The organism is Zooshikella ganghwensis, from assembly GCF_018263875.1.
Taxonomy (GTDB): Bacteria; Pseudomonadota; Gammaproteobacteria; order Pseudomonadales; family Zooshikellaceae; genus Zooshikella; species Zooshikella ganghwensis.
The window spans coordinates 461,373-518,444 of record NZ_JAEVHG010000002.1 but is presented as its reverse complement, the minus strand read 5'-3'; the positions used below and the strand labels follow the sequence as shown (position 1 = coordinate 518,444).

The 57,072-nt window shown below is 40.0% G+C and carries 48 protein-coding genes and 1 pseudogene (1 of these 49 cut by a window edge); 33 read left to right on the top strand and 16 right to left on the bottom strand.

Translation table 11 applies throughout. From position 1 onward, the window contains the following. Positions 1-382 (bottom strand): annotated as a pseudogene (locus KHS79_RS06080) (hypothetical protein); the annotation flags it as partial. Between the two features lie 648 nt (positions 383-1,030). On the opposite strand from KHS79_RS06080, the gene KHS79_RS06075 reads away from it, so the two are divergent. Further along, positions 1,031-1,477 (top strand): nucleoside deaminase, encoded by a 447-nt coding sequence (locus KHS79_RS06075; protein WP_027707706.1) that lies wholly within the window; start codon positions 1,031-1,033, stop codon positions 1,475-1,477. 52 nt (positions 1,478-1,529) lie between these two features. Here the strand turns inward: KHS79_RS06075 and KHS79_RS06070 are convergent, their stop codons facing one another. Further along, the gene (locus tag KHS79_RS06070; protein ID WP_027707707.1) at positions 1,530-1,859 is read right to left on the bottom strand and encodes a DMT family transporter; all 330 of its coding nucleotides are present in this window, start codon (positions 1,857-1,859) and stop codon (positions 1,530-1,532) included. Between the two features lie 362 nt (positions 1,860-2,221). Between KHS79_RS06070 and KHS79_RS06065 the strand changes: the two genes are divergently transcribed. The 4 genes from KHS79_RS06065 to KHS79_RS06050 all read left to right on the top strand — a co-directional run bounded on the left by KHS79_RS06065 (position 2,222) and on the right by KHS79_RS06050 (position 6,308). After that, the gene (locus KHS79_RS06065; protein ID WP_212717542.1) at positions 2,222-3,082 is read left to right on the top strand and encodes a CPBP family intramembrane glutamic endopeptidase; all 861 of its coding nucleotides are present in this window, start codon (positions 2,222-2,224) and stop codon (positions 3,080-3,082) included. Positions 3,083-3,519: 437 nt separating this feature from the next. Further along, positions 3,520-4,860 (top strand): ATP-binding protein, encoded by a 1,341-nt coding sequence (locus KHS79_RS06060; RefSeq protein ID WP_212717540.1) that lies wholly within the window; start codon positions 3,520-3,522, stop codon positions 4,858-4,860. A 45-nt stretch (positions 4,861-4,905) separates the two neighbouring features. Beyond that, the gene (locus tag KHS79_RS06055) at positions 4,906-5,373 is read left to right on the top strand and encodes a hypothetical protein (protein ID WP_212717538.1); all 468 of its coding nucleotides are present in this window, start codon (positions 4,906-4,908) and stop codon (positions 5,371-5,373) included. A gap of 2 nt (positions 5,374-5,375) precedes the next feature. Beyond that, entirely contained in the window at positions 5,376-6,308 is a 933-nt protein-coding gene (locus tag KHS79_RS06050; protein ID WP_212717536.1) for a tetratricopeptide repeat protein, read from the top strand. A gap of 8 nt (positions 6,309-6,316) precedes the next feature. On the opposite strand, the gene KHS79_RS06045 is transcribed toward KHS79_RS06050, so the two are convergent. Both KHS79_RS06045 and KHS79_RS06040 read right to left on the bottom strand, forming a co-directional pair. Next, positions 6,317-7,036 carry a helix-turn-helix transcriptional regulator gene (locus KHS79_RS06045; RefSeq protein WP_212717534.1) on the bottom strand — a complete coding sequence of 240 codons (720 nt, stop codon included), beginning with the start codon at positions 7,034-7,036 and terminating at the stop codon, positions 6,317-6,319. Positions 7,037-7,131: 95 nt separating this feature from the next. Beyond that, complete coding sequence (locus KHS79_RS06040; RefSeq protein WP_212717532.1) at positions 7,132-7,902, bottom strand: VOC family protein; 771 nt, start codon at positions 7,900-7,902, stop codon at positions 7,132-7,134. A 982-nt stretch (positions 7,903-8,884) separates the two neighbouring features. Between KHS79_RS06040 and KHS79_RS06035 the strand changes: the two genes are divergently transcribed. Beyond that, a complete protein-coding gene (locus tag KHS79_RS06035) occupies positions 8,885-9,661 on the top strand; it encodes a hypothetical protein (RefSeq protein ID WP_212717531.1) in 777 nt (258 codons plus the stop codon). Between the two features lie 73 nt (positions 9,662-9,734). On the opposite strand, the gene KHS79_RS06030 is transcribed toward KHS79_RS06035, so the two are convergent. Continuing rightward, entirely contained in the window at positions 9,735-10,532 is a 798-nt protein-coding gene (locus KHS79_RS06030; protein WP_212717529.1) for a substrate-binding periplasmic protein, read from the bottom strand. Positions 10,533-10,721: 189 nt separating this feature from the next. On the opposite strand from KHS79_RS06030, the gene KHS79_RS06025 reads away from it, so the two are divergent. Further along, positions 10,722-11,498 (top strand): substrate-binding periplasmic protein, encoded by a 777-nt coding sequence (locus tag KHS79_RS06025; RefSeq protein ID WP_212717528.1) that lies wholly within the window; start codon positions 10,722-10,724, stop codon positions 11,496-11,498. A 78-nt stretch (positions 11,499-11,576) separates the two neighbouring features. Here KHS79_RS06025 and KHS79_RS06020 read toward each other — a convergent pair whose 3' ends face one another. Genes KHS79_RS06020 through KHS79_RS06010 form a run of 3 tightly spaced genes read right to left on the bottom strand, consistent with a single transcriptional unit; the run spans position 11,577 to position 14,396 of the window. Next, entirely contained in the window at positions 11,577-12,278 is a 702-nt protein-coding gene (locus tag KHS79_RS06020; protein WP_212717525.1) for an intradiol ring-cleavage dioxygenase, read from the bottom strand. Positions 12,279-12,294: 16 nt separating this feature from the next. Next, positions 12,295-13,680 (bottom strand): ATP-binding protein, encoded by a 1,386-nt coding sequence (locus KHS79_RS06015; RefSeq protein WP_212717523.1) that lies wholly within the window; start codon positions 13,678-13,680, stop codon positions 12,295-12,297. Further along, the gene (locus KHS79_RS06010; RefSeq protein WP_212717521.1) at positions 13,680-14,396 is read right to left on the bottom strand and encodes a response regulator; all 717 of its coding nucleotides are present in this window, start codon (positions 14,394-14,396) and stop codon (positions 13,680-13,682) included. Before KHS79_RS06010 ends, KHS79_RS06015 begins: the two co-directional genes overlap by 1 nt. A 255-nt stretch (positions 14,397-14,651) precedes the next feature. Between KHS79_RS06010 and KHS79_RS06005 the strand changes: the two genes are divergently transcribed. Together KHS79_RS06005 and KHS79_RS06000 are read left to right on the top strand one after the other, a co-directional pair. Continuing rightward, positions 14,652-16,088, top strand: a complete 1,437-nt coding sequence (locus KHS79_RS06005; RefSeq protein ID WP_212717514.1) for an efflux RND transporter periplasmic adaptor subunit — start codon at positions 14,652-14,654, stop codon at positions 16,086-16,088. Further along, complete coding sequence (locus KHS79_RS06000; protein WP_212717513.1) at positions 16,085-19,207, top strand: efflux RND transporter permease subunit; 3,123 nt, start codon at positions 16,085-16,087, stop codon at positions 19,205-19,207. Before KHS79_RS06005 ends, KHS79_RS06000 begins: the two co-directional genes overlap by 4 nt. A 42-nt stretch (positions 19,208-19,249) precedes the next feature. Here KHS79_RS06000 and KHS79_RS05995 read toward each other — a convergent pair whose 3' ends face one another. The 8 genes from KHS79_RS05995 to KHS79_RS05960 all read right to left on the bottom strand — a co-directional run bounded on the left by KHS79_RS05995 (position 19,250) and on the right by KHS79_RS05960 (position 31,156). Continuing rightward, positions 19,250-19,624, bottom strand: coding sequence for a DUF2845 domain-containing protein (locus KHS79_RS05995; protein ID WP_094786297.1), 375 nt, complete (start codon positions 19,622-19,624; stop codon positions 19,250-19,252). Positions 19,625-20,263: 639 nt separating this feature from the next. Beyond that, positions 20,264-21,196 (bottom strand): inverse autotransporter beta domain-containing protein, encoded by a 933-nt coding sequence (locus KHS79_RS05990; RefSeq protein ID WP_212717512.1) that lies wholly within the window; start codon positions 21,194-21,196, stop codon positions 20,264-20,266. 331 nt (positions 21,197-21,527) lie between these two features. Next, positions 21,528-22,628, bottom strand: a complete 1,101-nt coding sequence (locus KHS79_RS05985; protein ID WP_212717505.1) for a hypothetical protein — start codon at positions 22,626-22,628, stop codon at positions 21,528-21,530. Between the two features lie 814 nt (positions 22,629-23,442). Beyond that, complete coding sequence (locus KHS79_RS05980; RefSeq protein ID WP_212717503.1) at positions 23,443-25,038, bottom strand: trypsin-like peptidase domain-containing protein; 1,596 nt, start codon at positions 25,036-25,038, stop codon at positions 23,443-23,445. 544 nt (positions 25,039-25,582) lie between these two features. Further along, positions 25,583-25,924: a PilZ domain-containing protein gene (locus tag KHS79_RS05975; protein WP_212717501.1), complete on the bottom strand. Its 342-nt coding sequence runs from the start codon at positions 25,922-25,924 to the stop codon at positions 25,583-25,585. Positions 25,925-26,079: 155 nt separating this feature from the next. Next, positions 26,080-28,743, bottom strand: a complete 2,664-nt coding sequence (locus KHS79_RS05970; RefSeq protein WP_212717499.1) for a carbohydrate binding domain-containing protein — start codon at positions 28,741-28,743, stop codon at positions 26,080-26,082. A gap of 613 nt (positions 28,744-29,356) precedes the next feature. Continuing rightward, a complete protein-coding gene (locus KHS79_RS05965) occupies positions 29,357-30,046 on the bottom strand; it encodes a M50 family metallopeptidase (RefSeq protein ID WP_212717498.1) in 690 nt (229 codons plus the stop codon). 867 nt (positions 30,047-30,913) lie between these two features. Next, positions 30,914-31,156, bottom strand: coding sequence for a helix-turn-helix domain-containing protein (locus KHS79_RS05960; protein WP_212717497.1), 243 nt, complete (start codon positions 31,154-31,156; stop codon positions 30,914-30,916). 207 nt (positions 31,157-31,363) lie between these two features. Here KHS79_RS05960 and KHS79_RS05955 point away from each other — a divergent pair, with 207 nt between their 5' ends. From KHS79_RS05955 to KHS79_RS05840, 24 genes are all read left to right on the top strand, one after another. Beyond that, positions 31,364-31,864, top strand: coding sequence for a UpxY family transcription antiterminator (locus KHS79_RS05955; RefSeq protein ID WP_212717496.1), 501 nt, complete (start codon positions 31,364-31,366; stop codon positions 31,862-31,864). 32 nt (positions 31,865-31,896) lie between these two features. Further along, the gene (locus tag KHS79_RS05950) at positions 31,897-32,439 is read left to right on the top strand and encodes a hypothetical protein (RefSeq protein WP_212717495.1); all 543 of its coding nucleotides are present in this window, start codon (positions 31,897-31,899) and stop codon (positions 32,437-32,439) included. Positions 32,440-32,507: 68 nt separating this feature from the next. Next, positions 32,508-32,750, top strand: coding sequence for a hypothetical protein (locus KHS79_RS05945; RefSeq protein WP_212717494.1), 243 nt, complete (start codon positions 32,508-32,510; stop codon positions 32,748-32,750). A gap of 2 nt (positions 32,751-32,752) precedes the next feature. Further along, positions 32,753-33,130, top strand: a complete 378-nt coding sequence (locus tag KHS79_RS05940; protein ID WP_212717493.1) for a hypothetical protein — start codon at positions 32,753-32,755, stop codon at positions 33,128-33,130. Positions 33,131-33,152: 22 nt separating this feature from the next. Then, positions 33,153-33,704: a DUF4255 domain-containing protein gene (locus KHS79_RS05935; protein ID WP_212717492.1), complete on the top strand. Its 552-nt coding sequence runs from the start codon at positions 33,153-33,155 to the stop codon at positions 33,702-33,704. Between the two features lie 34 nt (positions 33,705-33,738). Continuing rightward, a complete protein-coding gene (locus tag KHS79_RS05930; RefSeq protein WP_212717490.1) occupies positions 33,739-35,232 on the top strand; it encodes a phage tail sheath family protein in 1,494 nt (497 codons plus the stop codon). 55 nt (positions 35,233-35,287) lie between these two features. After that, the gene (locus KHS79_RS05925) at positions 35,288-35,746 is read left to right on the top strand and encodes a phage tail protein (protein ID WP_212717487.1); all 459 of its coding nucleotides are present in this window, start codon (positions 35,288-35,290) and stop codon (positions 35,744-35,746) included. A 200-nt stretch (positions 35,747-35,946) separates the two neighbouring features. Continuing rightward, positions 35,947-36,417: a phage tail protein gene (locus KHS79_RS05920; protein WP_180569001.1), complete on the top strand. Its 471-nt coding sequence runs from the start codon at positions 35,947-35,949 to the stop codon at positions 36,415-36,417. Positions 36,418-36,423: 6 nt separating this feature from the next. Further along, complete coding sequence (locus KHS79_RS05915) at positions 36,424-36,621, top strand: hypothetical protein (protein WP_212717484.1); 198 nt, start codon at positions 36,424-36,426, stop codon at positions 36,619-36,621. Position 36,622: 1 nt separating this feature from the next. After that, positions 36,623-37,291, top strand: a complete 669-nt coding sequence (locus KHS79_RS05910) for a CIS tube protein (protein WP_212717483.1) — start codon at positions 36,623-36,625, stop codon at positions 37,289-37,291. Between the two features lie 8 nt (positions 37,292-37,299). After that, positions 37,300-39,009, top strand: coding sequence for a phage baseplate assembly protein V (locus tag KHS79_RS05905; RefSeq protein WP_212717480.1), 1,710 nt, complete (start codon positions 37,300-37,302; stop codon positions 39,007-39,009). 84 nt (positions 39,010-39,093) lie between these two features. Then, on the top strand, positions 39,094-39,546 hold the full coding sequence (locus KHS79_RS05900; RefSeq protein ID WP_212717479.1) for a GPW/gp25 family protein: 453 nt from the start codon (positions 39,094-39,096) through the stop codon (positions 39,544-39,546). A gap of 38 nt (positions 39,547-39,584) precedes the next feature. Further along, positions 39,585-41,993 (top strand): contractile injection system tape measure protein, encoded by a 2,409-nt coding sequence (locus KHS79_RS05895; protein WP_212717470.1) that lies wholly within the window; start codon positions 39,585-39,587, stop codon positions 41,991-41,993. Then, on the top strand, positions 41,990-43,498 hold the full coding sequence (locus KHS79_RS05890) for an ATP-binding protein (RefSeq protein WP_212717467.1): 1,509 nt from the start codon (positions 41,990-41,992) through the stop codon (positions 43,496-43,498). The genes KHS79_RS05895 and KHS79_RS05890 overlap by 4 nt, the downstream gene beginning before the upstream one ends. Before the next feature lie 12 nt (positions 43,499-43,510). After that, on the top strand, positions 43,511-45,691 hold the full coding sequence (locus tag KHS79_RS05885) for an ATP-binding protein (protein ID WP_212717465.1): 2,181 nt from the start codon (positions 43,511-43,513) through the stop codon (positions 45,689-45,691). After that, complete coding sequence (locus KHS79_RS05880; protein WP_233468250.1) at positions 45,666-45,959, top strand: PAAR domain-containing protein; 294 nt, start codon at positions 45,666-45,668, stop codon at positions 45,957-45,959. The genes KHS79_RS05885 and KHS79_RS05880 overlap by 26 nt, the downstream gene beginning before the upstream one ends. Positions 45,960-46,146: 187 nt before the next feature. Next, positions 46,147-48,657 (top strand): GNAT family N-acetyltransferase, encoded by a 2,511-nt coding sequence (locus tag KHS79_RS05875; RefSeq protein WP_212717463.1) that lies wholly within the window; start codon positions 46,147-46,149, stop codon positions 48,655-48,657. Between the two features lie 32 nt (positions 48,658-48,689). Beyond that, positions 48,690-48,968 carry a hypothetical protein gene (locus tag KHS79_RS05870; protein ID WP_212717461.1) on the top strand — a complete coding sequence of 93 codons (279 nt, stop codon included), beginning with the start codon at positions 48,690-48,692 and terminating at the stop codon, positions 48,966-48,968. Positions 48,969-49,142: 174 nt separating this feature from the next. Further along, positions 49,143-49,340: an RNA-dependent RNA polymerase family protein gene (locus KHS79_RS05865; protein WP_212717459.1), complete on the top strand. Its 198-nt coding sequence runs from the start codon at positions 49,143-49,145 to the stop codon at positions 49,338-49,340. A 39-nt stretch (positions 49,341-49,379) separates the two neighbouring features. Continuing rightward, a complete protein-coding gene (locus KHS79_RS05860) occupies positions 49,380-49,544 on the top strand; it encodes a hypothetical protein (RefSeq protein WP_212717457.1) in 165 nt (54 codons plus the stop codon). Positions 49,545-49,593: 49 nt separating this feature from the next. Further along, positions 49,594-49,800, top strand: coding sequence for a hypothetical protein (locus tag KHS79_RS05855; protein WP_212717455.1), 207 nt, complete (start codon positions 49,594-49,596; stop codon positions 49,798-49,800). 82 nt (positions 49,801-49,882) lie between these two features. Next, positions 49,883-50,797: a hypothetical protein gene (locus tag KHS79_RS05850; RefSeq protein ID WP_212717454.1), complete on the top strand. Its 915-nt coding sequence runs from the start codon at positions 49,883-49,885 to the stop codon at positions 50,795-50,797. Between the two features lie 1,040 nt (positions 50,798-51,837). Beyond that, positions 51,838-52,155, top strand: coding sequence for a hypothetical protein (locus KHS79_RS05845; RefSeq protein WP_212717453.1), 318 nt, complete (start codon positions 51,838-51,840; stop codon positions 52,153-52,155). 242 nt (positions 52,156-52,397) lie between these two features. Beyond that, positions 52,398-57,072: the 5' portion of a baseplate J/gp47 family protein gene (locus tag KHS79_RS05840; RefSeq protein WP_212717452.1), read on the top strand. It continues 149 nt past the right edge of the window; 4,675 of the gene's 4,824 nt are visible here — the first part of the coding sequence; it begins with the start codon at positions 52,398-52,400; its stop codon lies off the right edge, out of view.

The following is a 57,072-nucleotide window of genomic DNA, read 5'->3' as shown; positions in this document are numbered from 1 at the left end:
CACCCGGATAGCTTTTTTCTAATGCTGCGAAGCGGTCATGAATCGTGACAGTATAATCAGCTTGATCAGCACACTCTCGTTTTAACGCACTGTAACCTTGGGGATTTTCTTTTTGTAATGATTCGTTCGGGCCACAGACTGCGATAAAACCATACAACACATGGGTGAGGTTTTTGGCAGGGATATCATTAACATGGAAGTTACGGCCATAAACACCCCATTCCACAAAGTAAGTGCCGACGACTTTGTTGGCGTTATTTTCAAATAATGCAGAATCATTTGAGAGTGGAGTCGCTTGAGTTAAGGTTGATAAACCCAAACCCACTGCAATGCTTATGGCTAATTTATTCGGCAACCAGCGTTTAGTTTGCTTGGTTTGCATACAGATTTTCTCCTTAATGCATTTACCTAATAAAAAAAGCGTTATATACCCTTCACGAATCTGAAAACCCTTCGTTATAGGTATAGTTGAACGCTTTTAGGCAACTACTTTTTGCACAAATAGAGTTTGAACAAGTCGCACTATCTATCGTGAACAATTTATCTATGCTTTTCCGTGCATCTCACCTGAAAAATAAACAGGTTGATCCTGAAGCTTTAATTGTCATATACAAATATAAAGCTCATTGCAGGCCAGAGTCAGATATTTGGTTAATAATTAATAAAACGGCTTGTAATGTATAAAACAGTTCTACTTAATGTTGTGATTAATTAATGACTAAGTAATAAGGCTAACTCAATAGCGCCCATTAACACGACTTGAGGCGGTACTCATAAATTATGACAGCCTGTAACACTTTGTCGTAAATAATACCGAAAAGAAGTTTAGCAAATCGTCAGTGGAAGCGTGGTAATCGCGTTCCAATTTTGTGATGGTTATAACGGATATAGGCTAATCTGTTTAAATAAACAACATTTCGTTGTGAAATGGTTTCAAAGGGAAGGGTAGATTGTTCGCGATGATAGAAATATATAAAGCATAAGACGTATAAGTGAAGGTAGCAAATGTGTTGCAAAAAAGGAGCAAAGTATGAGTAAAACAGATCTTTTCCTCAAAGCAGCCATTGAAGAAGCTGAGCAAGGCCGAGAGCGAGGGGGTATCCCGATAGGTTCCGTACTGGTTTATCAACAGAAAATAATCGGTCGAGGCCATAACCAACGGGTACAACAAAAGAGTGTTGTGCTGCATGCTGAAATGCATGCACTTGAACAAGCGGGTCGTTTACCAGCATCTATTTATAAGCAGTGTACACTTTATACAACACTATCCCCATGTGCGATGTGTAGTGGCGCAATTATTCTGTATGGTATACCTCATGTCATCGTGGGTGAAAACCAAACGTTTATGGGGCAGGAGCAATGGCTTAAGGAGCATGGTGTAAGGGTAGATGTAATACAGGATAAACACTGCGTGGAAATGATGAAAGCATTTATCAGTACCCACCCTGAGTTGTGGAATGAAGATATTGGTGAGTAATAATAACTTACTGAAGCTTAATAAATCAGACTAAAGCGGCTAAGCCGCTGAGTTAATGACTGACCGTCTTGGAAAATAGTTGTATGACAATAACACCTGATGTAATTAAAACCATGCCTAATATTGCAGGTAAATCAGGAATTTGTTTATACATCAGCATACCGACAATGGTGATAAATACGACTCCAAGGCCAGACCAAATTGCGTACGTGACGCCAACTGGAAGTGTACGTAATGTTAGTGACAAAAAGTAAAACGCCACAGCGTAACCTATTACAACAATAATAGAGGGAATTGGTTTAGTAAAGCCTTCAGCCGCTTTTAATGCACTGGTTGCAATTACTTCTGCAATGACTGCTACTGCTAATTGAATATAGATCATATTGATAGCCTAAATAATGCCTCGCAGTTTTAAATGGTAAGTTAATTGCCCTTTACGTACCACAAATTTTAATGGTAGTGAAAGAAGCTTGAGTTTTATTATATCGTATTGGTTTATGCCATACATAGTTGTTTTTTTGTGTACTGATTTTTGCCTAGTCTTTGCTTCATTCCTGAGCTTTTGTGACAACCTCTTTAGGGCAAAAATCTCTTTGCTTAACTCGCCGTGTAACAGGCTAAATTTTAGTAAATAAACAGCTAATATATGAATTTAAATCACTATCTGCTTGTGTTTTGTGGTGGGTCGCTAATATGATACGTGGCTCGTTTAAAAATAAAAATACAATCTGAGTTGACGAAATAATGAACGACGTTACATTGTTAACATATATTAGCTTAGCGATTGCCCTAGTCGTGGGAGTACTAGCAGCTGATACCCGTATTCGCTTTATGCGGGAGTTTGCCTTTGGTTTTTCTGGGGTATCTATCGTACTTTTTATCTTTGTTGGTTTGCTAACACTGTATACATCAATTTTATTATTTGCCTTGTTAATAACAGGATACTATTTAAAGTTTATTAAAAATAAATTGTTATACAACTGTTTGTTTGTTATTTGTGGCTTATTTTCCCTGTTGCTTGCTATTCATATTATACCTGGCATAGAAAATGTACTGCTCTATGAGAATGTGACGATCTCTGAAAATGCGCAAACCATTACTCTTTATGCAAATTTTGATAAAGGCATTGCTGGGGTTGTATTATTGCTTTTAATATCTTCACGATCGTTATCAAGTATGAGCCTATTGAAGTATTGGTTATTAATTCCATTAATATTGCTAACTCTTTTTTTGCTAGCGTTGACTTCAGGCTTGAATTGGGAACCAAAGTGGCCTGCTTTTACACTTGAATTCTTTTTGGTCAACTTGCTCTTAACCTGTATTGCAGAAGAAGCCTTTTTTCGTGGGTGCATTCAGCAGCGCTTATCACAGGCAATAACGCGTCATACTAAAAATGGATCAGTGTTAGCGTTATGCTTAACAAGTTTATTGTTTGGATTAGCCCACTTTAATGGGGGAGCTCAATTAGTTGTACTAGCAATATTAGCTGGATTAGGCTATGGAATTATCTATAAATTAACAGGCAAATTATCAACTGCTATTGCAGTACATTTTGGATTAAATGCATTACATTTTACTTTGCTAACATACCCCATTCCATTATAAATAAGGGCTTTATCATGTAATAAATAATTATTACTTTTAATGCTTCAAGGATAAACGGTATTTGATTATGAACCGTGAAACAAAAAGAATCATTAAAGCATCAGTCTTATGCTCTTCGTTTTCACTTATACTTACTGGTTGTACATTTGCTAGCCAAATGTCGAGATAGCACACATCGAACTGTTTTCCGCAAGGATGCGGTAATCAAGCCTCCAGGGATGGATTCACGGCGTGTTCGATGCGTGTTATCCCGCCTTTGAACAAAAGTGATTTAAAAGCCTGCTTTTGGAATGGCAAAAATATATGTAATTGCTCTGTTTTTATCCGAAACTGCGTCATCTTGGCGATGGGGATATGTTAACTTTTGCTCTATTATTGATTTCAGATAAAATACTTTCAATCAGTCAATCAATACATACCTATGGATGACAACCATTGTGGATGAAAAGACGCTTCAATCGTTAATTGATGCTCTAGCGGTATCACCAGATAACTTGCCGCTGTGCTTAACAGTTTTTCGTGAAAGTAAACGATTACATGGTATTGATCAGGCAATACAGCACCTTAGTCATGTTAAGTCTGAAGCCGTTACCAATGTTGAGGACCAGTTAGTTATTGCTGAAGCTTTCCTAGAAGCTGGATTACCTGAAAAAACAAAGCAATTTTGTATGAGTGATACTCCTGCAACCCACTTATTGCTGTGTAAAACTGAGCTTGCTTGTGGGAAGCCAGAGCAGGCAAAAGTCCACTATCAACAGGCTATTCAAGCCAGTTCAGCATTACAGGACAAAACACTGGAAGCAAGGCTGGGTATAGCTGACCATGAGCGTCAGGAGAGTCGCCCTAAGCTCAAAGTCATTGCCAATGATGATACGAATATAACAGAGCTTAAGCGAATTATTGCGCCTATTGAAAAGACAGTGACTTTTGCTGATGTTGGTGGGTTATCTGAAGTAAAGAAACAGATTCATAAAAAAATTATTTTGCCTTATCAAAAACCCTCTCTTTTTCAGCGTTTTCGTAAACGTGTTGGGGGAGGCATTTTACTATATGGTCCACCAGGATGTGGTAAAACCCTGTTAGCACGTGCAACAGCTGGTGAGTGTCAAGCAAAGTTTTTCAACATTGAGCTTGCTGATATTCTTGATATGTATATTGGGGAGTCAGAAAAGAGGTTGCATACTGTTTTTGAGCAAGCCCGAAACCAGTCACCTGCTGTTATTTTTTTTGATGAAGTTGAAGCCATTGGTGGAAAACGTCAATACTCAAGAGAAAGTACTTCCTCAAAGTTAGTTAGCCAGTTTTTGTCTGAGTTGGATGGATTTGCTCAAAATAATCATGGAGTTTTAGTTTTAGCCTCTACTAACGTGCCTTGGGCAATTGACTCTGCTTTTTTAAGGCCAGGTCGGTTTGATCGATTGATCTTTATTCCTCCTCCGGATCAAACAGCTCGAGAAAATATCCTGAACATTTTGCTTAAAGATCGCCCGATTGAGCGTAATTTGGATTTAGCGTCACTGGCAAAAATTACCAGTGGTTTTTCAGGAGCAGACTTACAAAATGTCGTTGAAACGGCTATCGACAATGCAATAGAAGACTCGATTAGCAGTCAGGAGGATGTTCTTTTGAGTCAACAACATCTTCAACAAGCAATGAAAGAAGTGAAAGCGACTACGATTGATTGGCTGACTTCAGCCAGGAATTATGCTAAGTATGCCAATGAATCAGGCTTGTATAATGATGTACTGAGCTTTATGAAAAAGCATGGTAAACATTAAAAAATGGAAATAGGCTATTTATTTACTGAGTAATCACAAAACAACATGACTTACACAATACCTGACGAACCCACTCCTAGTACCTTGGCAAAACTGGCTGTTAGACCTATGTGGCCACTATTTGCGTTAATGTTTGTTAATACGGGTGTATCTTGGCTATGGTTTATTGCTAATAGTTTTTTTCAAGGCAGTCCTTATCTAAAAAAAGAAGTTGCCTGGATTGCCTTAGGCTTGGCAGGCTCATGCTTGGGCGTATTTGCAATCGCTACTGCTCTTAGTCAAGGTTTTATTGATGAATCAATGATTCCTTATTTGCTTATTATCTTAACCGTTTGGAAGCTTGGCATTTCCTACAAAGTATTTGTACTACAAAATAACAGTTTTGAGTTGTTTGAGTATTTCCAAGAGTCTGTCAGCAATGGCGCTATTCCATTTATAGCAATGGTTATTATATTTCAACAAATTTCACTTTATCAGCTACTACCCAGCTATATTTATTTGGTGTTAAGGTAAGTATGAACGATAATCGAATTGAACAGCTGCTGATACACGCCAATCAACAACTGCATCATGGTGACACATATGGGGCTATTGACAGTTTAAAACAACTTCTGTCTTATGAGCCTGATATTGCAGATGCTCATGCACTGTTAGCCATTTGCTTATTTCATAGTAAGCGACTAGAAGCTGCAAAATATGAAGCTGGTATTGCTTTGCAATTAGCACCTGATTCTAGTTTTTCTCATTATGCCCAAGGCGTTATCTTAACCGCTGCGCGCCAGTTCACTGTTGCAGAAGATAATTTAAATCAGGCTATCCAGCTAGAACCGACCAATGCAACTTATTTATTGGCAAAAGCGAACCTGTTGGCGCTTTGCGGGAAAAATAAACAGGTTTTACCTTTACTCGAACAAGCTATAGCCGCTGAGCCTGAGCTGGTTGACTGTTATGTTGCATTGGGGGAGTACTATTTAGAAAGAGGTGATTATAAAAAAGCTCAAACCTATGCGACTGAAGCCATGCATTTGGATTCAGATGACCAGGACGCTATTACCTTAATGGGGTCTATTCATTTACAGCTGGGTAATATGGATGAAGCAAAAGACCACGCGTTGTGGGCATTGAGCCATAATGCTATGGCAGTAAAACCATTATTTTTAATGAGTGCTATTAAAGCTAAACAAAGCATTTGGTTAGGGTTATGGTGGCGCTTTAATAGTTTTATGAGCAAGATTGGTGAGGCAAAACAAATTCTGATCCTGATTAGCCTATATTTTTTCTATCGCTTGGGGGATCAACTATTCAGTGATTTGGAAATGAGTAATGCTGCCACGATCTGTACCATTACTTGGTTAGCTTTCTGTGTATATAGTTGGATGGGACCTGTTATTTTTCACCGTTCACTTGTTAAAGAGTTACAGTCTTTTTCATTCGATAAGCATTTTTAGCGATTTCCTTATTTTTGTGGGATATGCCAGGGTTGTTTATGTATACGTTGAAATGCTGCTATTGTATCCTGATCGGCGCCTGACTTTAAAAGATAGTCTTGCATAGAGATATTTTCGGGTGGTTCTGCCTCTGACTTTTCCCATTTTTGCATGAGGTCCACTCGAAAAGTACGATAGTCTTCTCGTAATTTACACCATGCGGTAAATGTCCAACGGTCTCCCCAAAAAACCAGACCTACAGGCCAGACAAGCCGTTGGCTGGTGTTATCTTGAAGGTCAGTATACTCAATCCATAAACCAAAATTTTGTTCAACAGCTTGTCGTATTGGTGTTAAACGTTCAAGTGGATATGAAGACATGGGGGGGGCATAAAGTGGTGGAATGGGTAAATTTGTTGAGCCTAAGGTGGTGTGAATTTTGGCTAATGCACTCTTTGCTGCATCGGCTGTTTCTTTATCCGCACGGGCAGCCAACATACGAGCACCCACTTCGAGAGCTGCTAACTCACTTGCGGTGAATTTTACAGGCGGGGGGGTAAATCCCCGCTCTAACCAATAACCTTCACCTGCTTCGCCATTGACAGGGGCACCACTCATCATGAGGTCAGCCATGTCCCGGTAAATGGTTCGTGGTGATACTTCCAGCCATTCAGCAAGCTGTTGCGCGGTCGTCCGCCGACGACCACGTAGTAAAAGAAGAATTTGAACTAAACGATCGGCTCTACGCATGACATTAATACAAAAATATTGGCGATAAACATAATATTACCTTGATTTATTGAGTAAGGTGAAATAGTGCTAATTCTATTGGAAACTGCGAACCATTATGGTTGAGAAAAAACTCCGAATAAATTTCCCTGATTATCTAAAAGGCAAGCATGAACTAAGCCTGAGGCAGTGCATGTTGGTGCATTGATTGCCTGTCCACCTAGTTTCTGTGTTTTACACGCAATAGTGCTTACATCACTAACAAGAAAATAAGGAATTAAATAATTCTGGTTTTTTGTACTTAATGAGTGGTCAGCCATTCCGCCTGTAGGGTCTTCATTGTTAACTGCAATACTGAAATAAGGTCGGTCAGTACCGGTTTCATATTGGCTAAATTGCCAATTAAACGCTGCTTGATAAAATTCCTGAGTTGCATGGGTATCACAGGTACCCACCTCAAACCAAGTAAAACTTCCTAATACTGGAGGTGTGCTGGCTTGGTTAGCAAGACCATTGCACTTAAAAATAGAAAAAAGGTTGTCAAATGGATCTTGCATAATAGCAAAAGTGACATCGTTTACTTGTGTCGGTTTGTGGATGATTTTAGCCCCCAGAAGTACCAGTTGTTTAGAATCCGCCTGGACATCTTCAGATCGAATAGCAAGCATAGTACCTTTAGGAATATTTGATGAGGCCTGTTGTATTCCTCCCATAGGTTGCTGAGCGTTTTGTGCTGTTATCATAATATAGCTTTGTTGCGGGTCACTTGTGATGGGTACGGCAGCAAAGGTCCAGCCAAAGAGTTCAGAATAAAACTGCTTAGTAGATTCTACATCTTGAGTATTAATTTCAAACCAGGCGACATTTCCAGGCATTGTTGTGTTCATTATAGGTTTCCTTGTGGTTAAAAAAACTTCTTGGTAAACGAGAGCTAGCGAATTATCAATAGCAACACTATTGGCTTGGGTGGTATTATGAGGCACCCCACTGACAGCATACTGTCAGTAGGACTTTGAGATTTTTCAAAATTGATTAGAGGATAGCAAAATGGGTTTACAATGCTTGATTTGGTCTGAGAGACAAGTGTTGGGGCATTGCTGGCAGTAAAACTCATTGAGTTTTTTTCTGTGCAAAGAAAAAATAAATTAAGCATTTTATTGACGCGATATCGCTAGCCTTAATAGACCAAACTAACTCCACTAAAAATTTTTTGCTGTGGATATACCTTTCACGAATGATTTCTAGGTTTTGTTATCTTCACTCCTCACCCCAATCACCTATTAATATAGGCTCATGGGGCTTCGTCACTTGATGGCCGCACCTAAAAACCATTCGTATTGGATATATATGCAAATTTTCTGATGAACTGGGAGCTTAGGGATTAATTACGTAGAAAATACTGATCTTAAAAAAATTAAGCTAAGTCGTAACTTTGTAATAATAAGAGTGCTTAATAAGTAAGATATACCCTTCATGAATCATTTTTAGGGTTTGTTGCCCCCTAAAGGGCGTCAAAATCAGTGTTCTTGACTACCAAGGATGGTGGGAATTCAGTTTATACATAATCGTATGGAATTTTTATGTATTAGAGTAGTGCAGGAGAAATTGTCGAAGAGGATTTAACGGTCAGTCCAGTTACTTATTAATATAACCAACCAGCAGCGTTTTTAAAACTAATGCGGTTGATATCGTTAGTATTAAAATACCAGACTAGCCTCAGTAAAAAATCTTAGTTTTGAATATACTGTTTGAAGTTTATATTAAAATGAAAAAATATGTTGCTTTGATGTTGAATAATTCTTTGTTTTATATAATTATAAGCCTGCCATTGGAGTTAAATGGTTAATAATAAAAACAAGGAATGTATATATGAATAAAAAGATCAAATTTACTTTGAAATCATTAGCGTTAGGCTTGTTAATTGCTGGTAGTAGTGCGAATGCGCAAACAGATACTTTTAGTAGTAATGTACTTAGTGTTGATGATATAGCTGCTGCAGCAAATAGTTTCTCTATCTCGAATCTGGCAACTGCTGCGGAATTTTCATCTATTACTGATTTAAAAGTACTGGCGGCAAATACAGTATCTTTTGATTATAACTTACCAAATGATGGTGAACCTGGGAAGGTGCTAATTTGGTATGAAGCCATGGATGTAGACTTAACAAGAAAGCCAGATTTTTCCATGAATTTGCCAAATCATAAAGGTAATGACTTTGTCTTAACCGATCGTGGCATTAACTTTCAACAAGGTATTTACACCATTGCCATTACAGCAGGTCAGGCTGATAACACGGTAGCTGCAACCAAAACAATGATTGTTGGGCAGCCAGCACATACGGGCAGAAGTACCCTTTTTGTCAGTGCAAAAACTAAAGGGAGAATTACTGCTGTATACAATAGCCCAGCTAACGTAGTTGCAGATCAAAATATTACCTGGTTTAGACTATTTGAAGGGGAAAAACTGGTAGGTGGTAATCTTATGATTCAACAGACAAGACCACCATCACGCTCATCAGGCCTTGTTTCAATGGAGTTTGCACCTGGCACCTTGATTGATGGACAGACTTATACATTAGTATTAAATCCTGGTCCTACTACGCAAGCAGTATCAGCATCATATACTTTCCAGTACACTTTACAGTGACCCGATACTGAGTAGGTATTAGTAAATCATCCCCTTCTCTTTTATACAGAGTAGGGGATGTGTAATTAAGATACTAAGGACGATACTTGCCTTCCAAGTTATCACTTAGTAATTTTTCGTAGCAAGGAGTATCTTTACTTTCATTTTTACAAGCATCTTTTAGCATTTGTAAGCCTTTATTAAAGGCTTCCACTAACTTGGGACCATCAGCCGTATTTTTACTGATGATAACGTGATAGGCACGGACATCGAGAGGTTTAGGGTGATTTGTTAACATGTTTTGTGCCGCTGGTGGTAGCTTATTGGCAATAATTTCATAACCAACTTCCATTGTAGCTGGGAAAATGTCAACTTTATTATCGAGTACTTTTTTTAGATTGTTTTCATCTTTTGCTGTGCGATATACTTTAATGGTTTTGTTTTCTTCAGCCTCGTCAAACTCTTTGCCATAGGAATAGCCTGTTGAGGCACCGATTTTATATTTTTTTAAGTCCTCAATGGTATTCCAATCGAACTGAAAGTCCTTTCGATGAAAAAACACATCTTTTAATTCAATAATCGGGTCTGTGAATAGAAGCGTTTCTTCTCGCTCTGCATTTTTACCCCAGCCGATAGAGCCAGCCCACTCTTTCCCTGCTTCAGCTTCTTTAAAAGCACGTTTCCAAGGGAAAAAACCAAACTCAACTTTAATACCTTGAGTTTTGAATGCTTCTGAGACAATGTGACTCATAACACCATAGTGTTTATATTTCTCAGACATGTAGGGTGGCCACTCACCATTGGTTAATTTAACCACTGATTCTGAATAGCCATTCAATGAAAAAATAATGAGTGTTACAAATACTAGCTTTTTGATGATTGAGGAGTACATGTTATGGCTCTCTTATTCATTTATAGATATCTAACAAGTAAGCAATCTATAGCCTTTAAAAAGGTTGGTGATGGGTATACTTGAGTTTAGACCATATGCTTTGTATTGATTTATCCTTATAGGTGATTATTTTTATTAAGACACTCTGTAGCCTAAACTAAGCTGAAGCTTGATCTAAAATTTATTTGTATGATCGTTAAATACTTTTATATAGTTATCATTAATTTACTTATCGTAATGCCTGTACAAGGCGGTGAGGTGGTGACCTTTTCAAGTGGTGAATGGCCTCCTTTTCTTTCGAGTAGCTATAAAAAGTATGGTGCTGGCTCTCATATTGTAACTGAGGCCTTCAAGACGCAGGGTATTAAAGTTGAATATGGCTTTTACCCATGGAAGCGATCAATGGAAATGGCTAAAAAAGGCGAAGTGGATGCAACACTACTTTGGTCTAAAAATAAGGAGCGAGAGTCCTATTTTTATTACAGTATCCCTGTGATGACATTAAGTCATGTATTTTTTCATCGAGTCGATATGGATTTTGAATGGGATACTATTCAAAACTTGAAGGGTTATAAAATAGGGATAACCAGAGGTTACTATTATGGAGAAATGATTGATAAAGGTATAAAAAATGGCCTACTACATACTGAGATAGCAAATTCTGATTTAATCAACTTCAAGAAGCTCATCGCGGGTAGAATCCAACTATTTATTATTGAACCGGAAGTAGGGTATGAAATATTGAATGAGCACTTTACTAAACCAGTAAAAAGCTTAGTTACAAATAATCACCGGCCGATTCAAGCACGAAAATGGTATGTCCTTATCTCTAAAAAGTCACCTCGAGCACTCTACTGGTTAGAAAATTTTAATAAAGGTTTGAGTTCCATTGAGCAGTCTGGGTTAATTGAAAAAATCATGGATAATGTACTGCTAGGAAAATATCATCCAAATTACAAAGACTGATGGGGTTGATAACAGATGCCTAGTGGGCATCTGTATAGGTATAAGTTTATTACTTTTAAAGGAATTTAGTACTGTGCATTAAGATTGTTGAGTATTCACTCCAAGCACAAACTCGGCTTCATAACCATAAGCTTGCTTTTGTGTTTTAAAGTTCAATAAAATTTCCTCTGTAAATAATATATCTTCATCATTTCGCACCCGTCGTTCAGTATTCTTATTGTACGGCGGTGCTTGGTGCACTTGATCTGTCAGATCATCAGGGAAATAAAGTTGGGTAGTGACCAAGGTTGACTGATTCAGGAGCACTTTTAGATGAATATGGTTTGCGCGGCCAGTATAATGTCCTGGGTATATAGTCCTAAAACAACACTGTCCATGGGGATTGGTAATTTGTGTGCCGCGTAGAAATTTTTCTCCTGTGGTATCGACATCACCATCTTTGCCTTGTTCTGGAAAACCTGAGTAATATCCAATTGCATTTGCATGCCAAATATCAACGACGGCATCTCTCATCGGAGCACAGGTTGCGGTATCGACAACGGTAAAATTTAAAAAAAGTGGTGCGCCAGGTTTACCCTCGGTAATATCATGACGAACTAAACCTGTATCTATATAGAACGGTCCCTCTACTTGTTCTGGTGTAAATGTGCAGTTAGGGATGTAGTTAGGTGTTTTGTTAGGTTGCGATAAACTAGAGGCTAGGTTCTGGCCGATGGCTTGGCCACTGATGAGCGAAACTGAACCTACACCGATTCCTTTTAGAATACTTCTTCTTTTCATTGTTTCATTCCTTGGTTTATTTGGGTAGTTTTATGATGACTTCCAGTCCTCTGGGCGATAAGTTATTGAGTGTTAATTGTCCTCCATGGTTTTGAATAATATCTTTAGTGATGGTTAAACCCAGACCAATTCCACCTGAATTGCTATTGCGAGAACTTTCTAAACGAAAAAACGGTTTTAGTACTTCATTCAATTTTTCTTGAGGAATACCAGGACCCTGATCCCTAACACTAATTTTCACATAATGTTCTGTTTCAAACAGGGCAACTTGAGCTTGTTGGCCGTAGCGTACTGCGTTTTCTAGTAAGTTTCGAATAGCGCGACGTAAAGCAATAGGCTTGCATTTAGCGGTAATAGATTTATTCAGATGCGTTTGTATTGGCATACCTAAATCTACTAAGTCTGTAGCAACACTGGAGATTAACGAGGCAAGGTCAACACTCTGAAACTGCTCAGTATCGGCAAGCACGCGGACATGGGTTAATGTAGTTTCTACCATATGTTGCATTTCTTTTAGAGTAAGTAGCATACGGTCTTTATCTTCACAGTCGGGCAGAAACTCCAGCCTTAGAGCCAGGCTGGTAATGGGTGTTCGCAGGTCATGGGATAACGCTGCAAGTAACTGGGTTCTGTCGTTTGTGAAACGTTGAATTCGCGTATACATCTCATTAAAAGCTTTAATTGTTTCCTGTAATTCAATCGTACCTTGTGGAGGTAAAGGCGGTAGCGATTCGCCACGGCCAAATCGATGTGCATATTCACTTAGTAATCTTAAGGGGGAGGTAATGTGATGGGTAATTGCGGTGACGACAGCAATCATAATAAGCCCGCAAATCACTAAAAAAGTAATAGTACGATTTGTCCAAAGTGCAGACAGCCGTGGTGGAGGAAGTAACGCTGCATTGAGCCATTGGTTATCGGTGATTTGAAAGGAGGCAGCATGGGTTACTTTTGAATTAGTAAAGATTTCTTCGTTAATCACCGGCCAGGACATGCTTTTTTTAATATTGTCACTGAAGTCGAGTACATCAGGATCACACAGTAATCCTGCATGAAAATAACACGGCTCTTGATGCCAGACATAAAGTGTTTTAGGGGCGTGTTGGAAAATGGGTTGCCATTTTCCAACAGTTTTATTGATTATGGGCTTATTTGCCAATGAAAAATTGATAATGCCGGTGGAAGCGGCATTAAGTACGAGTTGTCGTTGCTGATTATCTAAAGTAGGAATTAATTGATTTAATTGATTGAGGCGATATTCAAATTCATTGATAAAATTTTGATTGATTTTTTTAAACTGTCGCTGCCCTATAACGACGGTACTAATAAACTGAGCAGCAACAAGCGCAAATAAAATGAGTAAAATAAGCTGGGATGCAATTTTGCGTGGAAATAAACTCATTATGGATGTTGAACATCAGTATTAAAACTATAGCCTCCTCCCCACACCGTTTTTATGAGGCTGGGTGTTTTAGGGTCAATTTCAATTTTTCTACGAAGGCGGCTAATCTGGTTGTCAATTGAGCGATCGAAAGGTGCAGCCTGGCGTCCTTGTGTCATGTCTAATAGTTGATCACGGCTAAAAATAACATGAGGTTGTTGAACAAATACTTTCAGTAGTCGGAATTCACCAGTGCTCAATGAAACAACCACTCCATCATCTCGCACTAACTGTTGTTTATGTAAGTCAAATTCCCAGCGATCAAAATAAATAAATTTACTGTTTTTATTATCGGTAGGTGCTGTAGCAGGTTGTTGGTGGCGTCTTAGGACTGCTCTTACACGAGCTAATAATTCTCGTGGATTAAAGGGTTTAGCCAGATAATCGTCAGCGCCTACTTCTAGGCCAACGATTTTATCTGTGTCTTCACCCAGGGCAGATAAGATAATTATCGGAATGTTGCTTTCATGGCGCACTTCGCGACAAAGAGTGAGTCCATCGTCTCCAGGCATCATTAAATCCATAATAATTAAATCAATAGATTCTTTAGCGAGCACTTCTTTCATTTGCTCACCATTTTCAGCCAAGCTCACTTCATAGTCCTGTTGCTTTAAATAGCGGCCAATTAGCTCCCTGATATCACTATGGTCGTCAACAACCAGAATGTGTTGTTTCATAACTGCTTTTTTCGCTATGTCGATAAAATGTCCTAAGAATTACAGATTATAAGAAAAGCCGCAATCGCTGTGGAAGCATATAATTGTCGCAATTTGTCGTAATTTACCCCATACAATTTAATAAGTTTATGACAAAATTTTACGACAGACGTGTGTTCTAATTACTTGCATTTATTAAGATTTTCCCTGCTACCTCCCTTAAATAGAATTATAGACCGTCAGCTCAAGGTCTCACTGTGTTGAGGAACGCTTTTTATGAGTGAAGTGCATAATGGTCAAGGAAATGCTAAGCAGTCCAAGCCATCAACTCAATTAGCAGGACGGGTAATTCCTCCACCTCACAGTGAAGGTATTCAAACTACGCCCAAGGTAAGTCAAAAAAGCACTCTTGTGACAGTGTTTATCGGCTTATTGGTGCTTGCTATTACCGCGAGCATTGCGGCGTACTGGCTTGTTCATCCTTCCAGAATTCCAAAGCGACAAATAGAAGTACATCCTCCCATAGTAACAACCATGAAAGTCGGAGAGCCTAAGGCTCAGCCTATTATTTCGGGTTTTGGTCATGTTGAGCCGATCCATCAAGTAACGGTAAACCCTGAAGTTACGGCAATGGTTAAAAAGGTTTCAGTAAAACTGTCACCAGGCAACGGGGTAGAAAAAGGCGATGTGTTGGTTCAGCTTGATGCAAGAGAATACCAAACAGCACTGCGCAAAGCGGAGGCAGCTTTGTCCATTGCCAAGGCAGAGTATCAGCAGGCACAAGGCTTAAAAGATAAAGCGACTAAAGAATTTAAGTTTTTAGGGGGGGATATGACCCCAGCGCAGCGGGCTTTGGAACGCTATGAACCGCAGCTAAAAGCCGCTGAAGCGAAACTGGAAGAGGCTAAGGCAAATGTTGAGCTGGCTAAGTTAAATGTTGAACGTACGATATTAGTTGCACCTTTTAGTGGTGTGATCAGCCATAAACAGGTTGAAGTAGGGCAGCGGGTCACAACACAGCAGTCGCTATTTACGATAGTGGATACCCAGGCTTTTTGGGTTAATGCAGCCATACCGGCTGATGTATTGAACTGGCTGTCATTTGGGGCCGAGCAAGGGACCAATGGCTCATCGGTGGAAGTAATGTTAACTTCAGGGACCTCAAAAGCGACTGTGAGTCAAACCAATATTCGTAATGGTATCGTCTGGCAGCGCTTGCCTGCGCTAAGTGCAGATTCCAGGCAAGTTAATATTTTAATTAAAGTGAACAATCCGTTAGGGACAAAGCCTGTAAAGGGTGCTGTATCAGAAAAGCAAGTTTTAACACCCTTGTTTATTAATGATTTTGTGGCATTACGCATTCAGGGACCTGCATTGGAAAATGTGTTTACCTTACCTGAAGGTATGTTACGGGATGGCAATGTAGTCTGGCTTTTTGAAGAAAAAGGACGGTTAAAAAAGCAGGCTGTTAATGTCGTATATCAACAAGGTCAACAGGTATTAGTGAGTGGTAATTTAAAACCAACAGATGAGCTTATATCAAGCCACCTCAGTGTTGCCATTGAAGGGATGCCTCTGCGCAGAGAGGCTGAAAAGCAAATGACGGCACAAAAAAATAATACCGTGTCTATAAACCCTCAACAGCCGTCTATAACGCCTCAACAGTTGTCTGTGCCTGAGCAGGTAAAACCTCTGGCTGGAGATAAGTCATGAGCCAGAATAAGGCGAAAGGCGCTATTGCCTGGTTTTTACGGAATACCGTAGCGGCTAACTTATTAATGTGGGTGTTTTTGGTGGGCGGTTTAACCGTCACCTGGCAAATTAAGAAAGAGGTTTTTCCTGCTTTTTCACTGGACGAGATATCCATCACCGTGAGTTATCCTGGCGCTGCGCCTGAGGCAGTTTCTCAGGGGGTGTTGTTAGCGATTGAAGAGGCACTGAGTGGCGTAAGTGGTTTAAGTGATATCTCTGCTACTGCGAAAGAAGGTAAAGCTTCAGTGACGGCTGAGCTGCAAAAATCTGCCGATGCCATGGCTGTCTACCAAGATGTAAAGCAAGCAGTTGATCGTATCACAACATTTCCTGAAGGGGCTGAGCAACCACAGATTACATTAGCATCTAGAGATCATCAGGTAGTTGACCTAACCCTTTATGGTGAGGTTAGTCAACAGGTCTTGCAACAATATGCCAGTCAAGTTCGGCGCAAATTATTAGCAAACCCCTCCATTACCAAAGTCGACTTGTCTGGAATGAAAGATTATGAGGTGGAGATAGCATTACCTCTCAGTAGTATCGAGCGATACGGTCTAGGTCCAACTCAAGTAGCTGAAATTATTAAGAAGGCGTCAGTAGATGGTGCAGGAGGTAGTCTGTATGCAAACTCTGGCGAGTTAATGCTCAAAGTAGATGAAGAAAAACAGTGGGCAACGGATTATGCGGGTATTTCTGTAAAGACTCTGGCAGATGGCTCTGTCATTAAGCTAAGTGATATTGCGGACGTTAAAGAAGATTTTGAAGAGTCAGCAGATGCACAAGGTTACAATGGTTTTCCTGCAATTATTGTACAAGTGTATCGGCAAGGGAATGAGTCCCCTATGGCTGTGTCAAATGCGGTACAGTCATTGTTACCTACTATTCAGGCGGAATTGCCCACTGGCTTAACTTTAAAAGTTACCCGAGACCTGACGGATGTTTTTCAGGAGCGCCTAGATTTATTGTTGGGTAATGCTTTTATTGGTTTGGTATTGGTGGTTATTGTATTGGGGTTATTTTTACAATGGCGTCTGGCCATTTGGGTAACAATGGGGATACCTACGGCATTTCTTGGGGGGATGTTATTGTTACCCGTGATGGATGTTTCAATCAATATGATCTCCATGTTTGCATTTATTTTGGCGCTAGGTATTGTCGTGGATGATGCGATTATTGCTGGCGAAAATATTTATGCTTATCAACAGCAAGGTTACTCTTTTTTTGAAGCGGCTTTGCTCGGTGCTAAATCGGTAGCTATTCCTCTCTCTTGTAGTATTTTAACGAATATTATTGCATTTTCGCCATTGTATTTTTTACCTGGATTTTTAGGGAAAATATTCCAGGTAACACCTCTCGTTATTGCGGCTGTTTTTATTGTATCCTGGATTGAGGCATTATTTATTTTACCTGCGCATTTGGCAGCGATAAAATCTTCCACAAATTCAAACCCTAGTCTTTTACAGAAAATACAGTTGCGAGTGGATAAAATGCTTAATTATTTTATTCATGGTATTTACGAACGGGTTCTCAGTCGTTGCCTGCAGTATCGTTATTTATCTTTGTTGTTGTTTATTTGCATTTCTGGCGTGGTGATGAGTTATTGTGCCAGTGGACGCATGGGGTTTAGTTTAATGCCGCGTGTCCAAAGTGATTATTTACTGGCAACAGCCATTGTCCCCATTGGTGCTTCAGCAGAGTTTATCCAGGAAGTAGAGCAGCAACTGGTCAACGGCGCCAAACAGGTAAAACTGCACAATGATGTGATTGACGGCATTAGTACCAAGGTTGAAGAAAATACCATTGAAGTGCGTTTGATGTTGCTTACAGAACAACAAGCAGAGGTGGATTTACAACAATTAACCCAGCAGTGGCGGGCTTTTGTCGGCACTATTCCTGGCTTGGAACAGTTAAAGTTTGAAGCGGATGCAGGGGGACCAGGAAGGGGAGCAGCGCTGACCGTAGAGTTATCTCACCAGGATCAAATAATTTTAGAGCAAGCCGCTCAACAATTAGCCGCTGAGTTAGCAGGATACGCGCAAGTAAAAGACGTCAACGATGGTGTTTTACTAGGGAAGGAACAATTACGTTTTAGGTTATTACCTGCAGGCGAAAGCCTTGGCCTAACGCCAGAGATGGTCGCTCAGCAAGTCAGAGCCGCGTTTTATGGTGCAGAAGCTTTGCGTCAGCTCCGTGGTGAAGATGAAGTCAAAGTAATGGTTCGTTTACCAAGAGCGGCACGGGAATCACTATCTACACTAAATCAACTTAAATTGCTGACGCCCAGCGGCCACTTTGTGCCTTTAAATCTAGTGGTGAGTGTGAGTAAAAGCCGAAGTTATCAACAAATAACGCGGAATAATGGACAACAAGTATTACAGGTGAGTGCGAATATTGAGCCTATTTCTCATACGCAGCAATTATTAAATACCTTGCAGCAGGAAGCATTTCCTATTCTTAAGCAACAATACCCAAATTTATCCATTAGTTTAAGGGGCAAACAGGAAACAACACAAGACAGTATATCGAGCTTAATTACCAGTAGTATTATCGTGCTAATTGTGTTGTATGCAATGCTCGCAATTCCGTTTAATAGTTACAGTCAACCATTGCTGGTATTAGTGGCAATTCCTTTTGGCTTGATGGGTGCTGTCATAGGCCACATTATTATGGGGGAAAGCTTAAGTATGATCAGCATACAAGGTATGGTGGCATTAAGTGGGGTGGTGGTTAATGATAGCTTGGTATTGATTGACTATGCGAATAAAGTAGCGCGAGAAACGACCAATAAATTTGACATTATTATAGCCGCCGCTAAACGTCGTTTTCGGCCAATTATGATGACAACATTAACTACATTTGTGGGATTGGCGCCTATGATGTTTGAAACGGCGGCACAAGCGAAGTTTTTAGTGCCAATGGCTATCTCGCTTGGTTTTGGGGTCTTATTTGCAACAGCCATATGCTTATTACTTCTACCATGTATGTATATCATTTTGGCTGATGCGAAACAGTTGATGAATCGTGTACAACGTTTCACCGGGAGGAGGGCAATTGCCGAGGCCTCAAGGACTATGGCATAAACTGAGAGGGAAAATTTTAAAATAAATATATGAGGAGGAACGTTAGTAACGTCCTCCTGTTTCAACAGTGTCTAAAACACCATCGCGAAAAATTAAAAATTTTAAAAACTGACCTTTTTGGCCATAGGTCCACTTTTCTACGATGATTTCTTTTCTAGAAATATAAGTTCTGCCTGTGGTTTCATTGTAGTCGGGGTTGGTGTAACGAGTATGAGCTCGCTCTTCTGTTACGCGGGTACCTAAATATTCTTTTTGTAAAGGCTCACCACAGGTTAACAACACTTTAGTTGTTGAGTCTCCAGATTTAACCAGTTTACTGCCACAGCGCATAGAGTCACTGTAGGTGTTGGCTGAAAAACCTATGCACGCAGCTAATGCCAGTAAACTGAGTGATTTGCTGATACTTTTGCTGATCATAGGATACACCTACTTATTGTTTAAAAAGTGATCTAAGTTTAGCGTAAACAAAGACTTGGGGGAACCCGATTCATGTAACTTTGCAAAGCTTGCCTGCTTTTTAACCAGCGAGTAATCATTTTTTTCTAAAAAATAAGGTGGTTAGTGCTTTCGTTTTCTTATAAGCCAACACGTGTTTGAATAAAAACATCTCCAACAATAATTGACGAGATTATATTGCTAAAATTATGCTTGGTTAAGCACTGGTTGCTGGTTTTTTTTATTAATTTTTTTCCTGAAAAATTATCATTTGTAAACAAGCTGACTTTAAAACCCTCAGGGATAAAAATTCCAGAAATACTGTTGTCGTTGATACCTAATTTCTTTAACTGTGATTGGGTGTATTTTCCTGGAAATAAAATGGCATGTTTTCCACTAAAGTTACAGTGAGTGAAAATCACAGGAAAAGTAGTCTGAAAATGATATCGTTAAATCCCGAGAGGGAGACACTAAGTCGTTGTACATAAAATATGTTTGTTTCAACTGCAGTGGCGACCATCCTTGGTCTTTTGCGAGATAAAGCGCGTCGAACTGCTTCCGTAAGCTGACAACCAAGCCTCCGGAGAGGGATTTAGGGTGTGTTCGGAAGACTTTATGTCTCTAAAACGCTTCGCTACTCGGTGGCTCTGAAGTAACTTCAACAGCACTGTACTCGGGTTCAGCAATAGCCACAAAACCAGGCTGACGGCGTACACGTTCTGTCATACGTTTTGCAAAAGGTGACAGCCGATTACGATAGGCTCCAATGCCCATAATATCAAAGGGCATAGTAATTCGTGCGAATACGAATCCTTCATTGTCCGTTACTGAGTCATGTTTGGCTCCAGTACCCAGGGTTAGCTGACTACCAGGTAGCTGGTTTATCACGTTTTCCAGATGGTATTCCAGGCTGAGTTTTTGGCCGGTAAAGCTTTTGGTTTGTTCGCCTTTAAAGTGGTATAGACCGGTATATAGTCTTAACTGTTGGTCTTCATTTTCTGTGAAAAATGGTAGACGATAACCAACTTCTATATCAGCTCCTTGTAGCATTTGCTCATACTGGTGCTCAACATAGGTACGCCCATCATTGCTAGTTACTGTATGCGAGCCTATTTTCTGTTTAGTGCTACCAACCGGTAGATAGAGGTTGGCACCAAAATCCCAGTCAACCGTACGGTATTCTGCACCAAGATTAAACTGATGGAAGCCATTACCATATTCTGATTGTTGGTAGTTAATGAAACCGTAAACGCCAATTATTTGCTCATCACTAAGCATATGACGATAGCCACTACCAATACTATAGCTTTTATAGCGGCCTTTACCCTTGCTGGCATCAAACTTAATAAAGACTAAGCCATCGTCCTCTTCATAAATAGGCAACATGGAGTCTACTGATAAAGCATCTTCGTCTGATGTGAGTAATCCGTCAATGGCAATCCAAGCATCCCATTTATCAACAAGTGATGGCTGTTCTGTGTTATCGTCAGCCAAGGTTGGCGTGACAATTAAAAAACTTAGCACAGGTAAACATGCTAAGACTGACTTGTTCATGGTAAATCCTTTTGGCGTTGTAAATAAAAAATATGCTTGGTTTGACAGAAACTATATCCACTATGAAGGGAATAGCTGAGTTTAAGTAAGAGGATTATAGGGGGAAGTAAACATATAAATAATCGAATATCTCACAAGAGCAGCATGAGACAAGTTTGGTTTAATAAATATAGTGAACCGCTATACGTTATTTATAATTAATTGTTTATTGTGAGGAAGCAAATGATTAAATGCTTGTTCTCTGTGAAAGATATCGCAAAATTATTGCGATATCTTCTTTTGAGGGTGAAGGACATTAGAATAATGTAGGTGAGGGCGTTAGAGATTCGTTTTATAACTTGGGTGCAATAGCTAATGATACATGATCAATTTCAATATCATAGATTGGATTGGGACCATAGATAAGTAGTAATGTTTTAGCTATTTCACTTTGGTTAAGCGCGGGATTAAAGGTAAAAACAGTATTAAGTGTTGAAAACTCTTGATTTGTAATACTTAAATAATCAATAAACTGGTAGTCGAATAAACCATTTTTAAGCTCGATAAGCATTACTGCGGCTAATTTATCGCGAACATGCTGCTCATGACGACTTAATAGTCGAGCGGATACTGATAGCTGGTATTGTTGTGCTGGTTCAAGTTCAACATATTGTTGAAGTCCATCACTATAGTGTTGGCGATGAACAATACGCGCAACATTGTTATAGCAGGGCGTTTCTTCTCGATTAGGTGCAATATGAATAATAGCATTATTACGGAAGGCATTTTGCCAATAATCAGTACCGAGATTGAAGTCACCATTTTTTACTAAATTTTCTGATTGCTGTTGTAGCTGTTGGCAGTTAATACTGAGCTCATAAAAATGCTGTTCAACATTATGCTCATCAACGGATAACTGATTATTTGGTAACGCAATAAATCTCTCAAATATCTCACTTGCAAGGTGAGATAGTTCACGCCAGCGATGAGAGGAAATTTCCGATGCTGTAAGCGTGTTAGCTCCCCATTGCTGAGTTGCAGCTTTTTCTAATGAGTTAAAAAAGTTTTGAGCAAAGTTAAATGTGACTTCGTAAGGAGTGAGAACCAGTGTGCCTGGGGTATCCGTTAAGGCGATAAATTTATTGGTTTCAGGGGATATAATAATCATCAGATCTAACTGATATTTGGACTGAATACGCAACAGCATATCGTTAGAAAGTGCTTGTGTGCGCTTTGTTGTGTACATCAGGTGTAGACGTTGATGGATATCTTGTAATTCTAGTTCGGCATTAGCCCGTTCAAGTAAAAAGCTTGCTACTGTTTTATCTTCCTTTATGTTGATGTTATCAAAAAAGAAGCCTACATTGACTCGATGAAGCTGAGACGCAAGAAGCGCACCAGACATAAAAAAAGTAGATATAAAAAGAGCAAAATGAAAAACGTGTTTTCTCATATCGGCATCCTTTTCCAACGGCCAGTTAATAGCGGCCTGTGTTAACCTGGTAGGTTACCCTTTAATATACCCTTCGCGAGTCATTTTTAGGGGTTGTTGTCGGCGCTCTTGACCACCAAGGATGGTGGGAATGCAGTTTATGCATAATGACATGGATGTCATGTAGTAGAGCAATGCAGGAGCAATTGCCGAGGAGCATTTAACTGCCACCCCAGTCACTTATTAATATAACCGCCCAGCAGCGCTGTTATATCAATTAAAGTGACTACCGCAAGTTTCACAGTGGTAAACTTGCCCAGGGGCTTCATCGCTTGACGGCCCAGCTAGCACTTTTTTATTTCAATTAGTGCTGCTATCGCTAGCTTTACAGTAGTAAGCCAGCTCCCTAAAAAAACCTCGTTGTGGGTATAGTGTTTACTGTGTTGTTGTGTGCCCTTGGTTGTGGGCTTTGTAAATAACGCTTAGTGATAGTTAGAAAAAATAAATAAAGACAGCTGATGTAATGTGTGAAGGGTATAGTAAAGAGGGGAACAGTTTTCGTCTATTCCAGTTGCTCAAATTGTAACTCAGTTAATGAAATGTCACTATTTGTAAGCAATATGTTGCAAGTGGTATCTGTAATTTACGTAATTTTAACGCGTAGTGGTTAAGTACTTTCCGTAGTGAGTGCTGAAACGAGTTTGCTATGTGAAGTGAAACGAATTTGCAGCAAATCTATAGCGAAGGGTATCGCTAAAAAAACAGGTGCCCTATAGACACCTGTTGTTTGTACATCTTCTGAAAAAGGGGAGACTACCCTACAAATCAGTCATGCTTATTTCCATTCCCACAACTGTTCATTTTTCCCATCGGCTTTTTCTGTCCAAACACCGATCCACTCGCCATAGGCTTTAAAGTGATTAAGGTAAAGAGTTGGGTAGGCCACATTGTGAATTCGCCCATTTTCCAGTACCCAGCGCATATCAAGTTTATCTGCATTACAGCTGCCGACAACAGCACGGTTAGTGCCTTTATACCAAGAAGGTAGTTGAAGACACTTGTTGGGGGCATCTGCAGGATGAAGTAATCCTTTACTATCGATATGCCATTTTTGCGCTTTGCTGTTGTCACATCGAGATGCGGTGACTTTACCTGCCTTAGATCCTAGGCAAGCATTTAATTTGTTCATTAATGGTGAGTAGTTAGGCTTATTGGGATCATCAGGGTTATCGGGTGTGTCAGGTTTGCCTGGGTCATTATCACCATTCGGACTGCTTCCAGGGACTTTATTATTAAAGTGCTTGGCAACTTCCGGCCAGATATCTTTAATGCGAGCTGCTTGGTTAGGGCCACTAGGACAGCCACCCCAGTGGTGCAAGCCTATTACTTTATTTGTTTTACTGGCGATAACTGGAGACCCAGAGCTACCACCTATTGTGTCACAATAGTAACCAAGGTTTTGGCGACTACTATTTGGCGCATCAATTTGACAGCGGTTGTTGCTATTAGAATCACTTTCAATCGAAAGCTCTTTAGGATTACCTGACCCATGTTGTGGAATATAAATTTGCTCACCTTTTACTGCATCTCTGGGATCAAGGCCTAGGTAACCGAACGAGGCAATTTTACTGAAGTCTTTCACGGTAAAGAGAGTATAGTCCAGGCTACTACTGCGACTGGTCGCGAGCATTTTGTCTGCAGGCACTTTAGTGATGTTATTTGGTTTACTGCCACGACAGCTACTGCGTTGATAGTTAAACCAGACTTCAGAGGTAGTCGTTGAGGACTGGGTTCCAATACAGTGGTTATTGGTAAACATTTTATTATCTGGTCCCACTCGCCATGCTGTACATACACTCCCGCGCATGACCAACTTTGCTACAGGACGGCTATGGGCAAATTCAGTGGGGTGCGAATCTTTATAGCACACAGCATCTTTACGCTCGTTACCGCCGCAGGTTGAAAATTCCTGAGTCATTAAGTTTTCAATAACATTCTCAGGAAATCCACGCATATAGTGACCAATTTTAATAGAATGTTTGGTGTCATCCCAGGCATTTGCTGCTTTTAGATTATTAGGCATGATCAGCTGGATAATTGCGGTATCACCACTGACTGACATACTTGCCCACGAGGTTTTTCCATCCTCACCCAGCTCTGGATCGTAGGTAAAACCATCACGCTTAGCATTGCTATAACGGTAGCTTTCAGTACCTTCAGGGTTTCGAACTTCGACCACAGCACCATCAGGGATATTAAACTCTGCAAAGTGTACTTTAATATAACTGGCACCTGATTCAGAAACTGTAAATGTAGAGTTTGAGTCGAACCCTTGTTTTGGACTTAACGATAAATTTGAATCTATTTTATCCGCAATTTTAATGGGTTTAAGTGTATCAGTTTGATTGAGATTGTCTGCGTAACTATTCATTAGCACACAGCTGGATGCTAACGAAGCAATTAATAGCAAGGATGAGTATTTCATTATACGGCTCGTATCTTCTTTAATACCCGTCGCAGAGGGTATATGTTTTTAATTATTAACTATTACTGCAGCTTTCCTAAAAAGGTAAACGACAGAACAGTATGCCTTTAACATGGGAAATATGTGGTTAAAGGTGTACCCAAAAACGAAGGGTTTTTAGGGGGAGGCATTTAAATGCTCCTGCATAAACTGCATTTTCACCATCATTGGTGCTCAAGAGCACTGACAGCAAACCCTAAAAATGATTCGTGAAGGGTGTATATGCGAGAGGAGACTATAACTGGGAAGAATGTTTAACTATGTAAACTTGTTCATACTTATATGGTTTTGCGTTACATTTTTTAAAAAGTATTAATAATATCAAATGTATAGGATGATGTATTACCAAGTTGTTATGTATACTCTTAACAATGGCGAATTAATTTTTTGCGACGTAAAGACAGTCACTGTATTTATTCCATAATACAGCAGAAATTAAAGACAATGAGTATTAAATCACTCCTGAGGCAAAATCATCTAAGAATTGAGCCATCTCGGGTTTTAAACCGTTAAATTCGATACCGATTTGAAAGTCAGATGTTCTGACGACGGTATGACGAACAACTGCGCGAGAAAGAATTTTTATCTTCTTTCCTAGATATACTGCAGCAATTTGTATATCTACGGCTTCATTTATATTGTATTTGTGTGATACCTCAATAAGTGCACCACTGACTGAGACGTTCACTGTCCGGCCTACAACTACCTCTTTTGCTTTATCGCGAATAAGTGCTTTCCACTTTATCCCCCTTCGGGGGTGTCGGCGTTGTTCAATGCCTTGATCTTCAGACATTCAAGAATAAACCTTTTCAGCAAATTAAAAGTAAGTATAGATCGGATATCTTGATGAGGGCTATTAAGCCGAATGACAACAATCCATAAAAAAACCATCAAAAGGCAGATTTCTACCTTTTGATGGTTGGCTATCAGAGGTTAAATATGAATTGACTATTTGTCGTTATCAGGTTTTGTACCGTCACCGGGCTTGTCACCGTCACCAGGCTTATCGCCGTCACCGGGTTTATCGCCATCGCCGGGTTTATCTCCGTCACCAGGCTTATCGCCATCACCGGGCTTGTCTCCATCACCGGGCTTGTCTCCGTCGCCAGGTTTATCATCATCACCGGGACCCTTGTCAGTTTTGACCAGCTTAACGGCATCAATATAGAAGTCGGTACCAGGCTCTGGCCCAAAGACATATAAATCAGCACGTTTTAGCTTACCTTTTGGTTTAATGGCAAAGTCTGTCGCAATATCAAACCAGGCATCACCTGTGGGTATTTTACTGGTATTGACACGTTGCCAGTGATAACCCTCATCATCGACATAGAATATTTGAATATCGAGTGTTTGAGCGGCTTTCACTTCTTTCCCTAAGCTGGCAGATAAAGAGAGTGTGTAAGCCTGGTTAGCTTCAATAAGCTCAGAACCGGCTAACAAGCCACCTGCATACCAGTGATCGCGTTCAGTAATATGTAGACTGAACTGGCCGTCTTTGCCACGCTCCTGACTTTGACTTAACTTGCCCATTTTCCAAGCAGGTTGCCAGCCTTGAGTATCGGTTTCGAAACTGTGTTCAAAAACAATATTGGGGTCAGGCACATTATTATCTTTTTCACTTATTTTAACTTCATCAATAATGAGTGACTTTTTACCTTTAGGACCAAAAAGTAATAAGTGTGCTGCCTTGATCTCACCCAGAGCATTTAGTTGGAATTCACCACTTAGTTTTTTCTCTGCGTTAGAAATTTGATCAATAGCCAAGTACTGATAATAGAAAATACCTAGCTCACTTTTCAGTGCTAGTGCTGCCAGACCGAAGTCTTTTTGCTGGTCATCTGCAAGCTGGAAGTTTGCGCTGAACTGGTAGGTAGCGTCTTTTTTCAGAGGAGTTTGTATTTTTTGAATAACACCATCATAGTAGCTTGTGCGTCCTGTAATATTGACTTTGTAATCAGTACCACAGTCTTTCGTTTCAGCTTTTTTCTCAAGTTTAACTGCTGATGTGTAATAAGCACGCCACTGGGTAAGGTCATTAAAGTCAGGCTGTTGGATGAGGTTATTTTTCAGTAAGTCTGGTTTAGGACATGCTTTTCCGGGTTTATCACCGTCACCAGGCTTGTCGCCATCACCGGGTTTATCACCGTCACCAGGTTTATCGCCGTCACCAGGTTTATCGCCGTCACCAGGTTTATCGCCGTCACCAGGTTTATCGCCGTCACCAGGTTTATCGCCGTCACCAGGTTTATCGCCATCACCGGGTTTATCGCCATCACCAGGTTTATCGCCGTCACCGGGTTTGTCACCGTCACCAGGTTTGTCGCCGTCACCAGGTTTGTCGCCATCACCAGGCTTGTCACCATCTGGATCTTCATCGGGGAATGGCACAGTGTGCTTGCGATGCTCTGAAATTAATGCAGCACGCTCTTTCCAGAGCCTAGCCATATTCGCTGTTTCTGCATCACCGATTGGTAGCCCATTGGCATCTTTAACATCAGGTGTCGAATAGAAGTTTGCAGCATTACCACACATATGTGTCGTGAGTTTGCCGTTATCAAAGCCATAAGCATATTTCCATTTTGCACCACCATCTTTACTGCAATGTAGGCCTCCGACATTATGTCCGACTTCGTGCCGCCAAGCTCCAGGCCATGGGGCGCCGACCACCTGAGTATAACCGGTGACACCTGCCCAACCTGCTGCACTATTCGGTGCTTTAGTGGGTGTTTGGACAACACCCACTAAATCAGGGGCTAACTTTTCAATATCACTCGCAAACCATTTTTCGGCATTATCCAAAACTTTGGTAATGATGCCCAGGTTGTGTTTGGTAGTACCGGTACCAACCAAACGGAGCTTAATACCTTTAATACCAGAGTTTTTTAATCCGCTATTAACAGAGGCAACGTAAGTTGCAGCGGTTGCTTTGATATCACCAACTTCTTTGGCTGCGGACTCAGAAAAACCTAGAAATACGTCAATAATAATATTGCCGTGTTTATCTTTTTCACCTTTTGCAGCCTTTGCTGCTGCTTTTGAATAAAGTTCAGACTGGCTGGTAGGAGGTAAAACTTCATCAATATGTTCAGGTTGTTTTTGCTTCACCAACAGGTAACGACCATTGTCCTGTGGCTGAATTAAATAAGATCCTTGCTCATTTTCAATAATACCCGTTATTTTTCCTGTTAAATGGTTCAAGGTAATAATGGCATTACTATAAGTTTCAAGGTGACTAAAGCCACTATCAAAAACCTGACCATAAATGACTTCAAGGGAGCCATCCGTTGATTCGCGGCTGATTACTCTTAAATCAAAGGCTTCGCCTGAAAATAAGTTAAGTGTAATTTGGTCTGGGAATTGGTAGCGACCATTTTGTTTATTGAGTTTCAGGTCAGCTTCACGGAAATAATCGGCATGTTCGATAATGCTGTTATTTATTTCTTGAGTATAAGTGGCTGCTGATGAGGCTGTGGTTTCACTGGAAAATAATTCCGTGGGCGCGATTGCGGTTGTGGACGTATTGCCCAGAGCTATAGGGGCTTGTATGGTCGTTGCCAACAGCAAGGGAACGAGCGATATTGTCGATTTTTTGTGGTATAACGATTTCTTCATAGTGGACTCTTCAGCTTATAAATTGAGATATATGAAACTTCTAATGCAATTTCTTAATTGGAAGCAGTTATCTTTTTAAATTAAATTATGATCTGATTTATATCCCCAGACGATTGGGTTTAGGGGTAGACGTCAAGTGATGAAAAACGCTGACAACAACCCCTAAAAGTGATTAGTGAAGGGTATAGCTTTATCGAACACTATTAATGAGTCCATTTTTTGATAAACGACTGCAGCTTGATTAAATTAATGATAATCAGGTTGCGGTTGCACCTCCTACTGTGCCACAAGTATTAGTTTTTTCTCTGCCTCCAGTCCTTCATACTAATCATAAACAGACAGTTAAAGCCTTATATCTAATTAATAGGTAGCGCAGTACTTATACAGATCACAATGGTTAATACTTTAAATTAAAAAGACGTGGTAAGACGCGATTGAATACACAAATAAAAGTGTGTAATGGATAATCAGAAGAAAAAATTGTAAATAAAAGAGGAAATTAACAGAATAGGTGTGGTCCCAACCAAACCAGTGTATTAAAACACTGGTTTGAGAAATCAAATAGGAGACGTGTTACGATTGAAAGTGAGTATTGGATACTGTTTGCGAATCACTAATTAGCGCCAGGTGACTTCCAAAGTTGAATAAACATAATGAGTAGTATAACCAATGATATTACAAGCCAAATAATACCCCACATCATGGTACTCCCACCTAAAAGTTCCGCAATGTTTGTTGCATCTGAAACAACCGTACCGCTGCGCGCTATAGTGTCGCTGTAAATGTCACCAGGTACATATAATACACATGAAAGCCCAATGAGCCGGAGTAAAAAGTCATTGACCCAATGTGATGCCTTAATACTTGTAAGCAATAGACAAATACCAAAAATAGAACAAAATACCAGTGCAAACCCTTGTCCTTTCAGTAACCAAGGTACTACCAATATAATCAATGCCAGTAGGCCATTAATGACCTTATCAAAACGTGACAAATGCGCAGCCCAAAACAACGCAACCCCCCAAGCTAATGAACCAAGATAACCCGCAGTAGCCGTAATTATCAGATTACCCCCTCGATGAATCACATGACCACCTTGACGAGGGTCGAGAAAAAACTCAAGCACCTCACCACCAGTTAACAAGGCTGCTATGGCATGTGAAAGCTCATGAAAGAAAACCGTCAACATCTGAAAGGGGTAAATCCAAATGCTGTTCCAGCCAATAAATAGGCCACCAATAATGACTAAGCTGGCGAGTCGAGCTGTCCATAATGATGATGTTGAAGATGTAGTGGAGTTCACTTTTTGATCACTATCCTATGATAAAGTTAGCTAATGGAGGAGGGGGGTATACTCAAAATGCAGGGTATACTTATTGTTAAACGTACTGTCACTAACATGTTAGTAGTTGAAAATAACTGATGATTGATATTCCAAAATTATTTGTTCTCAATTGAGTCCTGTCAAGTGGAGAGAAAGACAATCGTTTAGAGTCAAGCTCTTCACCCCAGTCATTTAGTTTATCTAAATTCCTGGGGCTTCATCGCTCGGTGGCTTCGCCTAAATAACCCTTCGCTGTGAGTATATACCACTTTATTTTGACACCTAAAAATGATTCATTATGGGTATAGTATTGACTTATGACGCTATAATCACTTATTTACTACTTAAGGTTGCTATTGATAACAATGCAGTAGCAGTTTAAACCTTATGTATACGCTTTACACTGCAGTTATCAAGGCTGTGTTAACTTACGCTTGCAAGAAACTTATTTTTAGGGCTTTTATACCCAAAACGAAGGTTTTTTAGTAGGGCTAGTCTGGTCTGCTAAGACTAGCGATAGCATCAATAGTTTTTTAATGGTGCTAGCTGGGCCGTCAAGCGATGAAGCCCCTGGGCAAGTTTACTGCTGTGAAACTTGCGGTAGCCACTTTAATTGATATAACAGTGCTGCTGGGCGGTTATATTAATAAGTGACTGGGGTGGCAGTTAAATGCTCCTCGGCAATTGCTCCTGCATTGCTCTACTACATGACATCCATGTCATTATGCATAAACTGCATTGCCACCATCTTTGGTGGACAAGAGTGTTGACAACAAACCCTAAAAATGATTCGTGAAGGGCATAGATATCAAAAAGGAAAGAAGTGAATAAAAAACATGAAAAAAACTATCCAGTATATGGAATAATCAACTTGGATATGTTCACTTGACAGTTAAGAGCACTTAAAATATTTAACATTGAGTCAGCTCTTGGAATAACCTTTTTATTTTCGATTCGTTCAATTGTAGATACTGCAAGACCCACTTTCGCTGCCATTTCCTCTTGTGATATATTTGATTGAATTCTCAATTGCCTACAAATGTCACCAATGTTATCTAAGTTTAAGCCAGAGTATAGTTGACGTTCCATGTATATCACCGCTAGCAATAAATAATACAACTGTATTATTATTTTTAATAAAAATTAACAGCATGTATGCTGTGGATATCGTCAACGTTTTAAGTGATACTTTGGCCAGCTAGATGAGTCTTTTTATATACAAAAAATTGCTATTTATCAATACGTTATCTGAATGGGACAGATAGGGCGAAGCCTTGCTCTAAAACAGGTAATCACATGGGTGAGAAACATTGGTATGCGGTCTATACAAGAGTAAATTGTGAAGTAAAGCTTGCAGGCATTTTAAAGAAAAAAGGAATAAAAGTACTTTATCCCTACATTGAAAAGCAACACTTTTGGAGTGACCGGAAAAAAAATATTAAAAAACCGCTATTTCCTTCGTATATTTTTGTTTATATTAATACTAATGAATATTACTCAGTCACAAGCAGTGCTGGATTTTCCCATTTTATTTGTTTTCAAGGCAAACCAGCTACAATTCCAGATACACAGATTGATGCAATTAATAAACTACTACTTAGTAGGTATGCATGGTGGGTGGAAAGCAGAGTGCTTAAAAAAGGCACTAAAGTTGAGGTGACTGAAGGGACACTTGCTGGACAGCAAGGCGTTTTGGTTAGGGATAGTGACCAGAAAAATATTGCTATCGAGATAACAGCCTTAAGCCAGTCGATTATCTTTTCGTTGAATCCTCATCAGTTCAAAGTCATAGACTAATCATAGACAACAGATAAAAAAAGTGTAGTTATATGATATGGAACATACCTATCCTTATTAATACCTTTAATAAAGAGTCCAAATTACTCAATGTGGATAACAGCTTGTTGACTAAAAAGCATCGTTGGGAAGATATTGCGGCTGCTTTGGGGATGGGCAACTTACCTGCTGAGTCCTATTACTTAGGTCGATATTTTATTTTTAATGATGAACAAGATATCCAGAAATTAGAGGAGTTACTGACAATAGAAATTAAGTATCTTGCGGTCATGAAAGAATGGCAAGTTGGTAAAGTTAATTTGCCTGCCATGGCAACGTTGATTTGTAATGAATTAAAAATTATGACGGTGTGTACTTATTGTGAGGGACTAGGTTTTGAAAGTGATGGTGAAGATTGTCAGCGTTGTAAGGGCTATGGTTGGAAAAGTTTTTCTGAAAGAGAAAAGTATCAATTTATAGGTGCAAACTATCAAGCATGGCACAGGCGTTGGCAAGGGAGGTACATGCAATTATTGAACTTTATTGGCGATGCTGCCTATGTGTTAAGGATGCACTTAAATCATCAACTATACTGAGATAGATTTGTTTAAAGTGAGTAGGAAATAATTACCCAAGAATAATACTAACCCAAAAGGTAAATCCTATGAATAGTAATAACCGTTTCAAGCCTGCGGATGAATATAATACGATTGACTCCATTCGGGAAAAAAATGAGGAAGATATTAATAGGCTACTACAACAATTGGACGCGCTGAATAATATAGAAGGCTTTGCTGATTTAATGGATTTTGATGAAGACGTCGACTTGGTGCCTGATAAAGAAGATTTTGAGGATTTGTTAGCGGGTATTGATAGACATGAAAGTAATGACTATAGATTTAATTAAAAATGGAAAAAAATATCATACCATATATTGGTCTATTTTTAACTTTTCTTGGCATTACCATGGGCACCATTCGATGGAGTCTGAGTCGTCAGTCGCAACTACTACAGCAGGCTACTGAAACCAAGATTGAAGATGTAAGCCGAAAGTTAGAAACACTTCACCTTGATTTTAAAGCAATTATTCAACAACAAGGTAAACTTATACATGAAATCGAAAAGCAACTCCTCAGTTATCAAAAAGACGTAGCTGAAACCTATATGAAAAAACAAGACTGCCAAAGCCAATTTCTAGTAGTTGAATCAAAAATTGACAATATTAGTCATGAAACAAAAAATTACCATAAGGATGTTCTGAGTCGTATTGATCGACTTGCTAGCTAGCTTTATATATTGGGAATAAATAATGCTGTCAAAGTCAGTTGAATTATTTACCTCTGTGCTGACAGAGTACTTGAAAAAAGAGTTGGGTGGGCTTGCCTCGCAAATTGTTACTTATCCAAAAAATGAAAATAATGAACTAAAGATTGAAAATAATGCTTTAACAGTATGCTTGATTAATACTGAGGAGGAAAATGTATTAAGAAATAATAATCGATATAAGCAAGTTGATACGAAGCTAATAAAAAAATATAGGGATGTCCGCTTGCGTATTTATCTGGCAGTTTTATCAAAGCATGATAATTATTTGCAAGCTTTAAAAATGCTATCATTAGTAATAACATGCTTCCAAAAAAATCATATCATTCAATCAGATGAGAGCAGCTTAGATAAAATAAAACTTGAACTTGATCTGGTGACAATGGACTTTACAAGGCAAAACGATATCTGGAATGCACTTAGGATAAGCTATATTCCTTCCATTCTTTATCGTGTAACCTTAATTGTATATGAGCAACTCAGTACAGTTGAACTAGATAAACTAGTTAGTGCAGATATCAGTGTAGAAAGAAAATAAATAGAATTTTTATAGAGATATAAAGGATATTTTAATGAGTGAGTATAAAACACCGGGTGTTTATGTAAAAGAAAAAAATGCGTTTGGGTTAAGTATTGGGCTTGATAGTACAGCCGTGCCAGTATTTATAGGGTACACACAAAAAAATAATGGTGAAATAATCGCTGTTAATAATTTATCTGAGTTTACAGAGATGTTTGGTGGTCCCTTATTAGTAAGTGGCAACTATGCAGAAAATGATAGTAGTTTTAAAATGAATCAAGACTATAGTAGTAAACATAGTAAGTTACTGCCAAAATTCTTCCTTTACTATGCCATTGAACATTACTTTAGTAATGGTGGTGGTAAATGTTATATTGCATCTATTAACGAACAAAAAGTACCCTTACCAGAGGATGATATAAATACGGCAGTAATAAACAAAGATCATTTTAATAAAGTGCTAGAAAAGCTTGATACGCTTGAAGAAGCGACTTTGGTATTAGCGCCTGAAGCAATACAATTAGCGCCTTTGGCTACAGATACAGCAGGTTCATGGGATGATTATAAAGGAGTCTGCTCGAAACTATTGCAAGAAGGTCACGATTCTGCTGGTCGAAATGGTACACGAAGTCGACTAGCCGTATTAGATGCAATGCCAGAAGAAAGTGCAACAGGAAGCATTAGTTTTACCAACTTTGAAGCGGCAATTAGCCAAAACGAACATCGTAGTTATGGTACAGCGTATTATCCCTTTTTAAAAACAAATATTCCTTTGGCGCTAGATGAGTCAAAAGTTGAAGTTACAGATTCTCATACGTTATCTGTTGTAGAAGACAATAGTCATGCAAGCCACTTAGAAACAGAGGCATTGATTAGTAGTGCAGACCCTGTTTATCTTGATAGCTTAAAAACAACTAACCCGGCAAAATATGCCAAAATTAGACAAAGTCTTGGTCAACAGGTACGTATTGTATTACCCCCATCAGCAGCAGTCGTGGGTGTATATGCACGTACTGATGCTTCTCGCGGTGTTTGGAAAGCCCCAGCAAATACTCCATTGTTGGATGTATCTGAGCCTGTAAGAGTAGTAACAGACAGTGCTCAGGAAAAATTAAATGCACCGAATAGTGGTAAAGCAATTAATGTAATTCGTAGCTTTGCAGGCAAAGGAACACTAGTTTGGGGGGCTAGAACCTTAAATGCAGATAGCTTAGATTGGCGCTATATCAACGTAAGGCGTTTATTTTTAGCTGTGGAAGACACCTGCCGGTCAGCAGCTCATCAGTTTGTATTTGAACCCAATGATCAAGTCACTTGGTTAAAAGTCAAGGCGATGATTGATTCACTGCTAAATAAAATGTGGAAGCAAGGTGCACTTGTAGGATTAACCCAAGATGAAGCCTATCAAATTAGTATAGGGTTGGGGTCAACAATGACAGGCAATGATATCTTAGAAGGAATGATGAAAATTACGGTTAAAATGGCCCCTAGCCGACCTGCAGAGTTTATTGAATTTACTTTTACGCAAATGATGCAAACCAGTTAATACATTATATATTTTTAGCAAGTGATTATAGAAAGATATAAAATAGGGATTTAGTATGGCAGACACAACCAAAGATGTTAAAGAAAGTTACCCATTACCAGCCTTTCAGTATATTGTCGATATACCTGATATGGATGAAATGTATTTTTCCGAAGCATCAGGAATGAGCGTTGAGTATGAAACCATTACCTATAAACATGGAATGAGTTTTATCACTGGACCTCAGATTTATCCTGGGCAGATTAACCAACCAACAATATCTCTTAAGAAAGGAGTAATAACTAAGGGTAGTCAGCTGTATGACTGGGTCAATAATAATGCAATTAACGGGGGAATTAGGAAAGATGTTAGGATTTCTTTGGTCGACAGTGAAGGTAATCCAGTGGTTAGTTGGACAGCTGATAATGCATTACCAACCAAGCTGGAAGCACCGTCTTTAAGTGCTGACTCTTCTGATGCAGCAGTAGAGACCTTAGAGCTTATCTGTAAAAAAATCAGTGTAGAATATCATTAATATAGCCATAGTGAAGGGTTTTTAGGGGAGGCCGCCGAGTGACGAGGCCCCATGAGCCTATAAACAATAGATGATTGGGGTGAGGAATGACGGCAACAAACCCTAAAAATGATTCACAAAGGGTATAACTAGTCCTTCGTATGCGTTGAATCGGATACGAAGGAATACTGTTTAATAAACTTTATAGATAAATATACTGTATGAGTACTAGCTTGGGTATTTCTCAGGAAAATATATTTGGAGCGTTAATACCAGCAGAGTATAAATTTTCTGTTGTATTTATGGATGATCCATTATCTACAATTTTTGTGAAAAAGGTTTCAGGACTATCAGCCAGTATTGAGACAGAGAAAATAGAAGGTGCTGGTTATGCAAAAGAACAGCTTAGCCTTCCAGTAAAAATAAAATATGGTGATATTAAAGTAGAGCAAGCTCTGTTGTCATTATTGCAATTTGAAAAATTGATCAATTGGAGTGATCCAAAAGTAAATAAGTCAATGGATATTTTAATTTCGGCATACAATTTTACTTATTTGCCAATAAAAAATTGGTTGGTATATGGTGCTATGTCGATTGACTGGTCATTATCAGATTTTGATGCTGAAAGTAATAACTTAGTTATGGAAACGATTACGTTTTCATATGCAGATATAGAGCCTATTGGAGTATAGTAAAAAATGGCTTTATCAATTAATAGAATGAATATTAATGTGAGCGTTAATGATCCTTCAGAAAGTACTCATAAGCAAAGTGCTAGCAAACAAGATAGCTTATTATATATAGGCAATGTTGAACAACAAGTTAGCGAAAAATTACTGATTAATAAGTGTGTTTCAGCTACTTTAGACGCCCTAAATCGACTCAAGGAACCATGATGTGAGTGAGAATCGCACAGAAAAGCTGACTATTGAAGCGTTTGAGGATATTGATAGGAAAAAAGTACTTAGAAGTTTTGAGTTAAAAATTAACCCCCTTAAATTTATCTTTTCGATAAAAAATAATTATACAGTTGATAATGCAATTGGTAGTTCAGGCAGTCAGATGAGATTTCTACATGGTAGAAATAGACAGTTGAGTTTACAATTAAGGCTTGATGGTACAGGAACTAAAGAAGATGAACCAATTGCAAAGCAAGTAGATAGTTTTATAAATATAACTCAAAGTATGGTTGGGAAAATACATCAACCTCCTTTTTTAAATATAAGTTGGGGAGACATAAAGGAGTTCTTTTGTCGATTGGATAATGCTTCTATTGATTATACCGCTTTTGATACAAAAGGGGTACCTATCGCAGCAACCATTGATTGTAGTTTTACAGAAGATTTATCGGAGGCAAAACGAAGTGCTCAGGATAAGAAAAGTTCCCCTGATCTAACTCACCTGCATGTCGTTGCATCAAAAGAAAACTTACCTATGATAGCCAAAAAATATTACGGAAGTACACGGTTTTATATGCAATTGGCTAAAGTCAATAAGTTAAATAATGTGACCAACTTGGTTACAGGTAGTCGAATTATTATTCCACCCTTATCAGTTGTGGGCTAGAGGGTACTATGAGTTCGTCAATCACTTACTTTACAGTATTTGTAGATGGTAAACAGACCGCTAGTAATTTTTCATTGGTACAGTTTGAAGTCAGTAAATCGGTGAATAAAATAGCCAGAGCAGAACTATTATTTAAAAATATTGATTTTAGCAGTTACCAATATAACACATTAGATCAAGATGAATTCAAGGCGGGTAAATCATTAGAAATTAAGGAAATGAATGATGGTCAGGCGGGTGCGGTACTTTTCAAGGGTAACATTGTTAAGCACCGTTTTAAAGGCAGTGAAGAAGGAGGTGCTCATTATATAACTGCTAAAGACCTTGCTTTTTTATTGTGTCATAACTACCGTATTGCAACATACCATCAACAAACCGACCTTGATGTTTTTAAAAAAATATTAGGTGATTATCAATCCAACGGCCTTAATTTTCAGATTAAAGCAACCCCTGCAGATGCTTTTAAGCACACACAGTTAGTGCAGTATCATACGACTGATTGGCAATTCTTATTGGAGCGCTGCCGAGCAATAGGACTTTCTATTTGGTCTGATAATAATGAACTAACGATTAGTAAACTAAAATGGCCTGCACCTGCAGCTAGTGAGGCGGGAAAACTAAAACTTGGGATAAGTTCAAATGTTGATTTTGATTTAACTTATAACCCTGAATGGGGAGCAGGTCAGTTTCAAACCCATGCGTTAGATAACAGTAAACAACGAGCGAATCAAGCTCCATTATTAACACCACCCGCTCCAGCTCAAGATATTAAATTAACTGCACAGCACCCTCCCTTAAGTCAAATAGCAACTGAGTTGGGCTATAGTATACACCAGTCCCTGGGAACAACCTTTGCCGAATTAGGCGAGCCTCAAGTGTGGGCCAATGCTATTGCAACACAACATGCATTAAAACTAATTACAGGTTCTATAACCCTTAAAGGCACTAGTGCTATTAAACTACAAGATAGTATTGAGTTGGATGGGTTTTCAAAGGTATTTAATGGTACACATTGGGTAACAGGTGTCACCCATCGAGTAGACCAATTGGGTTGGGCAACCCAGTTGCAAATTGGCATGCCCAATCATATGTGGCAAACAATAAATAATAAAGATGAATACAACAACCGTACAGGGCAAGTACCTGGTTTACAACTTGGTATTGTGAAGGCAATAATTGGTCTCGACGTTAAAGTGGCACTGCCTGCCATGGGGGTACCCAATAATGAACAAATTATTACTGCGCGCTTATGTCATCCCGAAGCAGGAAAAAACCACGGATTTATTGTACGACCAGAGATTGATGACGAGGTATTGGTAGGGTTTTTAAACCAAGACCCAAAGCAACCTGTGGTTTTAGGTGGGCTTTTAGCAGACCAGCAAGGAGCAGAACCAGAGGATGTCAGTAAGCAATATCAACAAATGCAAATACAACGGGGACTGTTAGGTACACCCACTGGGGAGTTATCTATCGCAACTAATAAAAATCAAGCATTAAAATTAAACCCACAGGGCATTGCTGTCACAACAGATAAAGAAATCACATTAGATACCGATGCTAATATTGCTATGAAAGCAAAACAAAATATTACTGTTAATGCAGATAGTAATGTAGCTATAGAGTCTAAAGCTAATCTCAAAGCCAAAGGTAATCCAACTGAAATCGGTGACCAAAGTGTTGTTACTAATGTAAAAGGACAGACTGTTAATATCAACTAAGAGCACCTCTAAAATATGAAATGTTAATAAGCTTCAAGCCTTAGGCTATATATTTTTTAAAAAACCATTCGAGAAGGGTATATTATGATAAATCATTTAGAAAGCTTTCTCGGCTCCGGTTGGTCAATGCCGCCGTTATTTCAGTTACAGCCCAGTAGCTATAAAACAGGTGAGCAAGAAGTTGCTTTAGCAACCATGTCTGGGGAAGCAAAAATAGCGGAGTCAATTTACATAATAATTAATACCCAACCGGGTACCTTTATTACTCGTCCTGATTTTGGTTGTGATTTAAGCCAGTATGTATTTGAAAAGCTTAATCGGTCTACCTTGAATGCCATTGAAAGAACCGTAGCAGACTCTCTGTTATACTATGAGCCAAGAATAATCGTAGAAGATACTATTTTATCAATTGAAGATGCCATAATAGGTAAATTACGGATTAATATAGCGTATCAAATTATTCAAACCAACAGCCGCTATAATCAAGTGTTTCCATACTATTTAAATGAGTCACTTCAGCCTGCAACATCACTTTAAGCGGTTAATATTACAATAAAAGTTGATGGATAGATTATATGTCAGTAATAAAACAATGCAAATTTTTAATTGATTCAAATAACCCTGGAAACCTTAACAAATTTGGCTTTTTATTAAATAAAAACAGTTTGGAGAGGATGATTTGCCAAGCATACGATAAACAATATTTGCCTAAAGTATCCGGTCAGTCTATTGAAGTTAAAGAGTTAACCATTAACTTGGGTGAAATCAATATTGCTACTTTAAAAAGCTCATTAGAAACAGCATTGTCAATGGCATTTAAGCAATTCTTTGAAAAATTGGATGGTGAACTCAAAGATGATGAGCATTATAGTACTAATAAAGATGAGAAGTTATCTAATAATGGTAGACAAATTATTGATAAGCATGGCTATCCAGCTGATAGTCAGCAAAGCCCAATTAAGCTGAATTCCTTTTTGTCTAAACAACTATTGAGAAAGCTTCGCTCTCTGCTTCATAGTGTTATTAGTAGAAGTATGACTGAAGAAGTAGATGCTATTGCCGGTGAGTTTGTTGCTAATACTAATGAAGTTAAAATGAGATTAAATACCGATGATTTTCTAGCATTAATTAAGTTGCACTGGCAACAAAACTATCACCAAATACTTCCAGACTCTGTAAACAAACTATTACAGCAGTGGTCTGAAAGCTATATAATCAGTTTGCATAATCAACCTGTTATAGATAAAACCCAAGAATCACACAAAAAAAAATTATCTATTAAGGAAGACAAGTGCAAACCAGTAACCAGTGTAAGTATTAAAAACGGCAATAATGAGTTTATCAAATGGTTAAGGAAAGCTTACAACGAGAAGCTGGGCAGTCTGATAACAACTATCCAGAATGATAGTAACAGGTTACTTATTAAACCCGCAGACTCTCAAGCAATTAATCACAAACCAGCCAAGCAGAAAATTATCAACAATGTAGACTCAACCAATAAAAAAAGGATGTATCAACCATTCACTAGTACTGTTTACAATAAGTTGGTAACACAACTTGATGAAGTGATATGCTTTATAAATAAGATAATAACAGGGTTTGAAAAGGGTGACTTTAGATCAGATAAGGCGAAAACTTTCAATCTAATACAAGATGAACTTTGTGAGTTAATTAATCGCTTTATTATTCACTACAACGACCCTCTTATGAAAATAGCCCCAACACAATGTCCAAAACTACGACAAACGTTGAATTGGCTGGTTAAAGATAAGAATGTTATTAATGCTGATGCTTTAAAAAATGAAATACTGAATCTCTATAACCGGCTAAAAGAATTAAAACAACAAGTAGTGATTCATTCAAGTGATTCCCCCGGTTTTAACGACATCGAGCAACCACAAAGTCCACATCCTCAAACTGCTTCAATGGATATTGACAATTACCAGAAACAGTTTGATCAACTAATCAATAGCTTAGATCAATATATACAGATTTCTATGGCTGATGCGGGTAGTTCAAATAAACAAGAAACTAAAATAGTAGACCTATATAAAGCATTTTTATACCGTTTCGAAAGACTGTTTGGTTATCCCTTGCCACTTCAATGGCTCCAACACTTACAGTTAATGATAGAAGTAAGTGATCAAAATAATAATGAGCATTATATTGCGAACACCACCGATAGTGAAAGTAATCAACCGGCTATAGCGCATACAGATAAACAATCAGAACAGAATCCAGATAACAATACAGCAATCGTTAATATTTCTAATCAGCTCAGTAATAAGCTAAATAAAACAGGTAAATTAACTAATCAACCCTATCAAGTATTCAAGCAGGCAAGTAAACAATCTTTTTCAAGTCTAAAGCCATCAAACCCTGGGTTACAGATGTTAAAAGATCTCCATCGATATATCACAGGCGAGTTACAGGCCAATATTAGCGCAGATCAGTCTCATCCAATGATTAGTGAATATCAAATTGAAAATGCTGGCGTCGTGTTATTAACCCCGTGGTTTACCTCACTTTTTAACAAACTAGGATGGTTGAAAAATAATCAGTTTTTTATTAATGATAATGAAGAGTATACGGCATACCTGGGAGTTAATTTACTCAATAGGCTTAACCTGAATCCTGATGCTAATGGGTTCACTAATCCTCTACACCAAATCTTTTGTGGGCTTGGGGTTGATGAAACTATAGATGTGCTTGAACTACCCGAACAGGCCGAAGCTGAACTGGTTCATTTACAACAAGCAGTGATAGCTCATTGGCAACATTTTAATCAGGCAACCATTACTAGTTTGCAACAGTTGTTTATTCGTCGGCCTGGGGTATTAACCTCTATTGAATCGGGTTGGGTGTTAACTGTGTCTAGAGAAAATCAAGATGTATTATTACAACATCTCCCTTGGTCATTTAATACGGTTAAACTTCCATGGATGAACTCAGTATTGGCGGTGCATTGGAGTAAAACCCTGTGAATAATGACGTTTCAATACAATATTTAGCTGATGAATTTGATTGGCTATCTGCACTAATAGACTCTGCACTGCGTTTAGAAAGGAATAACAATCAGTGTAGTACTGATGGATTAAATACGGGTGATGCCGTTGAAGGTGACGTTAATCAATGGTATCAAATAATCCCCCCTCCACCATTAAAGCCTCAGTTAATTGGTTATCATCAATGGTTAAACCAACACTATCAAAATGATTCTGAGCTTAATAAGGTGCGACTGATTATTAATTTGGCACTCGCTGCTTATTTATTACCAGCGGTATTACTGCCAATAAAACAGCATCCACAAGCGGGATTAAGGGTCAATAACCAAGGGCATAGTAAGGAGGAGGGCGCTATCGAACCTAGCTGGCAAACTGCTTCCTGGTTATTGGCAAGTTGTCAGCCTAGGCAATCTAATCAGCTTGGTCAACCAAATCTGTCTACATTGACCATTCATAATGATAGTCAGCAACGGTTGTCTATACACTTACAACTATTGCCTTATATGCAGGGTAAGGATTCGTTACAGCAACATAAAGTGTTGTTGTCATCGAGTAATCATGCTGACCTTTGGTTACAGCCTTTACAATTAAACCCTGTCACTTGTCAGCAATGGCTGGGTATCGCTGAAACGCAGTTTCTGACCCCATTGGCTGACTTTCCTGCACAGCACCTCGCGACGCAGCTTACATGGGATGATTTAGTAGTCGCAGAGTGTGTGACGACCAGTTTAGTGGATATTAAACGTTGGTTGCAGTATAAGCAGCAATTGGAAAAAGATACCGTTCTCAATAAACTCATTAAACCTGGTTATCGTGCCTTGTTTTATGGCCCCCCCGGTACAGGTAAAAGTTTAACAGCAGCTTTATTAGGTAAAGTGAGTACCTTTGGGAATCATACAGCTAAACAGTCGGTTGGATTACCTGTTTATCGGGTTGACTTGTCCCAAGTGGTATCTAAATGGGTAGGTGAAACCAGCAAAAACCTGGCGTTATTATTTGATACGGCAGAACAGCACCAATGGATTTTATTTTTTGATGAAGCGGATGCGCTTTTCAGTCAGCGTACCAGCGTACAGACGGCCAATGATCGCTATGCTAACCAAGAAATTGGTTTTTTATTACAGCGTATAGAAGCCTACCCAGGGCTAATTATTTTAGCCAGTAATTTAAAAGATAATATTGATGAAGCCTTTACCCGGCGTTTGCAGTCTATAGTACATTTTCCCTTACCTGATGAACAACAGCGGCTACAACTGTGGCAACAAGCCATGCCTGAAACCATTGCTTTTGCAGATGATATTGATTTTCGTGAAATTGCTAAGAAGTACCCGGTCAGTGGTGGATTAATTACCAATATTATGCTTAACCTTGCCCTGGAGGCTATTGATAATAGCTTGCCTAATGATCAGCAGCCGGTTATTCAAAAGGAAATGTTGCTACAGGGAATTAAGCGGGAGTTATTAAAAGAAGGTGTTTATTTATAAAATGGCAATTTTATGAACTTATCTGACCTCTTTCAGCAGACAGCAATCATTCCACAACAGTTGTATGAATGGTTATTGGCTGATGTTAATTCACATGAGCACACTGCTGAACAGCAGCAAATGCTTAAACAGCATATTCAGCAGTTGCAGGTTCAATTGGCGGAATCTCCGCAGCTGCAGCCTTTAAAACGAAGCTTCCATTTAACCGGGTTGGAGCTAATGATTTTATTATTAGCCGTATTACCTAGTGTTTACCCTCGTTATCGGGTGATTTACCAAAAGCTTCATGGGCAGCCAGAGCCTACTATTGACTTATTAATATCCATGATTTGTGATACTGAGCAGACACACCATACTTATTTATCCCAGCTGTGGGATAATTCCCCTTTATTTCATTGGCGGCTATTAACTGTCCAGGGGAGAGGTGCAGCAAAGCTATATCAGCCTTTATGGGTAGCCCATGACCTACTACAATGGTTTTTAGCACGATTAAACCAGTTAAATGAATTACATCAATTGCCCACCGAAATATTACCACCTGAAATTCAGGAGGTATTAACCCCCCTTAAAGAGCCACCCTGGCCAGTGGTGGATATTTTTAATAGCGATTGTAAAGCTTATAGTATTCAAGAAAAATTAACTACAAGCCAAACCGGTCAAATTCTGGTGATTAATGGTGGCCAAGGAGTAGGGAAGCGTACTTATGGGATATTGCTTGCTAAACAATTATCCCAGCCGATTTATGAACTAAATCAAGCAGTGTTAACTCAATATCAAGAGTTTCATACGGTACTTATCGATTGCTTACGTTATTTGATTTTAACCAATGGGATTTTATATTGGCCCAATGGGGTGGCTTACTTAGCAGAAAATAAAGCAGTAGCGCAACTTATTGCCAATTGGCTAAACCAAGCACCAAGATTACTCTTATTTGGTGAATTAACCCATAACCCATTAGAAAACACCACAATAAACTCAATAGCTTTACCCATGGTTTTAACCCCGTATTTTAAGGGCCAATTAACTGTTGATGTATTTCAACCAGCGGTACAAGCACAACTATGGCAAACTTTTGTTAGTTATCAGTATGAACGGCATGGGATCAAACGGGCAGCAATATCAGAAGATGAATGGCTAACGTTAGTCCATCGTTTTCCCTGTTTACCTGGGCAAATCATGCAGCTGTCACATCGAGTTATGGAGGAGGATTTTATAGAAAACCAGTGTTCGCAAAACAGCCAGAATGATCTTGACCCTGATATAATGCCAGAAAATATAATTGATCGCCTTATGTCCTTGGCTACTCAAAACCAACCAGAGCAGTTGGCCGGTGTGGCTACCCGGATGGTTTCTAACATTGGTTTACAAGACTGTTTTGTAGAGAAAGGCATACAACAACAATTACACAGTATTATTCATCAGTTTGAATATAATCTAGCCCAAATAAGAGAGCAGCCAACCACGATAAAAACAGGGTTAAAAGTATTGCTCTATGGTCCACCGGGTACTGGTAAGACCCACTGTGCCCAAGCGCTAGCTAATGAACTACAAATACCACTCTACCGGGTGGATCTAGCAAAAATAGCCAGTAAATGGATTGGCGAAACGGAGAAAAACTTAGCTGCAGTGTTTAACCAAGCAGAGCAACAACCCTGTGTGTTGTTTTTTGATGAAGCCGATTCATTATTTACACGTCGCACGGCAGTTCAAGATGCCCAAGATAAAAACACCAACTTAGGGGTTAATTATCTATTACAGCGCATTGAACAGTTCAATGGCTTATTATTATTAGCCACAAATTATCAAGATAATATCGACCCAGCATTTTTTAGGCGCCTAGATTGGGTGATTCAACTCAATTTACCCAATGTAAAAATCCGAGAAAAACTGTGGCAGTACCATTGGCCAAAAGCAATCACAAAAATTGATGCCATTTGTTTAAAAGAGCTAGCCCTACTATTTCCCTTAACTGGTGCGCAAATTAGTAATATTACCCAGGCAGTAAAACGCCAGCTGTTAACTGATAAAATGATGGTTAATCAAACCAACCCACCCATTATTGATAAAGCATTATTAGCCAATCACATTAATACAGAGCTACAAAAACAGACAGAAAATAAAGCAGCAGTTTATCAATTAAAACATTGGTTAAGGAGTGGAGAAAATCATGGGAATGCCAGCAGCAACGGTTAGCCACCAGCATACATGCCCAGTGAATGATCCTGGCCCAAAACCCCATGTAGGGGGCATCATTAGCCAAGGCTCCCCTAATGTACTCATTTGTGGTCAATCGGCTGCCAGGGTAGGGGACCCATTAGTTTGTCAAGGTCCACCAGATACTATTAACAAAGGCTCAACTAATGTAAAAATAAATGGGTTAGGGGCAGCACGACAGAATGATCTTACCGCCCATGGGGGGGTTATTGTGCAGGGGGTAGCTACGGTGCTTATAGGTGGATGAATACCCTTCGCGAACCATCTTTAGGGTTTGTTATCTGCTCTCTTCAACTCAGTCACTTATTTTTTATAAGCTCCTTCGTTTCATCGCTTGATGCCTCCCCTAAAAAAGTTTCGCTGTGGGTATTTCTTGCAATTGTGTCATCTTAAAATTGGTAAATAGGCGGATGGTTAAAAAGGCTAGTGGTTAAATGACATTTTTTATTAATGATGTACATGCACTTCAACAATTGCAGCTAACGGAATCGCAACCGCTATTAATGCAGGCAGATGAAAAACAATGGCAAGCAGCCTATGTCCAGCAAATGGAAGAGAAGTTGCTTCACTATGACCCAACAGCTGCAGGCTTATTACCGCCCCCTGCTAATTCAGCCTTTGTGGGTGATTATTATGAATTTAGTCAATCCCCTTTGTGGCAAATGCAGCGGGATTATTTTATTGATCAAGGGCCGGCAGCTTGGCAAACGAAACAAGTCCCCCATTATATTACCAGTAATCCAACCCTGGCCGCCTGTTACGCTGAAATTATTATCCATTACCTGTTGGATTGTTTGAGCCAGCAGCTCATCAATGTAAATAGCCCAATCTATATGTTAGAGCTAGGTGCAGGGTCTGGTCGTTTCGCTTATTACTTATTAAAGCAACTGGAAGAAAAGCTACCAAATTATGGATTAGCTGATCTACCGCTAGTGTTGCTTATCAGTGATTTTGCACCAAAAAATTGTGAGTTTTTACAACAACACCCACAATTATCGCCTTATTTAGCGTCTGGGCAAGTGCAAGTACTTCAGGTTGATCTTGAACCCAAAAGCACTGTTAAAAAAGCCACTAAAGATCCATTTGATAACCCGGCATTAACTCAAATAGTTCAGGCAAGCAATAACCCTTTAATCGTTATTGCAAATTATGTGTTTACTGGTTTACCCCAAACCTTAGGCTATTGTCATTACGGGCAGTTTTATCAGGGTGAGGCTGCCATTGAGTCTATTAACAGAAGTGCTGAAAAAGCATTTATTCAAAAGCACCACAAAGGCAAAGGGTTGTTTAAGAATTTGAAATTACATTATCGCTGGCGGCTATGTGATTCCGTATCATGTGAATCACTGCTAGCAGACGGTGAAAATACAGAGTTATTCCCGTCTACGTTAGTACCGAGTCTAGAACCGAATATATTATCGATAGTGCAGTATTATTTAAAACACTTATCCAGTCAGCCATTGTTACTTCCTACCAGTGCGATGCACTGTATACAACAGTTGCAACAATTAGCCCGTGGTCTGTTGTTATTATTAATGGCTGACAGAGGCTATAGCCAATTAAGTCAAGTGCGCCAGCAAGGCTTACCAGGCTTAGCTGCCCATGGTTGTTTTTCTTTACCCATTAATTTTCATGGATTGGCACAATGGTTAGAGGTAATTAAGGCTAAATCTGAAAATTCCCATGATCCTGAAACAAGCTGGTATTTTCAACAACAACACCGTGATCAGGGTTTAGTGTATCAAGTATTAATGATCAATCAGCCAACCTCAAATGATAGACTTAAAGATGAAGTAGCTGCTAGGCAGTTTCCAGCAACGCAACATGTTGTAGAACAGCAGTTGACCGGTTTTAATCCCGATGATTTTTTTATGGTAAAACGTAGTTTACATAATCGAGTAAAGGGGCTAACCAGCGAGCAAATGCTCAGCTATTGTCGGCTTAGCAAGTACGATTATATAGTACTCCAGCAGTTTTTACCGGTGTTATTAAAACAAGGGGTACCTATTAATAGTCGGTTAGATTGGCTAGACTGTTTGCAGCAAACCTGGAGTCAGTATTTTATAATCGGCGAGCAGGAAGAATTTGCCTTTACCCTTGGTTTATTAGCCATTGATTTAAGTGGCTGGGGCCTAGCTAAAACCATCTATTTACATTGCTTACAATGGGTATTGGCATGGGCGGAACAATCTAATCCTAAGTGCACTACAAATAATCTGTCCACGCTTAATCAAACCGCTCTATGGCATAATTTAGCCCTTTGTGGCTACAGTACTGGTGTTCAGCCCTTAGCTAAACAATGCATTCAACAAGCACTACAGTTATCACCTAATGACACACAAGTACTTCAATTAGCCAGTGATATTGTAGAATGGCAAGCCTATTGTCAGCAATGTAGTTGGTATGATGCTGACCAAGCCGGGGATAATGAATTAATGCTAGAGCCATTAGGTTTACACCATGCTGCTGAGTTAGCTTTACAATACCGTGACCCCACCATAGCCCAATTAACACGGCTGCCAGTAATCAGTAATGTGAAACAAGCACAAGCTTTTATTCAAGATCAGCAATCACAGCGGCATATAATGGCAGTATTACACGATAATGTTGGCCTAGTGGGTGTGGTGAGCATTGAGCGGCTAACAGAAAATTTTGCAGGCTTGCCTGATTTTGTCGACATAGAAACAGATGGTGCCGGTTACTTTTATTTTTGGATAGGCACCGACTACCAATGCCGGGGCTTTGGTACCCGAGCGGCTAGGTTGGCTTTAAACCAAGCACGACAAATGGGGTTAAAACAGCTCTATACTTCAGTATGGGGACATAATAGCCATTCACAGCGGGTGTTAGGCAAGGTTGGGTTTAGGGGGGTAGCTGATGGGGCAGCGGTGGAAGTTAGTGATGTGCAGCGGGAGTTGTATTATGTTGTTGATTTCATTAAATGATAGGTGGGTATAACATTGGAAGATAAAGACCTTTGTCGTTGATTCATCAACTAGCCAGTGATGAGATTATTGATGAAGCCTTTGAATGGTTGTGTAAAAGCCGAAAGGATAGTCATTACAATAATTCCGAATGGCACAGCCGTTTTCATTGGCAAACAATCAAACACATCATTCAAAAACGGTTAACTGGCAGAGACTATCATTTTCACCATGTAAACCCTGCAAAAAAAGACAGGCAGTGCATTGGAGTTAGAAATGCTCAAGATGCGTTAGATCAAAAAGCAATAACATTGGTACTTACAACAACGTAAAAGCTGTCTATTAGCGCCTGCTGCTATCACTTAAAGGGACATGGTGGTTCCAAATCACCGGTAATAACAACCGCTTTACATAGCAGACGTTAAACCCGTGTAATAAAGTCTGATGTGAATTATTATTATGCCAGTATTGATCATGCAATATTAATAGAGCAATTACGCAGGGTAATGAATGATGAAGTTGTTTTAGATTTAATCACGCAATTTTTAAATCATTTAGATGATGTTAATGGTGAATTATTTTTCGTTGAAAAAGGGATTACTAAAGGCTCATCATTAACACCCTTGTTAGGTGCTTTATTTTTAGCTGAGTTAGATAATCAATTAACCAACCATGCCAAACAATATAATTTAGTTTATGAGTAGAGCGCCTGCGGCTTTTTTAAATAAAAAGCGGATGATTGGGTGTTACTTACTAAAACCAAGCGTCAATTAAGAACCGGCGTAAAACTCATGAATCAGGTGCTGAGTGTGTTAAAAATGGAAAAAGCACCAGATAAAACATTTATTGGTCGAATTACTAAAGGGTTTATTCCAGGCATCCTGCCTTTCACCCTTCGGGCCAGCTAAAGCTGTTCAAAATTGTTCCTGACAATTTTGTGACTGGTTAGGCTATCGCTTGGGTCCATCCGCAGGGCTTGGGGTGTTGTTAGCCGAAAAAACCTTGACAAACCATAGAGATAAACAACTTCGGCTTTATGAGCAAGCAGCTTCTGTTGAAGCGGTGAAAACGTATATCAAACGGTGGTGGCAGTGGGTGAGAAGCGGAGTGAAGTTGGATGGGGCGCTTGAAGGTTGTTTGGTGGCGTTGGCTGCTGCGGAATAATTTTTGGGTGTCCTGTTTTTTACACTCTGTCTTTTTTTGACAGAATACACTCAGCCACACATAACAGGAAGGCAAAATATAAATGGAACAAAAACATCCAGACTGGTTAAAGTCAGATTCTAAAAACTCAAAGACCTCAGTTAGCACCCGTGTAAGCAGTCTCAAACTAGACTTGAAAAACCGTGTGATCCCAAACATAAGACAATATTTGAACACGCCACTCGCACGGGAAAATAAACACGAAATGGAATTAGAAGAAGAGCAAGAAACCGCCAGCAAAAACATGGACAACCTTAAAAAAGCCAACTTCAAAACTGGTACCAACGCCGGATACGTGAGTGCATTCAATTATCAAGGTTTAGGGTGGCTAACCTTCAATAACCAGGGAGTGTATAGTACCGAGCAAAACGAAGAGAAAATATACCCAAAACTTGATGCTAAAACACTGCATAAGTGGATTACTGAAAAAATGACGAAAAATAAAAAAGCAAAGAATGAAGATGAGGCTACAAAAATGTTAAGCTCACGGAACAAAGACTACAACGCACAGCTACAAGACGTAGTGACTACCTCCGTGATGCATGCGGAAACTCGAGCAATTTTCCTTGCACAAATACTAAATGTAGCGCCGGCAGAAGACAACACAACGCAGCTACCCTATGCGCGACCAGTAATAGAACATCAGGGCAAACAATCACAACGCGACCAAAACTGTATGTTTTGCTCACTCTACCATCGCTGGTCCGGCTTCGCTTACAAACCACACGAGGATAAAATAATGTCGTGGCGAATACCAACACCCGCTCTGAAACGTGAAGCAATATACGTAACAGAACTAGGTACGTACTTTCCCGATGACACATATAGCGCATTTAAAGACTGGAAAGACTACATCGCAAATAACTTCACAGCCTCCAGCGGTTTGAACGATGACATCGAACCTCATGAAAAGGAAATGACGAATCAACATATTATAAACGCTCTAGTTGGTGTGTGAAAACAAATCCAACAACGAGAAAAGCACTTCAACAACTCGAGAACGGAACCATCGAGGAACAAATACAGGACATGAAGCCTAGCGACGCGCCTACGAAAATACTAAGGAGGATAGAAGGAAACCCGAAGATAGTACATCACGATTCAAAACGCTAAACTTAAGGACGGAGGGAATACACAAAATAAAACTCATGACTAGCGCACGACAAGAAGCAAGTAGCAAAGCGTACCAACAAACGACAACTGAGTAAAACAGTGTGACGGTAGTGCGTTCTAGTGAGGGGATGATCGGGTGCCGGGCCGCAGTAACAAACATAGGAAGTTATGGATAGTTAAGCGGAGGGCAGTATGATAGGAGGCATTCGCTATCGATGTTTGTGGTTATGCAGTGAATGGGCAATAATTTTAATGTGGTGGTGCGAGTCGAGGGTGATAATGGACAGCAGTGGTCGGATAAAGCCAAGTCAAAGTGGCGGTGAAATTGATTTAAAGGTAATCTATTAGTTAGTCGTTGGTTATCCAGCTAGGCAAAACCTTAGCACGATGCAAAACTACAAGTCGTTAAGGAGCTTGAGGCTGAGTGGCGTGATCGCTTAATGAATAAGAGCTGGTTTATGCGTTGCTAAAACGAATATATGGCCCGATGAGTCAATGAAGAAGACAATTGCAAAGGCCGCTTTTATAAACAACACACCGGGTGTTTTCCCCTATGGGGCCAGCTAAAGCTGTTCTAATTTATTCCCGATAAATTAGTGAGAGGGGGGCTTTAAACGTAAGGCATTATTAGATGAGGTGGCTATTTTAACCTGTATGCCTATGTGGATTTAAATCCTATTCGCGCGAAGTTGGCGAAACTCCCTGACAATTCTGACTATACGTCAATCCAAAACCGGCTTGAGCGACTACCTGAAGTTAACGGAACACAAAAGTCTAAACAACAATTACAAACGGAGGCAAAAAACAAAAAATGTAATAACTGACCATCAACCTCTGTATCCGATACAGAATTTAAAATCCCCACCTTATTACCCTTTATAGGGAATGAAAAGCCGGAGTGTTGTTGACGTGCACGAAGGCATTCCCTTTAATGATGTTGATTATTTTGCTTTGGTAGACTGGACTGGTCGTGCGATGAGGAATGATAAAATCGGACATATTCCCAAGCACCTATTACCCATTCTTGAAAGGCTCAATATGAAGCCCGACGAATGGCTACCCACAGTGAAACACTTCAGCCGTCGATTTTCTCGATGCGCGGGCGCGGTTGATCATATACGCCACTGGTGTCAACATCAAGGAAACGCCAGGGTGCGGGGTATTGGTACCAGTAAGCGGTTTTACACTGAACCTGTTCTATAAACCTATGCACAAACGATTAATAACCGGAGTGCGTGCCTAATGTGGCATAGTGCTTGTTGATTAACGGGCCAAATAAAAAATAACCTTCGCCTAATAGATTGCCTTTTCATAGCGAAACAAAATAATTCATACCATAAATTATAAGCTGCATTTAGTCTGACTCTTTACCAACTCGTTATTGGCTTGTCACAACTCCCTTGATTTAACCAAAAAAACAGAGACGGAAACTCGTAGGACAACCTATGCCCAATCAATCCCCTTTTCAGGCAGCCATTGAACGCAGTGGCTTGCGCCAAACTGATCGTATAATAACAGCGTTAAACCCAACGACGGTCGCTATTGAAGAGCGGTCTATGAAGGATTGGTTGGGTTTTTTAAATGCATTTGCCAGCCAATTGCCATTTATAAACCAACAAAATAACCAAGCAGGTCATTGGGATAAATTATTTAGCCTGCCTGCTGAAAAATTATTAAATTATTTTAATGACCCAGAGGCATTATTAAGTGGCGCTGATGTTGATCATAATACCCAACAGGTGCTAGCAAGTTTTCAAAACCCTGCATTGGTTTTATTATTAACGTTTTTACATTTATTAAAACAGCCAAAACAAGATTTAGCCGCCATTACTCAACGCCATTTTGATTTTTATTATCGACAGGTGTTGCAGTTGAGCAAGCAACCAGGCGTGGCTGATAAAGTGCATGTGGCATTGGGGTTAAATGGCGGTTATCAAGAACAGGCCTTAATGAAAGGCACCTTATTTTTGGCTGGGCAAAAAACCGATGGCTCGCCGCTGCATTATCAATTAATTGATAATACCAATGTTAACCAAGGCAAATTAATGGCCGTGCGCACCCTGCGGCGATACGACAAGTATTTTACGTTAAATGAAATGCGCCGCCATTATCAGCAGGGGTTTGTTAAAGTATTACACTGGGTTTTAGGGCAGTATTACCAAGGGGATGAGTTCCCCCCATACCCGACAGGGAAGTTTTGGGATGAAAGTGTGTCGGTGGATTTTTTATTGGAATTACATGAGCAGTATGCCCCGACCCGTGATGGTAAGCCTATCCCCAGTGAAGCAACCCATTATATCCGCGATCAGTTGTATTTTAGCCAGGTAGCTGATTTTTTTGCCTGCATGGAACTACTCCGCCGGCAACGGGCCCAGCAGGATTTACCCAGTAAGGAAGAGTGGGCTGCTGGCTGTGCACTGCTAGAGCAGGTTTGGCAAAACAAACAACAGCAACAAACCATGGTGGGCTACCATCGGGAGCGGGAATCGGGCGGGCTAATGGCCATGTTCCGCCGAGCATTAGGTCAGCCTAACCCAGGTGATCCAATGCCTGCATTGCCTGGTAATCGCGATAGTTTCGATTCGTTGTATTTAGATTTACTGCAATTACCGGCAACTCACGATCAGTATCTGTTGGCCAGCCGTTATGTGGAACAAGCCCTGGGCATGGGCGTGGATGATTTTATTGCCATTATGGTAGTGAAACAGGCGGATGACTTTGGTACTGCTACTCCAGACCAATGGCAGTCGGTGTATGCCAAGTTAGAGCAAGCGGCACAAACCAGTAGCCAACAAGCCTATACACCGGCCGGGTTTACGGATACCCGCTGTTTGCACCCGCAACGCATTGAAACCCCAGAAGGCGGCGGGCAATTATCGGCATTTGCCAGTGTTGGGTTGAGTCAAGATCACCCTAGCCTGACTGCGATTACTGATCCCAGCGCTTTTTATGCCCCTGGGGTTGCTATTAGCTCACCTTTGCTGCAGTTGGAGTCTGGGGTGCGAACCATCGAGCTGACCTTAGCCTGTAAAAGCAAAGGCTTCCCATTAGAGGATTTACAGCAGCTAAACCAGCGTAATCAGTTGCCTTTTGATATTCGCTTAAGTGGGTCAGATGAGTGGCAAGGGTTAGTTGCAAGGGGAGGGAATGCCAATGCCCAGGTTGAGGTAGACCAGCTAGGGGATGAGCTGATTAAGCGCTATGGCAGTAATCGTCTATGGCTGCTGGTCACTTTGCTGGGTACAAGGGTTAATGAAAACGATGTGTTGATATTGGATACTGGCCACCAGCACTATTGGGGTATTTGGCAAGTGATGGCCACAGCGGATGTAGCCTCAATCCAATCCACTTCAGCAAAAGGGGTAACCCAACGCCAGCAGGCCGTGAAATTAAGTTTTCAGGGGCGGCTAGATAACCAGTGGTATAGCGGGCGGCTGCGGATTGATAACAATGCCCAACCACCCGCTTCACTTCGGCTGGTGGATGTAGCCAGTAACGATTTAACTCGGGCTACATTGGATGTGGCCAAACAAGAAGTGGTGTTTAGCCAAGGGGCCGACCAGCGTTTTGAAGACAGTGATGTAGGGGAGTTTATTGTTTGGGATGGTGGCCAATTGCTGGTGATTGAATCGGTGGTTAATGGTAAAGCGCAGGTTGTGACTATAGGTGATGCGCCTTTATTAGAAGAAAGATTTTGGTTTCAACAATACCCAGGGCTAACTTGGCAGCAGAGCCAGTCATTGGCAGGGAGTTACTCAATCTCCGGCGCTGAATTTGCTCCAGATGACAGTAAAACCGAGGCATTTACAGCGGCTGATGAAGACCGTCTATTGCAGTTTAACGATGGCTTGGTGCTGCTAATTAATCGGCTAGTGCCGAATGATGAGCACGACCCTTCTAATAATGGTGCAGGCAATAATTCAGGCAACAGTAATTCAAATATCGCCGAGCAACGGTTTGCAACGGCCCGCACCAAAACCTTAACCCATCGTCTGCCAGCCCCCTTAGCTTTTGGTGAGCCAGTACCTTTGGAGGTAGAAAAAAAAGCGGCTTACCCTGGGCTAAGGTTCACCTTGGTGTTACCTAAGTCAGCCCCGGCGGTGATGGCACCTGGCCCTGACTTTAAAATGGCGGGGCTGGCAAAAGGGTTGCCGGTGCTTGAAGTTCGCCTAAAAAATGAGGTGGCATCGAATATGGCTGGGCCACAGGTGGATATCCCTTATGAGTTCTTCCGCCAGGTTCGACTGCATAAAGCCAGCTTAAAAGTAACCGTGGCGGATATTCAGCATTTACGGGTAAAAACTGATATCGCATTAATGGACCCAGCCAGCCCTTTTGAGCCGTTTGGTTTTACGCCAGTGGTAGGGGCCAATTGTTATTTTGGTTGTAATGAGTTATCGCAGAAAAAACTGGATAGCTTATCGCTTACTTTCCATTGGGCAGGGCTGCCAGCAAGCTTTGAGCAGCATTACCAGACTTATACAGAAGCGGGTTTATTAGGCCTGCCCACTAAAGTAGATGAAGACAGTTTTACGGTGCAGTTAAGCCAATACAGCAATAATAGTTGGTTAGCAATAGATAGCCCCAAGCCTTTGTTTAAAGCAGATCGCCAAGGTGTAAAACAGGTGGCGTATTTGCAAGGATTTAATCGCACTGGTTATTATCACTTATTAGATGGGGAATCCAGTGAGTTAGTGGACCCGTTAGATTTTCGTCGCTATTTTCGGTTGCAATTACAGGGACCTGACTTTTTTCATCATTATTATCCTTCACTCACCAGTATGGTGGCGGCTAAGAATAGCCAGCAAGGTACTACCACGGTGGTATACCCTCCTTATACGCCTAAATTGAGTCGGTTTTCAGTAGGCTATACGGCCTCTGCCGTGATTGACCCGTATGCTGATCATTATGCCAGCGATGTCCATCAGTTAGTGCATTTATACCCCTTTGGTAGTTTGGATATCGTGCATACTTTAAATCAAGAAGCTCGCCTATTAGGCAGTTATTTATTACCCAAACTTGTGGATGAAGGCAGTTTATATTTGGGCCTTAGCGGCACTAAACCTGGGCAAACGCTGAATTTATGGTTGCAAACGGTGAATGGCACAGGCCGGTTTGGTTTGGGCGCGCCCACTTTGCGAATAGCCTGTCGAACCTTGCAAGGGTGGCAAGCCTTATCAGCAGAGGAGTTTTTGGGGGATGCTACTCAAGGGTTAACCCAGCCGGGGCTGCTTCGACTGCGGCTGCCGTTAGCAGCTAGTGCAGAAGGGCCATTAATGGATGAAGGTTTATATTGGTTAAAAATCAGTGTCACTGATCGAGCTGACGCAGCTAGCTGGTTAGAGGCCATTTATGCCCAAGGGGCTTTGCTGGTTGCTGTAGATAAACCCGAGAGTATTAACCCGGTTTTAGCGGCTGACTCGATTACCGGCTTAGTAACGTCATTGGGGAGTATTGCTGAAATAAAACAGCCTTATTCATCTTTTGGGGGACGCTCCCCTGAAGTGGATGAAGCTTTTGCCACCCGAGTCAGTGAGCGGCTAGGGCATCGGCAACGGGCCGCGATGTTGAGGGATTATGAGCAACTGGTGCTGCAGCAATTTCCCGATATTATATACGCCAAGTGTCTTGGTTATGATGAGCAACAGGCGAATAACCAATTGGATGAAAATAATCAAGGGGAAGTGCGGGTAATGGTGTTGCCAGATGTGACCCATCTTGCCCCTGATGTGCCGTTAGAACCCCAGGTGAGTCAAGTGACTTTAAATAGCATTCAACAGTATTTACAGCCGTTAACCTCACCTTTTGCGCGGCTACAAGTGGTTAACCCAACGTTTGAACAAGTGTTATTCCGCTTAGCCGTACGATTTTACGACATGAGCAGTGCAGGTTATTACCGGCGCCAATTAAATCGTGCCATTCAACAATTTTTATCCCCTTGGGGTTATCAATTAGCAGAACGGCCAACAGTGGGGGGCATTATTTATCGGTCGGCATTAATTTATTATTTAGAGGGATTAGAATATGTAGACTATGTGGCTGTGGTTGATGTGTATTTGCAAAACCCGGGGGCGAGTGATCATGAATTAAATTATGGCTATATACCGGATGGTATTGTTC

What these genes read in the sequence shown, in the direction of transcription:
- KHS79_RS06075 (WP_027707706.1), top strand. Translation starts at nt 1,031, where the DNA reads ATGAGTAAAACAGATCTTTTCCTCAAAGCAGCCATTGAAGAAGCTGAG.
- KHS79_RS06070 (WP_027707707.1), bottom strand. Translation starts at nt 1,859, where the DNA reads ATGATCTATATTCAATTAGCAGTAGCAGTCATTGCAGAAGTAATTGCA.
- KHS79_RS06065 (WP_212717542.1), top strand. Translation starts at nt 2,222, where the DNA reads ATGAACGACGTTACATTGTTAACATATATTAGCTTAGCGATTGCCCTA.
- KHS79_RS06055 (WP_212717538.1), top strand. Translation starts at nt 4,906, where the DNA reads ATGACTTACACAATACCTGACGAACCCACTCCTAGTACCTTGGCAAAA.
- KHS79_RS06050 (WP_212717536.1), top strand. Translation starts at nt 5,376, where the DNA reads ATGAACGATAATCGAATTGAACAGCTGCTGATACACGCCAATCAACAA.
- KHS79_RS06045 (WP_212717534.1), bottom strand. Translation starts at nt 7,036, where the DNA reads ATGCGTAGAGCCGATCGTTTAGTTCAAATTCTTCTTTTACTACGTGGT.
- KHS79_RS06040 (WP_212717532.1), bottom strand. Translation starts at nt 7,902, where the DNA reads ATGAACACAACAATGCCTGGAAATGTCGCCTGGTTTGAAATTAATACT.
- KHS79_RS06035 (WP_212717531.1), top strand. Translation starts at nt 8,885, where the DNA reads ATGAATAAAAAGATCAAATTTACTTTGAAATCATTAGCGTTAGGCTTG.
- KHS79_RS06030 (WP_212717529.1), bottom strand. Translation starts at nt 10,532, where the DNA reads ATGTACTCCTCAATCATCAAAAAGCTAGTATTTGTAACACTCATTATT.
- KHS79_RS06025 (WP_212717528.1), top strand. Translation starts at nt 10,722, where the DNA reads ATGATCGTTAAATACTTTTATATAGTTATCATTAATTTACTTATCGTA.
- KHS79_RS06020 (WP_212717525.1), bottom strand. Translation starts at nt 12,278, where the DNA reads ATGAAAAGAAGAAGTATTCTAAAAGGAATCGGTGTAGGTTCAGTTTCG.
- KHS79_RS06015 (WP_212717523.1), bottom strand. Translation starts at nt 13,680, where the DNA reads ATGAGTTTATTTCCACGCAAAATTGCATCCCAGCTTATTTTACTCATT.
- KHS79_RS06010 (WP_212717521.1), bottom strand. Translation starts at nt 14,396, where the DNA reads ATGAAACAACACATTCTGGTTGTTGACGACCATAGTGATATCAGGGAG.
- KHS79_RS06005 (WP_212717514.1), top strand. Translation starts at nt 14,652, where the DNA reads ATGAGTGAAGTGCATAATGGTCAAGGAAATGCTAAGCAGTCCAAGCCA.
- KHS79_RS06000 (WP_212717513.1), top strand. Translation starts at nt 16,085, where the DNA reads ATGAGCCAGAATAAGGCGAAAGGCGCTATTGCCTGGTTTTTACGGAAT.
- KHS79_RS05995 (WP_094786297.1), bottom strand. Translation starts at nt 19,624, where the DNA reads ATGATCAGCAAAAGTATCAGCAAATCACTCAGTTTACTGGCATTAGCT.
- KHS79_RS05990 (WP_212717512.1), bottom strand. Translation starts at nt 21,196, where the DNA reads ATGAACAAGTCAGTCTTAGCATGTTTACCTGTGCTAAGTTTTTTAATT.
- KHS79_RS05985 (WP_212717505.1), bottom strand. Translation starts at nt 22,628, where the DNA reads ATGAGAAAACACGTTTTTCATTTTGCTCTTTTTATATCTACTTTTTTT.
- KHS79_RS05980 (WP_212717503.1), bottom strand. Translation starts at nt 25,038, where the DNA reads ATGAATAGTTACGCAGACAATCTCAATCAAACTGATACACTTAAACCC.
- KHS79_RS05975 (WP_212717501.1), bottom strand. Translation starts at nt 25,924, where the DNA reads ATGTCTGAAGATCAAGGCATTGAACAACGCCGACACCCCCGAAGGGGG.
- KHS79_RS05970 (WP_212717499.1), bottom strand. Translation starts at nt 28,743, where the DNA reads ATGAAGAAATCGTTATACCACAAAAAATCGACAATATCGCTCGTTCCC.
- KHS79_RS05960 (WP_212717497.1), bottom strand. Translation starts at nt 31,156, where the DNA reads ATGGAACGTCAACTATACTCTGGCTTAAACTTAGATAACATTGGTGAC.
- KHS79_RS05955 (WP_212717496.1), top strand. Translation starts at nt 31,364, where the DNA reads ATGGGTGAGAAACATTGGTATGCGGTCTATACAAGAGTAAATTGTGAA.
- KHS79_RS05950 (WP_212717495.1), top strand. Translation starts at nt 31,897, where the DNA reads ATGATATGGAACATACCTATCCTTATTAATACCTTTAATAAAGAGTCC.
- KHS79_RS05945 (WP_212717494.1), top strand. Translation starts at nt 32,508, where the DNA reads ATGAATAGTAATAACCGTTTCAAGCCTGCGGATGAATATAATACGATT.
- KHS79_RS05940 (WP_212717493.1), top strand. Translation starts at nt 32,753, where the DNA reads ATGGAAAAAAATATCATACCATATATTGGTCTATTTTTAACTTTTCTT.
- KHS79_RS05935 (WP_212717492.1), top strand. Translation starts at nt 33,153, where the DNA reads ATGCTGTCAAAGTCAGTTGAATTATTTACCTCTGTGCTGACAGAGTAC.
- KHS79_RS05930 (WP_212717490.1), top strand. Translation starts at nt 33,739, where the DNA reads ATGAGTGAGTATAAAACACCGGGTGTTTATGTAAAAGAAAAAAATGCG.
- KHS79_RS05925 (WP_212717487.1), top strand. Translation starts at nt 35,288, where the DNA reads ATGGCAGACACAACCAAAGATGTTAAAGAAAGTTACCCATTACCAGCC.
- KHS79_RS05920 (WP_180569001.1), top strand. Translation starts at nt 35,947, where the DNA reads ATGAGTACTAGCTTGGGTATTTCTCAGGAAAATATATTTGGAGCGTTA.
- KHS79_RS05915 (WP_212717484.1), top strand. Translation starts at nt 36,424, where the DNA reads ATGGCTTTATCAATTAATAGAATGAATATTAATGTGAGCGTTAATGAT.
- KHS79_RS05905 (WP_212717480.1), top strand. Translation starts at nt 37,300, where the DNA reads ATGAGTTCGTCAATCACTTACTTTACAGTATTTGTAGATGGTAAACAG.
- KHS79_RS05900 (WP_212717479.1), top strand. Translation starts at nt 39,094, where the DNA reads ATGATAAATCATTTAGAAAGCTTTCTCGGCTCCGGTTGGTCAATGCCG.
- KHS79_RS05895 (WP_212717470.1), top strand. Translation starts at nt 39,585, where the DNA reads ATGTCAGTAATAAAACAATGCAAATTTTTAATTGATTCAAATAACCCT.
- KHS79_RS05885 (WP_212717465.1), top strand. Translation starts at nt 43,511, where the DNA reads ATGAACTTATCTGACCTCTTTCAGCAGACAGCAATCATTCCACAACAG.
- KHS79_RS05880 (WP_233468250.1), top strand. Translation starts at nt 45,666, where the DNA reads ATGGGAATGCCAGCAGCAACGGTTAGCCACCAGCATACATGCCCAGTG.
- KHS79_RS05875 (WP_212717463.1), top strand. Translation starts at nt 46,147, where the DNA reads ATGACATTTTTTATTAATGATGTACATGCACTTCAACAATTGCAGCTA.
- KHS79_RS05865 (WP_212717459.1), top strand. Translation starts at nt 49,143, where the DNA reads ATGAATGATGAAGTTGTTTTAGATTTAATCACGCAATTTTTAAATCAT.
- KHS79_RS05850 (WP_212717454.1), top strand. Translation starts at nt 49,883, where the DNA reads ATGGAACAAAAACATCCAGACTGGTTAAAGTCAGATTCTAAAAACTCA.
- KHS79_RS05845 (WP_212717453.1), top strand. Translation starts at nt 51,838, where the DNA reads ATGAAAAGCCGGAGTGTTGTTGACGTGCACGAAGGCATTCCCTTTAAT.